The following is a 57,671-nucleotide window of genomic DNA, read 5'->3' on the forward strand; positions in this document are numbered from 1 at the left end:
TCGACTATGAATTCGCCAGCGCAACGGATTACTACAAGTCCGGCCGTTTCGATGATGTGCTTTTGCGCGCCGCGGAGAAATACGACGACATCATGAAGGTCATGTTGCCGACGCTGGGCGAGGAACGCCAGGCGACCTACAGCCCCTTCCTGCCAATCTCGCCCAAAAGCGGCCGCGTGCTTTATGTGCCGATGAAGCATGTCGATGCCGAGGCCGGCACCATCACTTTCGATGACGAGGACGGCACCGAAACCACGGTGCCCGTCACCGGCGGCAAGGTGAAGCTGCAATGGAAGCCGGATTTCGGCATGCGCTGGGCCGCACTCGGCGTCGATTTCGAGATGTTCGGCAAGGACCATCAGACCAACCAGGCGATTTACGACAAGATCTGCGTGATCCTCGGTGGACAAGCGCCGGAGCATTTCGTCTATGAACTGTTCCTCGATGACAAGGGCCAGAAGATTTCGAAGTCGAAAGGCAACGGGCTGACCATTGACGAATGGTTGACCTATGCGCCGACCGAAAGCCTCGGCCTCTATATGTTTCAGAAGCCGCGCGTGGCCAAGAAGCTCTATTTCGACGTCATTCCGCGCGCGGTGGAGGAGTATTACACATTCCTGTCCGCCTATCCGCGGCAGGACTGGAAGAACCGGCTCGGCAATCCCGTCTGGCACATGCATGGCGGCAATCCTCCGGCGATCGACCTGCCCGTGACCTTCGGCCTGCTGCTCAATCTGGTCAGCGCCTCCAACGCACAGAACAAGGATGTGCTGTGGGGTTTCATCTCGCGCTATGCGCCAGGCGTGTCTCCGGCCACGCATCCCGAACTCGACAGGTTGACCGAATATGCGGTGCGCTATTTCGACGATTTCGTGAAGCCGTCGAAAGTCTTCCGCACCGCCGATGAGGTCGAGCAGGATGCACTGGCCAAGCTGGCCGACACGCTTTCGGCATTGCCGGATGATGCCGATGGCGAGGCGATCCAGACTGCAACGCTCAATGTGGCGCGCAAGATCGAACGCTATCAGGACCACGCCAAGAAAAGCCCGGAGGGTGGCCCCGGCGTATCGGTCGCCTTCTTCCAGATGATCTATCAGGTGCTGCTCGGTCAGGAACGCGGCCCGCGCTTCGGTTCCTTTGCCGCGCTCTACGGCGTAAAGGAGACGGTGGCGCTCATTCGCCAGGCGCTGGCGGGAACCCTGGCAGCGGCTTAGTTTCCGATCCGACAGGCGGCATGGCCGCCGTGCCGGACAGGTCGAGGATGGGATCGTCCGACGCCGGCGCCGAAAGATCGGCGGGCAGTGGCGATGCCGAGGGCAAGCCCGAGAGGTTGGGCGCAACACCGAAAACGCCTTTTCCCGCTTCCTGCGCCTTGCGACCGGCCTCGGCGTAGGGACTGGCTGGAAGAGCGCGCGCCCAGCCGTTTTCGACCAGCCATTTGCCGATATCCCGCTTGCCGATCCGGCATTGCATGCCGTCACCCTTGTCGGGTTCCGTGCAGGTCAAGGCACGGCCACGCATGAAACCCTGGAAGGCCGTGCTGGCACGCGCACCGCAATGCCAGACCTTGCCGGCACGATCTGTACAGGTTTCATCGGGCCGAACCACCTCGATGCCGGAAATGGTCAGCAATTGACCCTTGACCTCGATCACGCCTGCAGCCTTGGCGACAGGGCGAAATAGCGGCCCGCCGGTCAAATCGGCCGGGTCCACCGGGTCAGGCGGTGTGGCAAGCGAAAGCGTGCTGAGTGGTGCGCGAGGCGCAATCCGCTCAAGCGGCGCACCCTGAAGCGCCGGAGGTGCAGTGATTTCCGGGTCGATGGTGCGGGCGGGCGGCGTGGCTTTTGTATAATCGGCCGATCGGCGGGCAGGCTCCGCCACGACGGCAGGCAAATCATCATATGGCGCATCGACCGGCGGCATGACGTCCGGCAAGTCCTCAGCCGCGATGGGCTCGACTGCCACCGATGAGTCACGCTGAACGACGCTGCGGCCACCGGTCATGACTGCTGCCGCCATTACCAACAATAGACCCGCCGCCAAACCGCCATGAAGCGCACGCATCGGTCCACCTCACTGGCTTGCCCAGACGATCCGGGCCATCCATTCGACCTCGGCCACTGGGATATCGCGGTTCGGATGATCTGGATTGAGCGACAGCAGCGAAATCGATTTGGCCGAATGGCGCTCCAGCACCTTGGCCATAACCTCACCCGTGCCGGTGCGCACCACGACGCGGTCGCCCTTGCGCACGCTGGCATCGGGCTGCACGATGAGAATGTCGCCGTCGCGATAGAGCGGCTGCATGGAATCGCCGCGCACCTTCAACGCATAGCTGTTTTCGCCGGCCTGTGCCGGCAGTTCGATCAAATCAAGCCCCTGGCCCTCGGGGAAGCCGGCATCCTCGAAGAAGCCGCCGGGGCCGGCGCGCGCAAAACCGAGCAGCGGCACGGAAACCGCACGCGTATTCGGCCGGCGGGCTGACTTGCCTGCCGCAACTTGCCTGCCGCCTTCGACCAAGGCCATGAAATCGTCCAGCGAAGCGCCGGTCGCTTCCATGATCTTGGCCAACGACTCGGTCGACGGCCAGCGCAGGCGTCCATCCGCCGATTGCCGTTTGGATTTGTTGAAAGCGGTCGAATCCAGTCCGGCTCGCTTGGCAAGGCCGGAGACTGAAAGCGAATAACGTTCAGCGAGGGCGTCGATAGCGGCCCATACGCGCTCATGCGAGAGCATCATGCTCTTCCCGAACAGGAAAAAATACCTGTTTGTTCTATCGCCCTTCGCCGATCTTGTCCAACGATTATGCCGCCGCCTGCCCGGTATCGTCAGGATAGGGATTGAAACGCTGGTAGAAGGTTTCACCCTTCTGCGCCATATCGGCGAGCAGTTTCGGCGGCTTGAACTCGGCGCCATATTTTTTCTGCAAGCGCCTGGCGAGAGCGACGAATTTTTCCGCCCCCATGCCATCGATATAAGACAGCGTGCCACCTGTATAAGGCGCAAAGCCAAATGCAAGGATGGAACCGACATCGGCCTCGCGTGGATCACTGACGATGCCTTCTTCCATGACGCGCGCGGCCTCCAGAGCAATCACCGCGAGGAAGCGCTGCTGCAATTCCTCGAAGTCGACCGCATCGGCATCCTGCTGCCTGTAAAAATCCTTGAGGCCCGGCCACAGATGTTTCTTCGCTGGCTTTTCCGGATAATCGTAGAACCCCTTGCCGTTCTTGCGACCGAAGCGGCTATGCTTGTCCACCATCGTGTCGATAAGCTTCATCTGCTCGGGCGAGACGGCTTTCGGCCCAAGATCACGTTTGGTCTGATGCATGATCTTCTGGGCAAGGTCGATGGCCGTTTCGTCGGCAAGCGCCAGCGGGCCAACCGGCATGCCGGCGGCGCGCGCGGCGTTCTCGATCATCGGCGCGGGAACGCCCTCGATCAGCATCTTGAAGGCTTCCGACATGTAGCGCAGCACGCAACGATTGACGTAGAAGCCACGCGTGTCGTTGACGACGATCGGCGTCTTCCTGATGGCCCGGGCATAGTCGATGGCGAGAGCCAGCGCCTTGTCGCCGGTCTTCCTGCCGAGAATGATCTCGACCAGCATCATTCGGTCCACCGGAGAGAAGAAATGGATCCCGATGAAATTTTCCGGCCGCGCCGAGTTCTTCGCCAGCACCGTGATCGGGATGGTCGACGTGTTGGAGGCAAACACAACAGACGATGTCAGCGCCGCCTCGGCCTTCTCGGTCGCCACCTTCTTGACCTGTGAATCCTCGAACACCGCCTCGACGACGAGATCGCAGCCATCGAGCGCGGCATAGTCGTCACTCGGTGTGATGAGCGAAAGCAAACCATCCTTGTCTTCGGACTTGGCGCGGCCCTTCCTGACGAGGTCGTCCATCAGCATGGCGGAATGCGCCTTGCCCTTCTCGGCAGAGGGCATGTCGCGGTCAATCAGCACGACCGGGATGCCGGCTTTTGCCGTAACATAGGCGATGCCCGCGCCCATGAAGCCAGCGCCGATGACGCCGATCTTGCTGAACTGGGTCGGCGGCAGACCTGAAGGGCGGCGCGCGCCCTTGTTCAATTCCTGGAGCGAGACGAACAGCGAGCGGATCATCATAGCCGCTTCGGTCGTCTGGAGGATTTCAGTGAAATAGCGCGTCTCGATCCTGAGCGCCGTATCGAAGGGCACCAGAAGGCCCTCATAGACGCATTTCAGGATCGCGGCCGCGCCGGGAAAATTCCCATAGGTCTCGCGCCGCAAAATGGCGATGGCCGGCGGCCAGAGATTGGCGCCGGCAGCGGAATAGATCGGCCCTCCGGGCAATTTGAAGCCCTTTTCATCCCAAGGCTGCACCGGTTTCAATCCGTTGCGTATCATTGCCTTCGCCATCGCAATCAATTCGGACGGTGCGGCGATCTCATGGATCAAGCCCATCTGCTTCGCCTTCTTCGGCGAAAGATTCTGGCCGGACGTCAGCATTTGCAGGGCCTGCTGCTGGTCGGTCAGGCGCGGCACGCGCTGGGTGCCGCCGGCACCCGGAAAAATGCCGATCTTCACTTCCGGCAGGGCCATCTTCACCCGGTCCGAATCCGCCGCTACCCGCCCATGACAGGCCAGCGACAGTTCGAACGCGCCGCCCATGCAGGTGCCGTTGATGGCCGAGACCCACGGCTTGCCGCAAGTCTCCAGCTTGCGGAACAAGCGGCTCATGAAGCCCGCCGTCTCAAACAGCTGCTGCGTCGCCTTTTGGCGGTCCGCAGCTTTTTCTCTGGTGAAGGCCGTCAGCATCTTTTGCAGCATGACGATGTCCGCGCCGCCTGAAAAACTGTCCTTGCCGGAGGTGACGACCGCGCCCTTGATGACGGCATCGCCGGCAACCTGATCGACAATGGCGTCGAGTTCCGTCATCACCTCTTCGGTGAAGACATTCATCGATCTGTCCGGCATGTCCCAGGTGACAAGAGCGATGCCGTCGGCGTCGGTTTCAAGGGTAAAATTGGTATAGGTCATTTTTGCTCCCTAAACCCGCTCGACTATCGTGGCAGTGCCCATGCCGGCGCCGATGCACAATGTCACCAGCGCGGTGTTGAGGTCGCGCCGCTCCAGTTCATCCAGCACCGTGCCCAGGATCATCGCGCCGGTCGCGCCGAGCGGATGGCCCATGGCAATCGCTCCGCCATTGACGTTGAGCCTGTCGATCGGAATGTCGAAGGCCTGGATATAGCGCAGCACGACAGCGGCGAAGGCCTCGTTGAGTTCGAACAGGTCGATGTCGGAGAGTTTCATCTTCGCGCGCTTCAGCAGCTTTTCGGTCACATCGACCGGACCAGTCAGCATCAGCACCGGCTCCGAGCCGATATTGGCGAAGGCGCGGATGCGCGCGCGCGGTTTCACGCCGAGCGCCTTTCCGGCTTTCTTCGAGCCGAGCAGCACCGCAGCCGCGCCATCGACGATGCCGGAGGAATTGCCGGCATGATGCACATGGTTGATCGTCTCGATCTCGGGGTGCTTCTGCACCGCCACAGCGTCGAAACCGCCCATCTCGCCCGGCATGACGAAGGATGGATTGAGTGCCGCCAGCGCCTGCATGTCGGTGCCGGGGCGCATATGCTCGTCATGATCGAGAATGGTCAGGCCGTTCTGATCCCTGACCGGGACCACCGACTTGCCGAAATAGCCTTTTGCCCAGGCATTGGCGGCGCGCTTCTGGCTCTCCACCGCATAGGCGTCCACATCGTCACGCGAAAATCCGTATTTGGTGGCGATAAGATCGGCCGAAATGCCCTGCGGCACGAACCAAGCAGGCAGGCCGACTGATGGGTCCATGAACCACGCGCCGCCCGACATGCCCATGCCGACGCGGCTCATCGATTCCACGCCACCGGCAATCACGATATCGTCGGCGCCTTGCGCGATCTTGGCCGCGCCGAGATTGACGGCATCCAGCCCTGAGGCGCAGAAACGTGAAATCTGCATGCCCGGCGTCCTGAAATCATAGCCCGCTTCGAAAGCTGCCGCACGCGGAATGACCGCACCGGCCTCGCCGACCGGATCGACGCAGCCGAAGATGATGTCATCGACCTTGGCCGTATCCAGCCCGTTGCGGTCGCGAATGGCTTCCAGCGTTCGGGCGGCCAGCCGCACTGCCGAAACCTCGTGCAGCGCGCCATCCTTCTTGCCACGCCCTCGCGGGGTGCGCACCGCATCATAGACGAAAGCGTCAGCCATTCCTGCTGCTCCTGTTATGCCGATGTTAGAATGCCTCTGCCGGCAAAGCCATCATCGCATCCGCACCCGCCGAAATGCGGGCAAGTCGCAAAGCCGTCTCGGGCATGGCATGCTCCATGAAGAAGCGGCCGGTGGCCAGCTTGTTCTCGTAGAAGGACCTGCCCTCCCCGACATCTTCGGCAATCCGGACCTGCGCTGCCTTGGCCATGCGGCTCCACATATAGCCGAGCGCCACCAGACCGAAGAGATGCAGATAGTCGGTTGCGGCAGAGCCTGCATTGTCCGGCTCGGACATGGCGTTCTGCATCAGCCACAGTGTAGCTGCCTGAAGATCGTTCAGGCTCTTCTTCAGCGCCTTGGTAAAAGGCGTCATCTTTTCATCCGCGCGATTGCCTTCGCAGAAATCGCCGACCTCCTGCATGAACGCCCGCATGGCGCGGCCGCCATTCAGAGCCAGCTTGCGGCCGACCAGATCGAGCGCCTGGATACCGTTGGTGCCTTCATAGATCATGGCGATACGGGCATCGCGCACGAACTGGCTCATGCCGTTTTCTTCGATATAGCCGTGACCGCCAAAAACCTGCTGCGCCATCACGGCGTGATTGAAGCCTTTGTCGGTGAGCATGCCCTTGGCCACCGGCGTCAACAGGCCGAGCAGATCGTCGCCAGCTTCGCGCGCCTTCGCATCGCCGGCGCGGTGCGCAATGTCGGATTGCAGCGCCGTCCACAAAAGCAGCGCGCGACCGCCTTCGTTGAATGCCTTCATCGTCATCAATGTGCGGCGGATATCTGCGTGGACGATAATCGGATCGGCAGGCTTGTCAGGCTCTTTCGGCCCGGAAAGCGAGCGGCCTTGCAGGCGCTCACGCGCGTAAACCGCGGCATTCTGAAAGGCGACCTCACTAATGGCCAAACCTTGCAGGGCGACTCCGAGACGCGCCTCGTTCATCATGGTGAACATGGCTTTCAGGCCGCCATTTTCCTCACCCAGAAGGGCACCTTCGGCCCCGTCGTAATTCATCACGCAGGTGGCATTGCCGTGAATGCCCATTTTCCGCTCAATCGAGCCGCAGGCAACAGCGTTGCGTTTACCAAGACCGCCGCCCTTTGCCAGCTTGAACTTGGGCACGATGAACAACGATATGCCCTTGGTGCCCTGCGGCGCGCCTTCGATACGCGCCAGCACAAGATGGACGATGTTTTCGCAAAGATCGTGCTCGCCAGCCGAAATGAAGATTTTCTGGCCGGAAATGCTGTAGCCGCCCTTGCCGTCCGGAACAGCCCTGGTGCGCAGCAGACCGAGATCGGTGCCGCAATGCGGTTCCGTGAGGTTCATCGTGCCGGCCCAGCGGCCGTCGACAAGCGCGGGAAGATAAGCCACCTTCTGTTGCTCGCTGCCATGGGCGATGAGAGCGGCGATGGCGCCCTGTGTCAGCCCCGCATACATCATCAGCGCCATATTGGCGGAGGAGAAATATTCACCCGCCGCCTGATGTAGCGTGTAGGGCAAGCCCTGCCCGCCATGATCCGCCGGCACCGCCAGTCCCATCCAGCCGCCTTCACGATATCGATCCAACGCCGCCTTGAAACCCTTCGGGGTCGTCACCGAACCATCGTCATGGTGTTGGCAGCCTTCAAGATCGCCAACGCGGTTCAAAGGCAGCATGACGTTTTCGGCAAGCCTGGCGGCCTCATCGAGAATGACGTCAAGAACATCGGGAGAGGCATCGGAAAAGCCAGGAAGATCGGCATGCCGCTCGAAACCCAGGACCTCGTTGAGCAGGAAAAGCGTATCCCGGACGGGTGCCCGATAGAGCGTCATGCTGCCTCCTCTCAAGACCGGTGAGCGCGGCCATAACCGGCAGCCGCGATGAATAGAAAGCGTCTCACCAAGAGATATTGACGTTTGCGTAAACGTCAATGGATTATCACGGATAATTCGACTTTCCCTTCATGATGCTCACTTCTCGGTCCGACGCTCAGTCGGTTGCTTTGGGTGTTGGGCGCGCGACCGGCGAGCAGGCCGCGCGCCGTCGACATCAACGTGCCGATTTCGTCGATGGCATCGTCGATCAGCGCCCGTTGCTTCTGCAGGCGGGCGAGTTGCTTTTCCGACTTGTCCAGCGCCATCTTGAACTGGCGCACCTTGGTGCCGGTCGGGTCGTAAATATTCATAATCTGCTTGACCTCGCGCAGCGAGAAAAATGCAAGCGACGCATTTTGGCCGGCCGTGCCCTGTCTGGCACCCGCCCGGCACGAAGCTCCGCGCTTCTTAAGTTTGGTTAACGGCTTGTTTACCACGTTGGGCGAAAGGTGCGCGTGTCGGTTGTCCGTATTCCTTCCTGTAACGCGTTGTTCACGGATATTCGAAGCGGGCTGGAGCGCCGGACGCATCTTGCGCCTTCGCGACAGGATTTCCGCCCGTTTCCGACATGACTTCAATGGGGAAACTGGCCCGTAGCGGCCATTTTGGAAACGGGCGCCTCGATGAACAGCAAGCGGTCTTATCTCGACAGCCTCAATATCGGCCGGGAACGGCGCCCGCATGTGACACTCGATCAGTTGAATCGCTCGCTGGAAGCGCTTGAACAGAAGCTGGATCAAGCGCGCGACGAATCGCCCACGACGGCAGCCCATGATGCCCCGCGCTACGGCCGCGCCCGGCCCTATGAAGGCTTGGGCGCCGCCGCCGCTGCCCGTGAGGTTCCGGAGCCTCGGCAGGCGCGCCAGACACAGGAAGAACCGGCATACGATCCGGCCTACCAGGCAATCGCTCGCGACATCGAGCGCGTCAACAGCCAGGAAGACGGCATTGCAATCGTCAGCCGCATTGCTTCGGAATTGCGCGGCTTGCGCGAAGAATTGCGTCATCAAATGAGCACCGGCTTGCAGCGTGAATTCGAGACGTTGCGCCAGGATGCACACGCCGCTCCGCACGCCAAAGACGGCAGCGAACTTGCGCGCGAATTCGAGCGGCTTTCAGGCGCCATCCAGAATCTTGCCGAGAAAAGCGACGAGCGTGGCATCAATCTTCTGCGTCTCGACGTCGAACAGGTGAAAACCGCGCTCGACACTTTGGCGCGCGAGGAAAGCGTGCAGGCCGTGGACCGGCATTGGGACGAGTTCCACCGCCGTTGGGACGAATTCGAAACCCGGTTCGAAGATGGCGGCAAGAGCGGCACGAACGGGCCGGCTATGACCATGTTTGGCAAACGTCTCGAACAGATCGGTGAGACTGTCAATCGGCTGCCGGAATCGCTGCCGCTGCGCTCGCTGGACGAGAAGCTGCGCACCTTGGCTGGCGCGGTCGAACACTTCGCCAACCAGCAGGGAGAGCATGGCGGCGAAATCATGACTATGATCGATGAGCGGCTGGACGAGATTTCTCGCGCCATCGTCGCCTCGGCCGCCACGCAGGCACAGAGCTTTGACCCCGAGGCCTTCCAACGCATAGAACAACGCATCGCCTCGCTGGCTCACCAGATCGAGGAAATCACGGAAGACCGCCCGAACAGCGAGGTGATCGAGAGGCTCAATACCCTTTCACGGCGTGTCGATGAGCTTTCCACCCGTGCCGCACTGCCTGAACAGGCGATGGATCGGCTCGGCCAGCAGATCGCATTGATCGCCGAGCGTGTCGAACGCGCGCCATCGGTGCCCGACACAAGCCATCTTCTGGAGGGACTGGAGCAACGCTTCGATCTGTTCGCACGCGCTCTGGAGCGCCGTCAGGAAGATGCAGCGGCACAAAGCGGCCTTCTGTTCCACGATCTGGAAAAGCGTCTCGACGAGGTAGCTGAACGGCTCGACCGTCAGCATCCGGTGGCATTCGACAGCACCGACATCTTGAACGCCCTCGACGCACGTTTTAGCGCCCTCGCTTCGCGCCTGGACAACCCCAATGTCAACACGGCCGAGCAGAACGCCATTCGCGGGCTGGAAAGCCGGCTGGAAAATATTTCGGGCCGTCTCGAAGCCTCGGCCGCACAGATGGCCGGGATCGATCCCGATTTGATCCGCAGCCTCGAATCGCAGGTCTCAGGCCTGTCTGCCCACCTGTCGAAGCCAGGCACGCCGCTGCCCGAATTCGAAGACATCAGCCCGCGCCTGCAGGAGATCGAAAAGGCCCTGAACGGCACGCGCAAATCCGTGCTGGAAGCGGCGCGCGAGGCCGCTGAAAACGCCGTACGCAACTTTGCCGGGTCCAACGGCGAGGCGACCGCCGTTTCGGGCCTGGTGCAGGATCTCAAGACGCTCGAAGCCTTGACCCGCCGCTCCGACGAGCGCAATGCGCGGACATTCGAGGCAATCCACGACACGCTGCTCAAGATCGTCGAGCGACTGGGTTCGCTTGAAGGTCCCGAGTCGGACCGTTCTTTCAAAGACAGCGCCGCCAGCGGCAAGATTTCCGTGCAGAATGCACCCGCCCTCGATCTTGACGAAGCCCTTCCACTCGCCAGCGCCGACGAAGACACCTTCGAACTCACTCAACGCACGCCGGCGGAAGCGGCGGCCGAGGCCGCCAAGGCTGCAATCGGCAATAGTGGAAAAAGCATAGACAAGGATAAAAACCACAAGAAGTCCATGCTCGGCGGCCTTGCCCGCGCCTTCAGCAACCGCAAGGGAGCGACGAGACAGCCCGCCCGGACCCAGCCGGTATCGACACCGGCCGAACCCGAACCAAAGGCGGTAGCGCCCTCGGTCGAACTCGATGAGCCGATCGAACCCGGCGTGATCAATCGTCCGCTCGTTCCGGGTTCGGGGGCTCCTGATCTCAATGCGATCATGAAGCGCGTGCGCGACGAGCGTGCGCAGACCTCGAAGCCGGAAAGCAATGAAACAGCCAAGTCCGACTTCATCGCGGCAGCGCGCCGGGCAGCGCAGGCAGCAGCAGCCGAAGCAGAGTCACTGAAGAAAAAACAGTCCTCGACCGGCGGTATCGCCAAGGGGCGGTTCGGCGACATGTTGAAGGTGCGCCGCAAGACCATGCTGATGGCGGCCGGAGCGGTGATGCTGGCGCTGGCTGGTCTGCAACTCGGCAAAGCCTACATGAACGACACCATGCAGGTCGCGACACACGCCGCCAAAATCCCGTCGTCGCAGACCGCGGCAACAGCGTCGACCAAGCCGAACCAGCCGGTGGTCCGTGCCGCCGCACCGGTGAAAACACAATCCGCTGCCGCATTTGCAATACCTTCGCGCCCGAGGACGGAGCCGGTCAGCACCAAAATACCGGCGCTGGTGCCCCAACCCGTAAAGCCTGTGGTACAGGCGCCGATGGCAGCGGCCCAGACATCGCTGACGGCGACACAAGACATGCTGCCGGGCGTGGACGAAGATGAAAAGACGAGCGCGCTGCCGCCCGTCATTTCTTCCAAACCAACACTTCCCGAACCTGCGGTCCGGCAGCAGGCAAACGCCGCAGATCCCACGATCGAAGTTCCCGCCGAGATCGGCCCGGCGGCGCTGCGCGACGCAGCAACCAAAGGCGACGCAAAGGCATTATTCGAGATCGGCTCACGTTATGCCGATGGGCGCGGCATCACGCAGGATATGGCAACCGCCGCGAAATGGTACGAGAGAGCGGCCAATCTCGGCTTTGCACCGGCCCAGTACCGTATCGGCAATTTCTATGAGAAAGGCGTCGGCGTCGAGCGCGATATCAAGAAGGCCAAGACCTGGTATCAGATGGCGGCCGAGCAGGGCAATGCCAGCGCCATGCACAATCTGGCCGTACTGTTCGCCATGGCCGCCGACGGCCCGCCCGATAATGAATCGGCCGCACGCTGGTTCCAGGCCGCAGCCGATCTCGGCGTCAAGGACAGCCAGTTCAACCTCGGTATCCTCACCGCCAAGGGCGTGGGCGTGAAGCAGAACCTCGAAGAGGCCTATAAGTGGTTCGAACTGGTCGCTGAGAGCGGTGACAAGGATGCTGCAGCCAAGCGGGACGAGGTGGCCAAAGCGTTGCGTCCCGAGCAACTCGAACGTGCCCGCGCGGCCGCCAAATTGTGGAAAGCCAAGCCGATCAACCAGATTGCCAATTCCGCAGATATTCCCGAATCCTGGCAGGATGCGCCGACGACGACCGCCGGCATCGATATGACAAAGGCCGTACGCAACATCCAGCGCATCCTCAACAAGAACGGCTATCCGGCCGGCAGCGACGACGGGGTCATGGGTGACAAGACCCGCAACGCCATCATGGCATTTCAGAGCGACAACGACATGAACCCGACCGGCCAGGTCGATAAAAAGCTGGTCAAGGCGCTGCTGGCCCGCAAATAGCGGCATGAGCGTCGCGTTCACGACGCCATGCCTTACATTCGCCTGCTAACCGGCTGACATGGTTCTCGTTTTGCTGCGCAATGGCGTTTGCGCGGCATTGCAAGAACAGGTTAGCTTTTCAGTGTTATATCCCCATGGCGGCGATCTGCGCCGCATGGCAGGTTTGATCGAGTTGGACGGGTGAGCATCTATCTCCCGATCGCGGAAATTTCCGTCAATGTCTTCGTGCTGCTGGCCATGGGCGGAGCAGTCGGCTTCCTGTCGGGCATGTTCGGGGTCGGCGGCGGATTCCTGATTACCCCGCTCCTCATCTTCTACAACATTCCGCCGGCGATCGCGGTAGCCACCGGCGCCAACCAGGTCATCGCTTCGTCTTTTTCCGGAGCGCTGTCACATCTCAAGCGTGGTACGCTTGATTTCAAGCTCGCCGGGGTGCTGCTCGCCGGTGGCATTGTCGGCTCGACCGGCGGCATCTATGTCTTTTCAGTCCTGCGCAGTATCGGCCAGCTCGATCTGTTCATTTCACTGCTCTACGTCATCATGCTCGGCACTGTGGGCGGGCTGATGCTGGTGGAAAGCGTCAACGCGCTTCGCGCCAGCCGGGGTGGCTCCCCGCTTCCACTGAAAAAGCCGGGCCAGCACAACTGGATCCACCGGCTGCCGCTCAAGATGCGCTTCCGCGCCTCGAAACTGTTCGTCAGCGTCATCCCCGTGCTGGCGCTCGGCGCCGGCATCGGCTTCCTGTCTGCGATTATGGGCGTCGGTGGCGGCTTCATCATGGTGCCAGCCCTGATCTACCTGCTCAGGGTGCCGACCAATGTCGTTATCGGCACGTCTCTCTTCCAGATTATCTTCACCTCCGCCTACACCACCTTCATCCATGCCACGACCAACTACACGGTCGATATCATCCTCGCCTTCCTGTTGATGGTCGGCGGCGTGGCCGGCGCTCAATACGGCGCCAAGGCGGGACAAAAGCTGCGGGGCGAACAATTGCGCGCGCTGTTGGCGCTGCTCGTCCTTGCCGTGGCGCTCAGGCTCGCGGTCGACCTGTTCGTGAAGCCACCCAGCATCTATTCCCTCAGCGCCGTGGGGCTGGGCTGATGGCGCGAATCAAAAAGGCATGGCTGCTCCTGCCGGTTCTGGCGCTACTCCTCACCACCCCCGCAACGGCACAGACGACTCCCGCTCACCAGGAGGGCATTCAGATCGGCCTGTCGACCGACAATGTCGCGATCACCGCCGGCTTCTCCGGTGCCAACCTCACCATCTTCGGCGCGCTGGAAGACCCTGATCCGCAAATCGTGCGGCAGGGGCGATACGATGTCATCGTCGTTCTCGAAGGCCCCAGCCGGCCGGTGAGGGTGCGGCGCAAGGACCGCGTGCTCGGCGTCTGGGTCAATCTTGAATCGGAAACCTTCGAGAATGTGCCGGTCTCCTATTCTGTCGCCACCACGCGGCCTTTGCAGGACATCACCGAGCCGGCCAGTTACAAGCAATTGTCGCTCGGTCCGAACAATATTTACATGCAGCCGGCCGATCCCGATCAGGCTCCGGCCACGATCCGTGAATTCACGCAGGCCCTGCGCCAGCGCAAGACGGCGGCCGGGCTCTACAGCGAAAACATCGGCGGCGTGCAGTTCCTGTCACAGAACCTGTTCCGCGCGACGGTGCGCCTGGCGCCCGATGTTTCAGTGGGCACGCATCGCGCCCGCGCCTTCCTGTTCAAGAACGGCGTATTCCTGAAGGAGAATTCGGCACAGCTCGAGATCCGCAAATCCGGCTTCGAGCAGGCGGTTTTCCGCCTCGCCCACAATCACGGGCCGTTCTACAGCATGCTGGCGATCGCGCTTGCCATCCTCACCGGCTGGCTCGGCCGCATCGTGTTCAGGAAGGACTGAACGACCGGCAGTCAGCCGGGCCGCAGCATCGGCCCGGCAATGGCAAAAACCCGGCCCTCCCCCAGCATATAGGCCATCAGGCTTTCATGCCGAAACAGGCCGGCATAGGCACGGTCCAGCACGTTGAGCGAGCCGGTATAGGCACCGAATGCCGGCATGATCATGCGCGCGCCGTCACTGATGAAACAGCGGCGCCGCACGGAACGCCCGCGCCGAACGATGCGAGCGCAAGGATGCAGATGGCCGGCGATCTCGCCCTCCGCTCTCACCCGTGATGGCTCATGGCGAAACAGCAGCCGGCTCACAGCCAGTTCCCGCACCGTCTCGCCCGGCAGATCGGCCGGCGCCTCCGGATCATGGTTGCCGGCGATCCAGAACCAGTCGCGGCCAAGAATCAATCTTTCAAGCCCCTCACGGAAGCTCGGATGCAGCCGAGCCGCACCTTTGCCATCATGGAAGCTGTCCCCGAGGCTGACGACGATGCGCGGCGCATAGTCTCCAATCACCGCCGCCAACCGATGCAGTGTCGCGCCGGTATCGTAAGGCGGCACCAGCGCGCCTCTACATGCAAGCGACGATCCCTTTTCCAGATGCAGATCGGAAACGGCGAGCAGGCCGAGCGACGGAAAAAAAAGCGTGCCGCGCGGATCGCATACAGCCCTTTCGCCGGCAATGCCGACCAGCCCGGTACTTTGTTTCATGCCCTTTTCGGCGAGCGCGAGATTCATGTCATGCCCCGGCCCTGTCCTCGTCCGTTCCCATAGCCTCCTCGATCAGATCGGCCGCCTCCATCAAAAGCGATTCATTGGCGCCGCCATTGACCGATTCCTTGCCGATCTCCAGCATGATCGGCACGGCGAGCGGTGAAATCTGCTCCAGATGCTTATGCACGATTCGACCGCGTATTCGCGAGAGCATATCGGCCAGCCTGCCGACGTCGAGCAGGCCGGCGGCAGCATCCGCCCGCGTTGCCTGCAACAGGATATGGTCCGGCTCGTGGCTGCGCAGCACATCATAAATCAGGTCGGCCGAGACCGTCACCTGCCGACCGGTTTTCTCCCGGCCTGGAAATCGCTTCTCGATCAGCCCGGCGATCACCGCGCATGTTCGGAACATGCGCTTAAGCATCCAGCTATCGTTCAGCCATGCCTCGAGATCGTCGCCCAGCATATCCTCGCCGAACAGGTTCGCCAGCGACGGGTTTTTCGCCTTGAACAATGCATCCATGTCGTCCAGCGCCCAGACGGCGAGCGAATAATCCGTGGCGACAAAGCCGAGCGGAAGGGCACCGGCGCGTTCCAGCCGGCGCGTCAAAAGCATGCCGAGCGTCTGATGCGCCAGCCGGCCTTCGAATGGATAACAGACCATGTAGTGCCGTTCGTTGCGCGGAAAGGTCTCGACCAGAAGGTCGCCGCGTTTCGGCAGGACGGACTTCTCCTCCTGTAACCGAAGCCAGTCCGACACCTGTTCCGGCAGCGCCTGCCAATGGTCGGGATCGGCCAACATGCCGCGCACCTGATCGGCAAGGTAGGTGGAAAGCGGAAACTTGCCCCCCGCATAGCTTGGCACGATTATCTGCGTCTTCCCGCCACCGGCCGAGACGATGCACTCGTTTTCGCGAATGCCTTCGAACCGCAGAACCTTGCCGGCAAACAGGAAATTGTCGCCCGGCCGCAGCGTTTCGGCGAAATATTCCTCGACCTTGCCGAGGACACGCCCGCCGCGCACGGATGCGCCTCGCCCCTGTCGCACATAACGCACATTGAGTTCCGGCATTTCGACAATGGTGCCGATATTCAGCCGATATTGCTGAGCGATGCGCGGGTGGGTAATGCGCCACAATCCTTCCCTGGTGCGGCGAATGCGAGCATAGCGGTCATAGGTCTTCAGGGCATAGCCGCCGTTGGCGACGAAATCGACCACGCGGTCGAAGGCCACCCGATCGAGCCCGGCATAGGGCGCGGCACTGCGAACCTCGTCAAAGAGTTGATCGGCGTCGAAGGGTGAAGAGCAGGCCGTGCCCAATATATGCTGGGCCAGCACATCGAGCGTGCCCGAGAGCAAAGGCGGCGTGTCCTGGGCGCCAAGATAATTGGCCTCAAGCGCCGCACGGCATTCCAGCACTTCGAAGCGATTGGCGGGAATGAGCATCGCCTTCGACGGTTCGTCCATGCGGTGATTGGCGCGACCGATGCGCTGCGCCAACCGGCTGGCGCCTTTCGGCGCGCCGACATGCACCACCAGATCGACATCGCCCCAGTCGATGCCGAGGTCCAGTGTCGAAGTGGCAACGATGGCGCGCAACGCATTGTCGCCCATTGCCTTCTCGACACGCCTGCGCTGGCCGACGTCGAGCGAGCCATGATGCAGCGCGATGGGCAACGAATCCTCATTCACCCGCCACAATTCCTGAAACAGCATTTCCGCCTGGCTGCGCGTATTCACGAAAAGCAGCGTGGTCTTGTGCTTTTTGACGGCATCGTAGATTTCCGGAATGGCGTAGCGCGCCGAATGGCCGGCCCAAGGCACCCGCTCCTGAGACTCCAGGATCGAAATGTCCGGTTTTGCCCCACCGGCAACTGTGATGATGCCGGCCATAGGGGGTGGTGACGCCTGCGGAACCAGCCAGCGGCGCAACTCGTCCGGCTCGGCCACGGTCGCCGAAAGGCCGATGGCGCGGAGATCGGGAACGAAGCTGCGCAATCGCGCAAGGGCGAGCGCCAGCAGATGCCCGCGCTTGGACGTGACCAGCGAATGAAGTTCGTCAAAGATGACGATCCGCAGATCCTCGAAGAAGCGTCTCGCATCCGTCCCGGCGATCAGAAGGGCCAGTTGCTCCGGCGTGGTCAGCAGAATATCCGGAGGATTAAGTTTCTGGCGCTGACGTTTATGGGCCGGCGTGTCGCCGGTGCGCGTCTCAATCGCGATCGGCAGGCCGATCTCCTCGACCGGCTTGCCGAGATTGCGCTGGATATCGACGGCCAGCGCCTTCAGGGGCGAAATGTAGAGCGTATGGACGCCGCGCCGTGCCTCGCCAGGCCTGCGCTTTTGTCGACCAGCCAACTCGACCAGCGAGGGCAGAAACCCGGCCAGGGTCTTGCCGGCGCCGGTGGGGGCAATCAGCAATGTCGATTGCCCGCTTCGCGTGCGCGCCAGCAGTTCGGTCTGGTGCGGACGCGGCGACCAGCCCTTTTGCTCGAACCATTGCAAGAACGGTCCCGGCAGCAGGGCAGTGGCAGTCTCGGCGTGCAGGTCAGGCTTCGCAGTCACGCGCCAGAGGTAGCGCGCGCCGATTCAAAGGCCAAGCAAAATCTGGAACAAAAGGAGATCGGATGTCGCATGCGGGCGCATCGTTAAGTGGCAGACTTCCCATCCGACCTCAAATACCTATCTTGCAAGCCATGCGCGCCAGCGATCTGCTTTGCTCCCGGCCCGAAGGCCTTTATTGCCCGCCGGGCGACTTCTTCATCGATCCGGTCAGGCCGGTGGCACGCGCCCTGATCACGCACGGCCATTCCGATCATGCGCGCGCCGGCCATGGCGCCGTACTGGCGACCCGAGAGACGCTCGATATCATGGCGCTGCGCTACGGCGAAGGCTTTGCCGGCATGATGCAAGCCGCAACCTTCGGCGAGACCATCATGGTGAACGGCGTGGCTGTGAGATTCCATCCGGCCGGCCATGTTCTCGGCTCGGCTCAGATCGCGGTGGAACGCAACGGTCTGCGCATCGTCGCCTCCGGCGATTACAAGCGCCAGCCGGATTCAACCTGCCAGGCTTTCGAGCCGATTGCCTGCGATGTCTTCATTACCGAGGCGACATTCGGTCTACCCGTTTTTCGTCATCCGCCGGCGCATGAGGAAATCGCCCGGCTGCTGAAATCGGTGGCGCAATTCCCCGAGCGAACCCATCTTGTCGGCGCCTATGCGCTCGGCAAGGCGCAGCGCGTCATGCGGCTTCTGCGTGACGCCGGCCATGACAGGCCCATCCGCATCCATGGTGCGCTGGCAAAGCTGAGCGATTACTACGTCAGCCAGGGGATTGACCTCGGCGCGCTGCAACCAGCGACTGTGGACGATGCTGACAGGGCTGATTTCGCAGGTTCGATCGTCATCGGTCCCCCGGCCGCATTTTCAGACCGCTGGGCGCGGCGCTTCGCCGATCCGCTTTCCTGCTTTGCCTCCGGCTGGATGCGTATCCGCCAACGCGCCAGGCAGGGCGGCGTGGAGCTACCGCTTATCATCTCCGACCATGCCGACTGGGACGAGCTGACAGCCACGATCCGCCAAACCGGCGCGGCCGAAATCTGGGTCACGCATGGGCGCGAGGAGGCATTGGTTCGCTGGTGCGAGCTTGAGGGAATTTCGGCCCGCCCGCTGCATCTCGTGGGTTACGAAGACGAGGGGGATTGAAGGCATGGAGCGCTTCGCCGAACTGCTCGATCGCCTTGTGCTGACGCCTTCGCGCAACGGCAAGCTGAGGCTGCTGATCGATTATTTCCGCAACGTGGAAGACCCTGACCGCGGACTGGCATTGGCCGCCATCGCCGGTGACCTCACCATTGCGGCGGTAAAGCCGGCCATGCTGCGAGCGCTGGTCGCGGAGCGCGTCGACCCGCTTCTGTTCGGCTATTCCTATGACTATGTCGGCGACCTTGCCGAAACGGTCTCGCTGATCTGGCCGGCATCGCCCAACACGAAAGCCGACAGGCCATTGTCGCTGGCCGAGGTGGTGGAGCGGCTGCAAAAAGCAAGCCGCTCCGACGCGCCGAAAATTATTGCCGGCCTGCTCGACCAGGGATCGATCCCTGCGCGCTTCGCGATTACCAAGCTGGTCACGGGCGGCCTGCGCATCGGCGTATCGGCCAGGCTTGCCAAGCAGGCTCTCGCCGATCTCGGATCGATGGCCATATCCGAGATCGAAGAATTATGGCATGGACTTAACCAACCCTATACGGAGTTGTTCGCCTGGCTTGAAGGGCGCGCGCCCAAGCCGCAAAGCCGCGCCAAGGCGCTGTTCCGCCCCGTCATGCTGGCCAATCCGATCGGCGACGGCGACCTTGAAAAGCTCGATCCGGCCGAGTACGCGGCAGAATGGAAATGGGACGGCATCCGCGTGCAGGCTGTGTGCGAAGGTGACCTGCGGCGGCTTTATTCACGCACCGGCGATGATGTATCCGGCGCCTTCCCCGACCTTGCCGATGCAATGGATTTCGAAGGGGCGCTCGACGGCGAACTGCTGGTTGGCAGCCCATCCGCCACCGGCACCTTTTCCGATCTGCAGCAAAGGCTGAATCGAAAGAGCGTGTCGGACGCCATGCTGAAGCGCTATCCCGCCTTCATGCGTTGCTATGACCTGCTGCAAGCCGGCGGCGAGGATTTGCGCGCTCTGCCCTTTCTCGAACGGCGCGCGCGGCTGGCGAATTTCGTGGACACGCTCAATCCCTCCCGTTTCGATCTCTCGCCACTTGTGGCTTTCGACGATTGGCACCAACTCGAGGCCAAGCGCTCAGGGCCACCTCATCCGATCATCGAGGGCGTGATGCTGAAGCGCTGGGATTCGCCCTATCTGCCTGGAAGGCCGAAAGGTCCGTGGTTCAAATGGAAACGCGACCCGCACACGATCGACGCCGTACTGATCTACGCCCAGCGTGGGCATGGCAAACGATCCAGCTTCTACTCCGACTATACCTTCGGCGTCTGGTCCGGGCCGGAAGGCGCGGAAGAACTGGTGCCCGTCGGCAAGGCGTATTTCGGCTTCACCGACGAGGAGTTGCGTCAAATCGACAAATATGTGCGCGACAATACGGTCGAGCGCTTCGGTCCGGTTCGCTCAGTGCGCGCTGACCGCGACAGCGGGCTGGTGCTGGAAATCGCATTCGACGGACTCGCCCGCTCGACGCGGCATAAATCCGGCGTGGCGATGCGTTTTCCGCGCATATCGCGCCTGCGCTGGGACAAGCCCGCCGCGGAAGCCGACCGCCTCGAGACGCTGAAGGCGTTGCTCGACGAATGACTACGGCGCAACCGCCACACGAATCTCGTAGATATCGACCGCCTTGCCCTTGTTGTCGAAATCCGGATCGATCGAGATCGTGCCGGCAGCGCCCGGCTGGTTGCCGGGGAAGGTCACGTCGAACAGATATTCATTGCGCGTATTGGCAACCGTATAGCGCTTGCGCCCGCAATCGCCGAGATCGCCAAAATTGCAACTGACCGACATCTGCGTCTCCTGGCCTTCCTGCGCGCGCGCGACAATGACGAAGACGGCGTGCTTGCCGGCAAGTTCGTCGAGCACGCCCTGCCCGACATCGAAAGCCACGGATGAACCGGATGCGCCCGAGCGGATGCGCAGGAAGGAACCGGTGTCGTCCTTCATTGCCTCGACCTTGGCATCCGCCGGCGCGCTCACGGATGCCGGGTTGCTGGGCGTGAACACGGTGATCCATTCACGGTCGTCACTCGCGTCGTCCGGGTCCGGCAACGCGGTCGGCTGCTGCGGCGTGTAATCTTCGCCCTGCTCCGTAACCTGAGCGGACGAAGACGAAGCTTCATCACCGCGCAAGAGGCCGCTCTGCTTCAGCCACCAAAAGCCACCGCCGATCACGGCCAACACGACAAGCGCGGCAATCAGCGCGCCAAGCGGGAAACGCCGTCTCTGCATGCGGCGCTCGTCCCTGTCTGGCTCGACTTCACCTTCAGAGGCCGGCTGCCGCGCCAATGCCTCAGCCTCTGCGCGATCGGGAATAATGTCGGGAACGACGGGAGTGGCGTGCGAGCGCGGACGATCGTCGACGGAAAGCACCGGTTCATCGCGCCGCGAAATGTCGCCGCCGCCACGCGCGGCAGGCGCATCGACCGATGGAGCGGCGGTCGCCACATCATCGGTGCCAGCCGTATCGAAGGCCGCGTGGCCGATATCCGGTACGGCCGGCAGGAATTCGGATTCAATTTCGGCGATCTTGGCCTGCATCGCCTTACGGCGATTGATAGCATTTTCCACGGTAACGCCGGGATTGGCCTTCAAGGCCCGGTCGAGCGCGGCAAACGCCGAACGATAGACCTTCTCACGGAATTCCCGATCTTCGGCATTGCCCTTTTCGAAGGCATTGCGAATGGCTTTCTCGATCGCGTCCAAGCGTGTTTCCCCTGCGCGACGGTCATATTCCCACGATGGTTAGCCGTATGCGACCGATCAATCAACGGGCGAAGGCCGGCAATGACAGGATCGGCACAGCCGAAGGGCTGTTTGCCACCGATTTTTTCCGCGTTCACGATGCGCCGCGCATGTGGCACAAGAATGCGAAATGGCCAGAAGGCATCTTGAATTTGTGTCGGCTTGCGTCTATCACCGCCGCGTTCCGGAGGTATTGTCCTCCTGAGCCGCTTTAGCTCAGTTGGTAGAGCACATCATTCGTAATGATGGGGTCGCGTGTTCGAGTCACGCAAGCGGCACCAGTTTTTCATCAACAACCGCGCACGATCCGGCATAATCATCGTATTTGACGACGGAGATTCCGCCTATCCCGATCAGGCCGCGTTCTTGCGCGCCAATCTTGCCTTGATGCTTTCGACATCAGCGCGTGGCGTCGCGGCGAACAGCGTTTTCGTATAACTGTGCTTGGGGTCGGAGAAGACCTCGTCGCGCGTGCCATATTCGACGGCTTCTCCGAAATACATCACCATCACCTCGTCGGCGATGTAGCGCACCACCGACAGATCATGGCTGATGAAGATGTAGGTCAGTTCGAATTCGTCCTGCAAGTCGGCCAGAAGGTTCAACACCTGCGCCTGCACCGAAAGGTCGAGCGCCGAGACCGGCTCGTCGAGCACCAGAAGGCTCGGCCGCAGCATGAGCGCGCGGGCGATGGCGATGCGCTGGCGCTGGCCGCCGGAGAACATATGCGGGTAGCGGTTGAAGTGCTTTTCCTCGAGCCCGACCTTGACCAGCATCTCCATGGCGCGTTGGCGCCGGTCGGCGGCCGGCATATCGATGTTGATGACCAGCGGTTCCATCAGCACATTGCCGATCTTCTGGCGTGGATTGAGCGAGCCGTAGGGATTCTGGAAGACGATCTGCACCTTGCGGCGCAGTTCCGGCGTCGGCCGCCCGGCGGCAATGTCCACCTTCTTGCCGTCAAGGTCGAGTTCGCCCGAAGTCGCCGGATCGATCAGCGTGATGATGCGCGCCAGCGTGGACTTGCCGCAGCCCGACTCGCCGACGATCGCCAGCGTCTTGCCCTTCTCGACCTTGAAGGAAACCCCTTTGACCGCATGCACGGTGCGCGCCGGCTTGAACAGGCTGCCCGGCACGGCATAATCGCGCTTGATGTTCTTGCCCTCGACGACGATCTCGCTCATTGCGCCACCGCCGGGGTGAACCCGCCCTCTTCCATCATGCCTGAAATCGTCGGCAGCCGGTCGCCGGTGGCGTTGTCCGGCAGGGCGGCAAGCAGCGCGCGCGTATAGTTGCTCTTCGGATTCTCGAACAGGCTCAGCACGTCGGCCTCTTCCATCTTGCGGCCCTTGTATTGCACTACGACACGGTCCGCCGTCTCGGCCACCACGCCCATATTGTGCGTTATCATGATCATGCCCATGCCGTTCTCGGCTTGCAGTTCCATCAGAAGATCGAGGATCTGCTTCTGAATGGTGACGTCGAGCGCCGTGGTCGGCTCGTCAGCGATCAGCAGTTTAGGGTTGCAGGAAATGGCCATGGCAATCATGACACGCTGGCACTGGCCGCCCGACATCTGATGCGGATAGGAAGACAGCCGCTCTTCGGGGTCGGAAATGCCAACCAGCGTTAGCAGTTCGATGGCGCGGGCGTGGCGCTCCTTGCGGCCCATATGCAGATGGAAACGCAGCGTCTCCTCAATCTGGTAGCCGACGGTAAAGCAGGGATTGAGGCTGGCCATCGGTTCCTGGAAGATCATTGCCACGTCGCGGCCGATGATGCGCCGGCGTTCGGCCGGATCGAGTGACAAAAGATCCTTACCGTCGAACACAGCCTTGTCGGCCGAAACCTTGGCCGTCCAGGGCAACAGGCCCATCACCGCCAGCATCGACACGGACTTGCCGGAACCGCTCTCGCCGACGATTGCCAGAACCTCGCGTTCATCGACCTTGAGCGACACGCCATCGACAGCGCGGAACGGTCCGCTGGCGGTATCGAATTCGACGATCAGGTTTTCAATCTCGAACAGGGCCATGGTCACGACCTCTTCATCTTGGGGTCGAGCGCATCGCGCAAGCCGTCGCCCATCAAATTGATGGCAAGCACCGTAATCAGGATGGCGAGACCGGGCAGCGTGACCACCCACCAGGCGCGCAGGATGAACTCGCGCGCTTCGGCCAGCATCGTGCCCCATTCGGGCGTCGGCGGCTGGGCGCCCATGCCGAGAAAGCCGAGAGCGGCCGCGTCAAGGATGGCGTTGGAGAAAGACAGCGCCCCCTGCACGATGAGCGGCGCCATGCAGTTGGGCAGGATGGTCCTGAACATCAGCCTGAGCGGACCGGCGCCGGCGACCCTCGCCGCCACGACATAGTCGCGGGATTTTTCGGCCATCACGGCAGCGCGTGTGAGACGAACGAAATGCGGCTGATAGACCAGAGCGATGGCTATCATCGCGTTGATCAGGCCGGGGCCGAGCACAGCCACCAGCACCAGCGCCAACAGCAGCGACGGGAAGGCCAGGATGATATCCATCAGCCGCATGATGGCGGTGTCGATCCAACCGCGGAAATAGCCGGCGATGACGCCGATCAGGATGCCGCAAACCATCGCTACGGTGGTGACGACAATGCCGATGAACAGCGAATAGCGTGCGCCGTAGATAAGCCTGGAGAGGATGTCGCGGCCGACCGCATCGGTGCCGAGCAGATAGGCTGAACGGCCGCCCTCCTGCCAGACCGGGGGCACCAGCACGGCGTCGCGGTATTGCAGATAGGGCTCGTGCGGCGCCAGCAGCGGCGCGAAGATCGCCACCAGCACCAGCGCCACGAACACCCAAAGACCGATGACCGCGCCCCGGTTTTCGGCAAAGTAGAACCAGAATTCCGCCAGCACGCGGCGCAGCGGCGATTCTTCATTGGCGGTCTTGATCGACGTATCAGCCATGGCTCACCTCAATGCCGTATGCGCGGGTTGATAAGTCCGTAGAGCAGATCGACGATCAGGTTGACGAACATGATGATGGCGGCGATCAGCAGCAGACCGCCCTGGATGACCGTGTAGTCGCGCTTGAACACCGAATCGACCATCCATTTGCCAACCCCCGGCCAGGAGAAGATCGTTTCCGTGAGGATGGCACCGGCCATCAGCACGCCGACCTGAAGGCCGATCGTTGTGATGACCGGGATCAACGCGTTGCGCAGCGCGTGAACGCCGATGACACGAAAAGGCGGCAGGCCCTTGGCGCGTGCCGTGCGTACATAATCCTCCGACAGAACCTCCAGCATGGCCGAGCGCGTCTGGCGCGCAATGACGGCTAGCGGAATGGTGCCGAGCACGATGGCTGGCAGGATCAGATGGCTGACGGCGGAACCGAACGCGCCTTTCTGGCCCGACAGCAGCGAGTCGATCAGCATGAAACCGGTGACCGACGGAAAATAATAAAGCAGGTCTATGCGCCCCGACACCGGGGTCCACTGCAATATGCCCGAAAACAGGATGATGAGCAGCAAGCCCCACCAGAAGATCGGCATGGAGTAACCGATCAGGGCCGTACCCATGACGGTGTGGTCGAAGAACGAGCCGCGCTTGACCGCTGCGAAAACGCCGGCAGGAATGCCGAGGCAGACGGCGATGATCATCGCGCAGATCGAAAGCTCCAGCGTTGCCGGAAACCGTGCGAAGAACTCCTGAAGAACCGAGCGCTTGGTAACGACGGATTGGCCGAAATCACCCTGCAGCATATTGCCGAGATAGTCGAGGTACTGAACCGGCAGGGATCGGTCGAAACCCAAAGCATGCATGGCTGCGGCATGCTGTTCTGGGGTCATGGCATGCTGGCCAGCGAGGATGAGAACCGGATCGCCCGGCAACAGGCGGATGAAAGAAAACGCGATCAGCGACACGCCGAGAAATGTCGGAATCAGAACCGCGATCCGCCGAAGGAAAAACTGTAGCATACGTTGCTCTACGCCAAGGAAGCCCCGGTCCGACGCTGGTCGCCGACAGGGGCCCCGGAACTGTTCTGAAAGGATTACGCGCCCGGTTTTTCAGGCGCGTAATCTTTTTGCAATCGAAGCTTATTCAGCCAGATCGACGCCGTCGAAGCGGTGATAGCCGAGCGGATCCTGGACGAAGCCTTCGACCTTCTTGCTCATCGGCATGACGACCGTCGAATGGTCGATGGTGAGCCATGGCGCCTGCTCCTTGAAGACCACTTGAGCCTGCTCATAAAGCTCGGCCCGCTTCTTCTGGTCGGACTCGATCTTCGCCTTCTGGATCAGATCCTCAAATTCCTTGTTGCAGAATCCCGCAGGGTTGTTGGACGTGCCGACACTGTCGCAACCGAGCAGCGTGGCGAGGAAATTATCAGGATCGCCATTGTCGCCGGTCCAGCCGAGCATGACGGCGCCGTCGTGATCCTTGTTGTTGAGACGCTTGAGATATTCACCCCACTCATAGGTGACTATCTCCGCCTTGACGCCGACCTTGGCATAGTCGGCCTGGATCAGTTCGGCGGCGCGGCGCGCGTTCAGCATGTAGGGACGCGAAACGGGCATCGCCCAGATCTTCATCGACAGATCCTTGACGCCGGCTTCCTCGAGCATCTTCTTGGCGGCTTCCGGATCGTAGGGATCGTCCTTGACGTCCTTGTTGTAGCCCCACATGGTCGGCGGAATCGGATTGATGGCCGGTTCAGCCATGCCCTCGAAGACGGCCTGGATGATCGCCTCCTTGTTCACCGCCATATTGAGCGCCTTGCGAACCTTGACGTTGTCGAAGGGCTTCTGGGTAGTGTTGTAGGCGAGATAGGCGACGTTCAGGCCCGCCTGCTCCAGCACCTGAAGATTCGGATCGGCCTTCAGATCCTTCACATCGGCCGCATTCGGATACGGCATGATCTGGCATTCATTGGCCTTCAGCTTCTGCACACGCACGGACGCGTCCGGCGTGATGGCAAAGACGAGATCGTCGATCTTCTGCTTGCCGCCCCAATAGTCAGGATTGGCCTTGTAACGGATCACGGCATCCGGCTGATAGGCGACGAACTGGAATGGCCCGGTGCCGAGCGGCTGCTGGTTCATCTGCTGCATGGTCTTGTCAGCTTCCAGCTTGTCGGCATATTCCTTCGACAGGATCGAGGAGAAATCCATCGCCAGATCGGCCATGAACGGTGCGTTCGGGCTGTTCAGCGTGAACTTCACCGTCAAATCATCGACCTTCTCGACCGACTTGATCAGGTCGGGGAAACCCATGGAGTCGGAATACTGATAGGTCGCGCCGGCGACATAAGCATGCCAAGGGTTCTTGTCATCGAGCTGGCGCTCGAAGGAGAACACCACGTCGTCGGCATTGAAGTCGCGCGTCGGCGTGAAGAAGTCCGTGGACTGGAACTTGACGCCTTTGCGCAGCTTGAAGGTGTATTCCTTGCCGTCGTCGGAAATCGTCCAGCTTTCGGCGAGGCCGGGCTCGATCTCGGTGGAGCCGTGCTTGAATTCAACGAGGCGGTTGTAGATGGTGCGCGAGGTCGCATCGAAAGTGGTGCCGGAGGTGTAAAGGCCGGGGTCGAACCCTTCTGGCGAGCCTTCCGAACAATAGACCAGCGTTTTAGCGCTGGCTGCGCCACTCAGCACAGTCGCAGCCAGCAACGCGGCTGCAAATGTCAGCTTCCTAATCATTGAACACTCCCTGATTGTTTTTCCCAAGCCCCTCTGGCTGGCTCATGGGCGGGCATATAAGCACCGTTCCCCGGCCTTTGGAACTCCCCGATTCCTTAACTCAAGGCAGCTGGAATTAAAATTCCTATGATTCCCGCCCCGACGCCATATTCTTGCTCCGAACGATTATCACACGAACTTTAGTGACCGAATTGATGCGTGATTCTCAAGGCGCGGGCCTTTGCAAGATTGGAATCAGCGTCTCCTCTTGCGCTGGTGCAAAAGGTCGCCATAGATAGGCCGCAAAGGCAGATTCCGGGTGTTCCGTGCAATCACGGAGACGCATGTGGGCAAGGCGGCGAGCAAGACGACGGCAAAACCGAGCAAGGCATCCGGCGGCGACCGGAGCGCCGCTTTGAAGCCGGCTTCCGATATCTCCGCAAAGAAGCGGCCGCCGAGACATTTGCCGAAGGCGGTGACGAACCCCGTAATCGACCGGCCGGCAAAGCCCTGGCTGGCGCGCTACCCGAAGGGCGTTCCCGCCGAAATCGGCCCGCTGCCAGCGGCTTGCCTTGGCGACATGCTCACCGACGCCTGCCGGCGCTTCGGCCCGAACCCTGCCTTCTCGTCCATGGGCCACAAACTGAGCTATGCCGAGACGGAGCGCCTGTCGGCGGCGTTCGGCGCCTTCCTGCAATCGCGCGGGATCGCGAAGGGCGCGCGCCTCGCGCTGATGATGCCCAATATACTGCAATATCCGGTGGCGATGATGGGCGCGCTGCGCGCCGGTTGCGTGATCGTCAACGTCAACCCGCTCTACACGGCGCGAGAACTTGAACATCAGCTTGCCGATTGCGGCGCGGAAGCCATTGTCATCCTGGAAAATTTCGCCGCCACTTTGCAAAAGGTGCTTGCCCGCACCGCCGTGCGCACGGTGATCGTCGCCTCGATGGGCGAGATGCTCGGCCCCATCAAGGGCCCAGCAGTCAATTTCATCGTGCGCCGCGTCAGGAAACTGGTTCCGGCGTGGTCGCTACCCGGCCATGTCCGCTTTGCAAACGCGCTGAAGGTCGGCGCGCAGCGGGAATTTACCCCAGTGGCGGTCGGTCCGGACGACCTCGCCTTCCTGCAATATACCGGCGGCACGACCGGCATTGCCAAGGGCGCGATGCTGCTTCACCGCAACGTGCTCGCCAATATCGAGCAGCTTCTGGCCTGGGTGGAAGACGCTTATACCGTCAAGCCGCGCCCGGCCCACCCTATCCATGTCTGCGCCCTGCCGCTCTACCATATCTTCGCGCTGACCGTCGACGCGCTGACCGGCATGCGGCAGGGCGGCATGAACATCCTGATCCCCAATCCTCGCGACATACCGGCCTTGGTCAGGACACTCCGCCAACAGCCCTTCCACATTTTTTCCGGCCTCAACACGCTGTTCAACGCGCTGCTCAACAATGACGAGTTCCGCAAGCTCGACTTTACCTCGCTGCTGTTGACGCTGGGCGGCGGCATGGCCGTACAGCACGGCGTTGCCGAGCGTTGGAAAGCGGCGACCGGCAATGCCATCACCGAGGGCTACGGGCTTTCCGAAACGTCACCCGTGGCCACCGCCAACATCATCAGCGAAGGCCGCTTTACCGGCAGCATCGGCTTGCCGATATCTTCGACCGAAATCAGCATTCGTGACGATGACGGCAACGCGCTCGGCCTCGGCGAAATCGGCGAAATCTGCATCCGTGGGCCGCAGGTGATGGCCGGTTACTGGAACCGGCCGGATGAAACCGCCAGGGCGATGACCGCTGACGGATTCTTCAAGACCGGCGATATGGGCGTGATGGACGCCGAGGGCTTTACCCGCATCGTCGATCGCAAGAAGGACATGATCCTGGTCTCCGGCTTCAACGTCTATCCCAATGAACTGGAGGAACTGGTGGCCGGCTATCCCGGCGTGCTGGAAGCGGCGGTCATCGGCGTCCCTGACGAAAGATCCGGCGAGGTGCCGAAACTGTTCGTGGTCAGGAAAGACCCTGCCCTGACCGAAGCGACACTCATCGCGTTTTGCCGCGACAACCTGACCGGCTACAAACGGCCGCGCTATATCGAATTCCGCAGCGAATTGCCGAAATCGCCGGTGGGCAAGATCCTGAGACGCGAACTGCGGAAATGATGCGTCTTAGGGATTTTATTTTTATCCGGGTATAATGTTGACATTGTTTTTATCCGGGTATAAATATATCCCATTATCGATCAAACGAGATATGTCATGTCCAGCTCCGATTTCTGCACGGCCTTTGCGGGCGAACATCTCCTCGCCCATGGCCCGCTGTCCGCCGTGGTTCTCAAGGCGAAATCCTCGATCGAGGCAGGCGCCAATGTGCTGGTATTCGACGACCGGACCGGACGCCTGATCGACCTCGACCTGCGCGACCACGCCGACCCGGTCGCCGAGCAGGTGACCACCGATGCGCAAGCCGAAGCGCCTCCGGCGCACCGCACACGCGGGCGGCCGAAGCTGGGCGTGGTGCCTCGTGAGGTGACGCTTCTGCCGCGTCACTGGGAGTGGCTTGCCTCCCAGCCGGGCGGTGCCTCGGTGGCGCTACGCAGGCTGGTGGAGGAGGCGCGCCGCGCCGGCGGTGAAGCGGATCGGCGTCGTCAGGGCCAGGAAAGTGCCTATCGCTTCATGACCGCCATGGCCGGCGACCGGCCGAACTATGAGGAAGCGATGCGCGCGCTGTTTGCCGGCGACCTAGCGAAGGTCGAGGAGCTGACACAAGACTGGCCGCAAGACATTGCCGACCATTCGCTTGCGCTGGCGCGCGGGCTGGAACCGACCTGAAAGCCTATTCGTCGGCCAGCCCTCTTTCTTCAGCCTGCCCCGTTCTTCAGCCTGCCATGCGAACACACCCGCGGGAACGTCAGAACCGGCGGTTCCGAAATCCGCGACCCGGTATTCCGCAACAAGGCGCAGCCGGTGTCGCGGCAGGAATGCGCGATAAGGATCACCAACAAGCACGGCAATGCCGGCCGCAAGGCACCGGTCCAGAAAGGCCGAGACCCTTCGGCCAAGGCCATGCTCGTAAAACAAGTCGCCCACCGCGACCAGATCGACAGCAGGCGGCAGGCGGCCGATGATGTCTCCATGAATGGCGGTGATCTCCACGCCGTTCAGCGCGGCATTGACGTTCAGCGCGGCGATTGCGTTGGCGTCGGTATCGGCAGCCATCACAACTGCCGCGCCCGCCCTGGCTGCCGCAATGCCGACAAGCCCCGAACCGCAGCCGAGATCGAGCAGACGCCGGCCGGCCACCCTGCCCGGTTCTTCAAGGAAATAACGGGCCAACGCCAATCCACCTGCCCAGGCATAGGCCCAGTAGGGCGAGGATCGGTCCTCGATGCCGGCAAGGCGCCATAGCCCGCTGGCCGCATGGGCGGTGTGAATGCGGATTTCCGGAACGCCCGCAACAGACCGGACATGAGTGTTGGCGCGGATGAAGGCAGCCGGATCGAGACCGCCTCCGGTCCTGTGCCCGGCCATTGCTACCGCCGCGCGTCGAGCATGGCCGGCAAGTCGACCATCGAATCCAGCACCATATCGGCCAGCGACGCCAGACTATCGCGGGTGCCGGTGCCCGAAAGGACGCCCACGGCCAGACCGCAGCCGCCGGCGCGCGCCATTTCGAGATCGTGGCGGTTGTCGCCGACCATGGCGATTTCCTGCGGCTTCAGGCCGGTGAGATCGCAAAAGGCGCGGATCGTATCGGGCGCGGGCTTGGGGTTGGCGACCGCGTCATAGCCATAGGCGGCATCGAACAATTGCGCCACGCCCAGCGTCGCCAGCGTGCGCTCGCAGCCCAAAGTCGAATCATTGGTTGCAACGCCCAGCCTGTAGGCTTTGGCATGCAGGCTGGCGAGCGCCTCCTTCACGCCGGGCAAGGGCACGGCAAGCGCCGCACCCTTTTCCGTCGTGATGGTGTTGAAATGGGCGACCTGATCCAGCCGCGCCGAATTGGAAAGATGGGGGAACCACAGTTCCACCACGTCGAGATTGGTGCCGGCGGCAAAGACGGAGTCGGCCTTGAACCGTTTGCTCGAAAAATCGAAGCCGGCCGCGACAAGCAATCTGTCGGCCTTGTCGCGCTGATTATCGGCGGCGTCCATTGCCATCAAATCGGCAACGGCAAGCCAGGTCGCGTTGAAATCGACCAGGGTGCCATCCTTGTCGAACAAAATGCCCTTGATGTCAGTCAATCCGGCCTACTCCGCCCCGCGCAGATGATGGATATGCTGCACAAGGCCGGCTGTCGAGGCGTCCCTGCCTGCGGCATCCTGCTTGCCTTCCACGACAGGCAACAGGCTGGTCGCCAGTTCCTTGCCCAGTTCCACGCCCCATTGGTCGAAGGAATTGATGTTATAGAGCGTGCCCTCGACGAAAACCCGATGCTCGTAAAGCGCGATCAGACGCCCGAGCGTGCGCGGATCGAGCTTGCGGTAAAGAATGGTGATCGACGGCCGGTTGCCGGAAAAGACGCGGTGCGGCGCAATCCTCGCCACGTCATCCTCCTTCATGCCCTTGGCCAGCATCTGCTCGCGTGCCTCTTCAAGCGTGCGGCCTTTCATCAGGGCCTGCGATTGCGCAACGCAATTGGCCAGCAAAAGATCGTGATGATGCTTGAGGCCCGGCTCATGGCCAACGGCGGCGGCCATGAATTCGATGGGGATGACGTCGGTACCCTGATGCAGAAGCTGGAAGAAGGCATGCTGGCCGTTGGTGCCCGGCTCGCCCCAGACCAGCGGACCGGTCGGTGTCAGCGGCACCCCGCCATCCAATGTCACGCTCTTGCCGTTCGATTCCATGTCGAGTTGCTGCAGATAGGCCGGCAGGCGAAGCAGGCGCTGGTCGTAGGGGATGACCGCGCGCGCCGGATAATCGCACACCGCACGATGCCAGAAACCGATGAGGCCCAGCAGCACGGGCAGGTTCTTCATCAGGGAGGCCGTGCGGAAATGCTCGTCCATCTCATGCGCGCCGCCGAGAAAGGCGCGGAAATTATTCGGGCCAACCGCCATCATCACCGGCAGGCCGATCGCGCCCCACACCGAATAGCGGCCGCCGACCCAATCCCAGAAGCCGAAGACACGGTCTTTTCCGATGCCGAATTTGGCGACGAGATCGAGCGCCGTGGAGACGGCGGCGAAATGTTTGCCGACGGCGTCGCTGCCCAATGCCTTTTCCACCCATTTGCGCGCCGTCGCCGCATTGGTCATGGTTTCGACCGTGGTGAAGGTTTTCGAGGCGATGATGAACAAGGTCGTTTCCGCCGAAAGCCCTTTCAGCGTGTCGTGGATATGCGCGCCGTCTATATTGGAGACGAAATGCGTGCGCGGCCCGTCGTGGTAAGGTGCCAGCGCCAGTGTCGCCATGACCGGGCCGAGATCGGAACCACCAATGCCGATATTGACGACATCGGTGATCTTCTTGCCGGTGGCGCCGACAGCCTTGCCGGAACGGACGGTTTCAGCAAAGGCAGCCATGGCGTCGAGGACCGCGCGCACATCGTCGTTCACATGCTGGCCGTCGACCACCAGCCCCTTGCGGTCGAGATCGCGCAAGGCGGTGTGCAGCACGGCGCGATCCTCGGTGACGTTGATATGCCTGCCGGCAAACATCGCCGCGCGCCGCCCTTCCAGGTCGGCGGCGCTTGCCAGCCCCTCCAGCATCGTCATGGCCCTTGCATCGACAGCGCATTTCGACCAGTCGAGCAGAAGATCCCCATCGCCCGCCGAAAAGTGGCTGAACCGCCCCGAATCGGCAGCGAAAGCTTCCCGCATGTCCATGGACAGGTCGGCGCGATGCGCGCGCAACGCCGCAAGTTCCTTCTTGAAGGCTGAATGATCCACGGCAATCTCCTGTGTACGATTCCGGCACCATTCTAATCAGTGAGAGGCCCGGCGGCGAGAGGTTCACGCAAAAGCTATACGAGCAATATGAACGGCGGCCATTTCTGATGTTGGACTGATCGTGAACGATCACTGGTATAAATCGTTGCGATCAGAAAAATTCATTGGCGCAACCGCTTATGCCACCGATACAGTCCACTGGTCCACCCAAGCGAAAAAGACTGACCACCGGGGAGGTTGCATCATGCCACAGCGAAACGACACCGCGATCTGGTCCGGCCTGTTTCACATCTCTGCCGAATCCGGGCAGACCCTGCAGGCGCAGATCCGCCAGGCGATCGTGGCAGCGATCCTCGACCGACAGATCGCTGCCTCGATGCCTCTGCCCTCTTGCCGCATCCTGGCCGAAAAGCTCGGCGTGGCGCGCGGCACGGTGGTGCTGGCCTTCCAGCAACTCGTCGATCAGGGCTTTCTGGTGGCGCGCGAACGGCGCGGCCATTTCGTCAATCCGGAAGTGCTGACGACGCCGGCCAAGCCGCAGAAGACGCCCGAGCAGGCCAATGAGATCGACTGGAAAGCGCGCCGCAAGGTCGTGGCGAGCGACCTCGCCCCGCCGAGCAAGTACGAAAACTGGATCAAATCCTCCTATCCCTTCGTTTACGGTCAGTTCGATCCGGCGCTGTTCCCGACCGCCGAATGGCGCGAATGCAACCGCATGGCGCTGGCGGTACTCGAAATCCGCAACTGGGCCTCCGACATGGTGGACCGCGACGACCCGCTGCTGATCGAGCAGATCCAGGCGCGCTTGCTGCCCAGACGCGGCATTTTCGCCAATCCGGACGAGATCATCGTCACGCTGGGCGCGCAAAACGCGCTCTACATGCTGGCGACGCTGCTGATGGCCAAGGGCTCCAAGGTAGCGATGGAAGACCCCGGCTATCCCGACGCGCGGTCGATCTTCAAGCTCGCAGGCGCGGAGGTGCAACCGGTTCCGGTCGATGAGGAAGGTATCGTCACCTCGGCGATCGCGCCCGACGCCGGCTTCGTCTTCACCACTCCGAGCCATCATTGCCCGACCATGGTGCCGCTATCGGAAGCACGGCGGCAGGATCTTCTGACGCGCGCCAACCGCAACAACCACATCATCATCGAGGACGGCTATGACAGCCAGTTGCTCGACGAGGCGCCGCAACAGGCGCTGAAAAGCGTCGATCGTTCCGGCCGCGTCATCTATGTCGGCTCCATGTCGAAGACCTTGGCGCCGGGCCTGCGCCTCGGCTACATCGTCGCCTCCGCCGACCTGATCGCGGAACTGCGAGCACTGCGGCGTTTCATGCTGCGCCATCCGCCGGCAAACAACCAGCGCGCCGTGGCGCTGTTTTTGTCGCTCGGCCATCACGAGGCTTTGGTGCGGCGGCTTTCCAATGCCTTCGAGGAGCGGCGCAAGCGCCTGGTCCATGCCATAGACGCCTTTCTGCCGGACTGGAATTCGACGGATTCGGCCGGCGGCACCTCGCTGTGGCTGGAAGGCCCGCACGGCACCGACGCCCGCGCGCTGGCATCCCTTGCGGCCAGCCGCAGTGTAATCATTGAGCCAGGCGACCGCTTCTTTGACCGCAGCGACAAGCCGACCCGCTTCATGCGGCTCGGTTTTTCCTCGATTGCTCTGCAACATATCGAGCCCGGCATCAGGGAACTGGCAACCGCCGCCGGCCGACGCCCGGCCGCAGCGTGAGCGGCGTTATCCTTCCCTTGCAGGAAGGGTAAAAATCGTACTCATCCGCATTTTCTCGCTGGCCCATCGGCCGGAAAGCACTGGCTTATAGTCTGTGCCAATAGGCGGCGCATAGTCAGCACCGAAGGGAACGAAATTGCAGGAATGCTGGACCAACCAGCGCCCGGTTTCGCTTTAGCGGTGGAGCACTTTCATGTCAGTGACTGCGGAGATGCAGGATGCGCCGGCGGACAATCGTTCCCGGCGAGCCGGCGGGCGCGAAGCGCGCCGCGCCATGCGGGCGGCACCTTTGGCCGACGATGTCAGGCCGGTGCGGGCAGGCCTTGAAGGCGGCAGTTACGGGCCGCTGAAACCGGGCGACATGGAGCGCATCCATGAAGCCGTGCTGACGCTTCTGGAGCGTGTCGGCTTCGCCAATGCCGTCCCTTCCTGCATCGAGGCGCTGACCAGAGCCGGCGCGACTTATAGCGAGGACGGGCGCATCCGTTTCCCGCGCAATCTCGTGCTCGAAACGATCCAGAAAGCCGCCCGCCACTTCACGCTGCACGGGCAGGACCCGAAGCACGACATGGTGATCCAGGGCAAGCGCGTGCATTACGGCACGGCGGGCGCCGCCGTGCATCTGGTGGACGTGGAAAAACGCGAATATCGCGAATCCCTGTTACAGGACATCTATGACGCCGCCCGCATCGTCGATGGGCTGGACAATATTCATTTCTTCCAGCGCCCGATGGTGCCGCGCGACATTCCCGACCCGCTGGAGATGGATTTCAACACGCTCTACGCCTGCGTCATGGGCACCTCCAAACATGTCGGCACCTCGTTCACCGTGCGCGAGAACGTCAAGCCGGCGCTGGACATGCTTTATGCCATCGCCGGCGGTGAGGAAAATTTCCGCGCCCGCCCCTTCGTCTCCAATTCCAACTGCTTCGTCGTACCGCCGATGAAGTTTGCCGAGGACGCCTGCGGCGTGCTGGAAGCCTGCGTCGAAGGCGGTATCCCGATCCTGCTGCTTTCGGCCGGCCAGGCCGGCGCCACGGCGCCGGCGGCAATTGCCGGCGCGGTCACGCAGGCAGTGGCCGAGGTGTTGGCCGGCCTTTGCTATGTCAACGCCATCAAGCCCGGCCATCCGGCGATCTTCGGCACCTGGCCCTTCGTCTCGGATCTGCGCACCGGCGCCATGTCGGGCGGTTCTGCCGAACAGGCGGTGCTGACGGCGGCATGCGCGCAGATGGCGCAATTCTACGATTTGCCGGGCGGCTCTGCCGCCGGCATGACCGATTCCAAGCTGCCGGACATCCAGTCCGGCTATGAAAAAGGCATCACCGATGTGATGGCGGGCCTGGCCGGGCTCAATCTCGTTTATGAATCGGCCGGCATGCATGCCTCGCTGCTCGGCTTCTGCCTGGAAAGCCTCATCATCGACAATGACATGCTCGGTCATTGCCTGCGCTGCGTGCGCGGCATCGAGGTGACGGACGCCGCTCTTTCGGTGGACACCATCGCTGATGTCTGCCTCAACGGGCCGGGGCATTATCTCGGCCACGAGCAGACGCTGAAACTGATGCAGACGGAATATTTCTATCCCGCCGTCGGCGATCGTTTCTCGCCCAAGGAATGGAACGAAAAGGGCCGGCCCGACATCTTGCAGCGGGCGATCGCGGAAAAGAAGCGTGTCCTGGAAGAGCGCTTCCCGCGCCATGTGTCGCGCGCCGTGGACGATAAATTGCGTGCCATGTTCGGCGACCTCGTTCGCTTGCCACGCAGCCAGATGGGCGGCTGAGGCAGCAGCCTTTCAGCCTGCCGGCCATACGTACGGCCGGCTGGTGTGTGCGGTCGCTTCTTTTTGCCGGCTGCCATTTCCGGGCCTGAATTCAGCGCTATGTGACACCTCCGTGACAAGCCGGAGAGGAGCGTCCATGGTGCAACACACGCATCAGGCCAATGATGCCATCGGCTCGCCAGGTGGCTTCGCCATCTTCGCGCCAACTAAAGCCCGCCCGCTTACGCAACCGGACCAGTCCCGGCATCTCGTGTCTGCGTTGGCCGTTGTCACAATTGTCACCGCCCTCAGCGCGGCCGTCGCCATCTTCGCCCCCGACATGCGGCCGCTGCTTTTGCAAGAGGACGGCATCGTCGAGACGGCAAGCGCCATGATGTTTGCCATGGCTTTTCTGGGCGCGGTGGTCGCAACAATTCTTGTCGGCTTTCGGGCACCGCTTCTGCTCGCCGGCCTGATCGGCTTTGCCGAACTGATGGATGAAACCAGCTTCGGCTCCCGGCTGTTCGGCTACGAGCCGCCACCGCTTTATGGCGGCGGCCAGCTGGATGGTTTCCACGACCTGTTCATACTGGTGTATCGGCTGTTACAAAGCGCCAGCCAGGATCTCGCCTGGTTGTGGGTGGGCCTGATGGCCATAGGGGCGCTCGCCTTTTTGACACTCGCGCTCAGACTGGTGACAAAGGGTTTCGCCGGAAGAAATACCCGGCTTTCCAGCCATACGTTGCTCTTTCTCCACTTCGGCTTCATCGGTCTGGCTCAGGTTATCGACGTCGCCGCCTCTTCGCACATCCTGGCGACCCCGGAACTGGCGGCCATGGAAGAGGTGTTCGAACTCGACGCCGCTATCGTGCTCGTCTTCTATGTCCTGCAGCAGGCGCGCATCGCGCCAGCAGCCGGTCCCAGGCCGCTTGCATGATACCTCAGTGATTGTCGCGCGGCATGCCTTTGGTGTGCGCGACATCCTGATATTTCACCGCCGGCTTGAGCACCATGCCTTGATCGAACTGGTCGACCATGGAGCGCTGGATTTCCTGCCACGGCGTCTGGTGGTCAGGATAGCGATAGCCGCTGGCGGCTTCCAGCGCTGCACGGCGCGCGGCCAGTTCTTCATCGGAAATGAGGATATTGGCCGTCGCTTTTTTCAGGTCGATGCGCACCCGGTCCCCAGTCTTGAGCAGCGCCAGCCCGCCGCCGACGGCGGCTTCCGGCGAGGCATTGAGGATCGACGGCGTGCCGGACGTTCCCGACTGACGGCCATCACCGATACAGGGCAGCGAATGCACGCCCTTCTTGATGAGGTAGGCCGGCGGCTGCATGTTGACCACTTCGGCGCCGCCCGGATAGCCGACCGGCCCCGCACCACGCATGAACAGAATGGTGAACTCGTCGATGCCCTCAGCCGGATCGTCGATACGCGCATGATAGTCTTCCGGCCCTTCAAAAACGGCTGCCTTGCCCTCGAAGGCCTCCGGATCGTCGGGGTTGGAAAGATAACGGTCGCGGAACTCCCTGGAGATCACGCTGGTTTTCATGATGGCGCTGTCGAACAGATTGCCTTTGAGATTGATAAAGCCGGCATCCTTGACCAGCGGGTCGGCAGCGCCGTGAATCACCTTGGAATCAAGCACTTCGGCGTGGCCGCAATTCTCGCCGATGGTTCTGCCATTGACGGTGTTTGCGCCGGGATGCGGCAAAAGCCCGGCCTTCATCAGTTCGCCCACGACCGCAGGAACACCGCCGGCGTGGTGATAATCCTCGCCGAGATATTCGCCCGCCGGCTGCAAATTGACCAACAGCGGGATCTTGTGGCCGATGGCCTGCCAGTCGTCATTGTCGAGCTTGACGCCGAGATGGCGTGCAATCGCGTTCAAATGGATCGGCGCATTGGTGGACCCGCCAATGGCCGAATTGACGACGACGGCATTTTCAAACGCTTCACGAGTCATGATGTCCGACGGCTTCAGATCTTCATGCACCATTTCCACAATGCGTCGGCCGGTCTCGTAGGAAATCTGGCCGCGCTCGCGATACGGCGCGGGAATCGCCGCGGAGCCCGGCAGTTGCATGCCGAGCGCCTCGGCGAGGCTGTTCATCGTGGTCGCCGTGCCCATCGTGTTGCAATAGCCGACCGAAGGCGCGGAGGACGCCACGATCTCCATGAACTCGTCATAATCGATCTCGCCGGCGGAAAGCCGCTGGCGGGACTCCCATACAATCGTTCCAGAACCGGTGCGCTTGCCCTTGTGCCAGCCGTTCAGCATCGGGCCGACGGAAAGCGCGATGGCCGGAATGTTGACGGTGGCGGCGGCCATCAACATGGCCGGTGTAGTCTTGTCACAGCCCACGGTCAGCACCACACCGTCGAGCGGATAGCCATAAAGCACCTCGACAAGCGACAGATAGGCAAGGTTGCGGTCGAGCGAGGCGGTGGGGCGCTTGCCTGTTTCCTGGATCGGATGGCAGGGAAATTCGAACGGAATGCCGCCCGCCGCCTCGATGCCGGCGCGCACGCGCTTGGCCAGTTCGAGATGATGACGGTTGCATGGCGACAGGTCCGAGCCGGTCTGGGCGATGCCGATCAACGGCTTGCCCGATTGCAACTCGGCACGCGTCAGCCCGAAATTGAGATAGCGCTCCAGATAAAGCGCCGTCATGCCCGGATTATCTGGGTTGTCGAACCATTCCTGCGAACGAAACTTCTTGCCGGTGGGCGCGCCTGCCATGGGACTCTCCTATTTGTAAGACAAATGGATATGGCATGGCGTGCCCGCAGGCAAGAGGCAGAAGAGCGGTCCGGCAGGACTTTGGTGCGATGGACAGTCGCACGCCGCTGCTGTAGGCGTAGCGTCAATTCAGGAGGAGGATTCCATGGCACTGGTGATCGAAGGCGAAGAGCGCATCGCCGCCCCCGTCGACAAGGTTTGGGCGGCGCTGAACGACCCTGCGATTTTGCGCGAAAGCATTCCCGGCTGCCAAAGCCTGGAGATGAAGACGCCGACCGAAATGGCCGCGACGGTCGTGCTCAAGATCGGCCCGATCAAAGCCACCTTCCAGGGCGAGGTGGTGCTGAAGAACCTCAAGCCGCCGCATTCCTATACGATCCAGGGCGAAGGCAAGGGCGGCATTGCCGGCTTCGCCAAGGGTGGCGCCGATGTCACGCTTTCGCCTGACGGCGATGACGCGACCATCCTCAATTATGCGGCCAAGGCCGATGTCGGCGGCAAGATCGCCCAGCTCGGCAGCCGACTCATCACTTCGACCTCGAAGAAACTGGCTGGCCAGTTCTTCTCGACCTTCAGCGAGAAGGTGGGGAGCGGGGAATAAGTCTCGGCAGTCGGCAGTCGGCAGTCGGCAGTCGGCAGTCGGAATGGCTTTTCCGGCTCCACTGTAAGGGTCAAGCCGTCGCAAAGGTATCCTCCCTATTGCCGACCTGCCTATTGCCGAACCTCACTCAAACACGATTGACGGCGTCGCGGCTTCCGAGGCGCCCTTTTCCTCTGCCAATCGCTGCCAGACCTTGCCGGCAATGTCGCGATAGATTTTTGCCTCGGCGCCGTCCGGTCTGGCGGCGACAACCGGCTGGCCTTCGTCCGAACTTTCGCGGATGCCCATTTCCAGCGGCACTTCGCCAAGAAAGGTCACGCCAAGCCGCTCGGCTTCCTTCCTCGCGCCGCCATGGCCGAAAATGTCGTAGCGCTTGCCGGTGTCGGGGGCGATGAAATAGCTCATGTTCTCGACGATACCGAGCAGCGGCACATCGACCTTCCTGAACATGTTGAGACCCTTGCGGGCGTCGATCAGGGCCAGATCCTGCGGCGTGGAGACGATGACGGCGCCAGCCAGCGGCACCTGTTGGGCCATGGTCAACTGCGCGTCGCCGGTGCCGGGCGGCATATCGACCACCAGAACATCGAGCGGACCCCATTCGACCTCGCGCAGCATTTGCGTCAGCGCCGACATGACCATCGGCCCGCGCCAGATCATCGGCGTTTCCTCGTCCACCAGAAAGCCCATCGACATGACCCTGAGCCCGAAATTCTCCATCGGCTTCAAAACCTTGCCGTCGGCCGTCTGCGGCCGCCCGTGAATGCCAAGCAGGCGCGGCATGGAAGGCCCGTAAATATCAGCATCGAGCACGCCGACCTTCAACCCGTTGGCGGCGAGGCCGAGCGCGATGTTGACGGCGGTGGTCGACTTGCCGACGCCGCCCTTGCCCGACGCCACTGCGATGATCGCCTCGATGCCGGGCACGCCGCGCTTGCCGGATGTGCGCGATGGAGCACCGGGGGGAGCATGTGGGGGAACGGCGCGTGGCGGTGCCGCAGTCGGATGGGAGGGCGCCGGACGTGGTGGAGGCGCATTTTCCATGCCGCCGCCCTTGCGCTCGGCGGTCAGCGCCACGACGGCACTAGCCACGCCGGGAACAGCCTTGACGACCCGTTCGGCGGCTTCGCGCAGCGGTTCCATCTCCCTGGCGCGCGCGGCCGGCACGGTGATGGAGAAGAAGACCTTGGCATCGGCGATGAAGATGTCCGACACCATGCCGAGATCGACGATATTGCCCGAAAAATCCGGCCCGCTGACCGTCTTCAGGCGGTCGATGACGGCTTGCTTGGTGACGGCTTCCCCATTGGCGGCCATTGCGCGCTCCTCATGCTAGTCGTGGCTGACATAGTGCAGATCGGCGGCGCATCCAAGGACCAGCCTGCGGCATCAGCCGGCCAGATGCGTCAGCCAGTAGGTCGCCGCAGCGATGGCGGCTGTTGCCGGAAGCGTGACCACCCAGGCGACGACTATGCTCTTGGCCACGCCCCAGCGCACCGCCGAGACACGCCGCGCGGCGCCGACGCCGATGATCGCGCCGGTGATGGTGTGCGTCGTGGATACCGGGATGCCGAGCCAGGTGGCGCCAAACAGAGTAAGCGCGCCGCCGGTTTCAGCGCAAAAGCCCTGCATCGGGTTCAGCCGCGTGATCTTGGAACCCATGGTGTGGACGATGCGCCAGCCGCCAAACAACGTGCCCAGCGCCAGCGCCGACTGGCAGGTCAGCACCACCCATAGCGGCACATAGAAAGTGTCGCCCAGCATGCCCTGCGAATAAAGCAGCACGGCGATGATGCCCATGGTCTTTTGCGCGTCATTGCCGCCATGACCGAGCGAATAGAGCGAAGCTGAGAGGAATTGCAGGATGCGGAAGCTGCGATCGACGGCAAACGGCGTCTGGCGCACGAAAACCCAGGAGACGGCGAGCACCAGCAGAAGCGCCAGGAAAAAGCCGGTCAAGGGCGACAGCACGATGGCCGCGACGGTCTTGCCCAAACCCGACCAGACGATCGCGCCGAACCCGGCCTTGGCGACGCCGGCGCCGACCAGCCCGCCGATCAGCGCATGCGACGACGAAGAAGGAATGCCGGCCAGCCAGGTGACGATATTCCAGACGATGGCCCCGGCGAGCGCGGCAAAGATCACCGCCGGCGTGATCGTGTCGGCATCGATGATGCCCGTGCCCAGCGTGTTCGCCACATGCAGGCCGAAGAACAGAAAGGCGATGAAATTGAAAAAAGCGGCCCAAAACACCGCATATTGCGGCCGTAGCACCCGCGTCGAGACAATGGTGGCGATGGAGTTGGCCGCATCGTGCAGGCCGTTGAGGAAATCGAAGAACAGCGCGACTGCGATCAGGCTGACCAGCAGGGGAAAGGCGAGAGCGGCATCCATCAGCGGCTACACGTTCTCGATGGCGATGCCGCTGATCTCGTTGGCGACATCCTCGAAACGGTCAACGACCTTTTCGAGCTGGCCATAGATCTCGGAGCCAATCATATAGGCCATGGCGTCGCCCTGGCTGCGGCCATAACGCTTGTACAGGTCCTTCAGCCCCTGCTCATGCAGGTCGTCGGCTCGGCCCTCGACGCGCATAACCTCCTCGGCGATGGTGCTGAGGCGCGCGGTATTGGCACTGACCTGGGCAAGCAGCGGAATCGCCTCGGCGACCAACCCGGCGGCCTGAACGATGACGCCGCCCATCTCGCGCATCAGCGGGTCGAACTCCGTCCTCTCGAACAGGCGCACGGTCTTGACAGTCTTGTGCATCATGTCGATGGCGTCGTCCATCGACTGGATCAGGTCCTGAATGTCGCTGCGGTCGAACGGCGTGATGAAGGAGCGCCGCACCGCCAGCATCACCTCGGCGGTGATGTGGTCGGCCTGGTCTTCCAGCTCGACGATCTCCTGGCACCAGCGATCGACCTCGGGACCGCCGGCCAGAAGGCGCTCCAGCGCCTCGGCCGCACCCACGACCGTATGTGAGTGCCGCTCGAACAGGTCGAAGAAGCGGTCCTCATGCGGCAGCAGCTTGCGGAACCAGTTCAGCATTGCGATCTTCTCTTGCCGGCGGCGGGACCTGTCAGATAGCGCAGCGTCCGAGTTGTGGAAACCGTAAAATCGCCAAAAGATGGGGATGCTTCACGCGATGCAGCCGATTTGGGCACACGCAGGCGGAAGCCGCGCCTCAAGCGTCGAGCTTTTCCAACGGCACTGCGTTGTCGGCTTCGGCCATCTTCAACAGGGAATCGACCAGCAATTGCCGCTCGTCGTCGGCGAGCGGATCGAAGCCGAACAGATTCATGCTGCGCAGGCCCTCAATCGCCAGATAGGTGACGAGCAAGGCGCGCAGATCGGGTGTCTCGGCCTTGAGGCGCTCGAAAAGCTGGCGCCTGAACAGCTTGATCGGCGTAAGAAAATCCGGATCCTCGGCCAGTGCCGAAAAAATCCATGAGGCCGAGGTTTCCATGTCGCGGCATTCGCGCGCGGCAAGCCGGATATAGGTGGAAAGCAGGTTCTCGGCACTGGGGCTGGTCGAGCGGGCATCTTCCAGCGCCTGCTCGAATTCGCGCAAATACTCCTCCACAAGCCCTTGCATCAGCTTGGCCTTGGTCGGGAAATTATAGAGCAAGCCGCCCTTGGAAACGCCGGCGCGGCTGGCGACGGCATCGAGCGACAGATTGCCCGGCCCGGCCTCGCGGGCGACGTCGGCCGCTGCGGCAAGGATCTTTTCACGCGAATTGGTTCTCGGAGCTTTCATGGCGACTCTTGTTCCGGGTTCCTCCATTTATAGGGTTAGACCCAATTGACAAGACCGTCCAGACGGTACAGTAAGGCGCCTTGCGAAATTGGCGTCGCGATTCACGCCATATTTGCGTCCGTATGCCATTGCCAATTTTTGAATTTGCCGACCGAGGGGTCTCACGTGATCAAGCGCTTCATCATTGCTTTTATCCTGCTCGTGCTGGTCGTCGGCGGCATCGTCGGCTTCAACCTTTTCCGCGACAATGCGATCAAGCAGTTCTTCGCCAACATGCCGGTGCCGACGCTCACGGTTTCGACGATCGACGTCAAACCGATGGATTGGACTCCGGGCATCGAGGCGCTCGGCACGGTTTCGGCCTCGCACGGCGTCAATCTCGCGGTGGAAACCGCCGGCATCGTCAAGGAAATCCTGTTCGAAGCCAATGATCGCGTGAAGAAGGGCCAGCTTCTCGTTCATCTCGACGACGAGGTCGAACTGGCCGATCTTGCCGCGGCAAAAACCAAGGTCGTTTTGGACAAGCAGGCGCTCGACCGTGCGGTGGCGCTGCAAAAGCGCGGCGTCGGCACCGACGCGACGCTGGATACGGCGCAGGCAACCTATTCGTCTTCCGTTTCGCAGGTCGCGAAGCTGCAGGCGCTGGCCGACCAGAAGCTGGTCCAGGCACCCTTTGACGGCACGGTCGGCATTCCGCGCATCGACCTCGGGCAATATGTCGCGCCGGGCAATGCGATCGTGACACTGCAGAATCTCGACAAGCTGCGCGTCGACTTCACGGTGCCGGAACAGCATTTCGCCGAACTGAAGATCGGCCAGCAGGCCATCTTCGGCGTCTCCAAGGACGACATGCCCTACAAGGGCACCATCACCGGCATCGATCCCAAGATCGACCCGGTCAGCCGCCTCGTCTCCGTGCGAGCTGAAATCAACAATCCCGATGGGCATCTCAGCCCTGGCCAGTTCGTCCAGGTGCGCGTGCAACTGCCTGAGGAAAAAGGCGTGATCGCCATTCCGCAGACCGCGCTGATCAACAGCCTCTATGGCGACTATGTCTATGCCGTGCGCCCTGCCCAGGAGGCAAACGCCAAGGCTGCGGACACGAAGCCCGAGGAAGCCAAGGCCGAGGCCGACAGAGCCAAGGCGCCGGCCGAGGGGACCGCAAAACCTGACGACAAGGCCGCTGCCAAGCCTGAAGCGGAAAAGCTCGCGGCCTATCAGATCTTCGTTACGCCGGGCCGCCGCTTCGGAGGGGTGGTCGAGATCACCAAGGGCGTCAAGGCCGGCGAGGAGATCGTGACCGCGGGCCAGAACCGGCTGTCCAACGGCGCGCCCGTCAACGTCGACAACACCGTCGACATCTCCAAGCTTCCAGCAACGCAGGGCGCTGCTCAATGAGTATTTCAGCACTTTTCATCCGGCGTCCGGTCTTTTCGACCGTCTTCGCCACCATGATCCTGCTGCTCGGCCTCGAGGGCATCTTCAACCTGTCGATCCGGCAATATCCCGAGATCGAGGAGACGGCCATCACGGTCACGACGGCCTATCCGGGCGCCAGCGCGGATCTGATCCAGGGGTTCATCTCGGCGCCGATCGCGCGCGCCGTGGCCTCGACCGAGAATATCGACTACGTCACCTCGTCGAGCAGTCCCTCGTCCAGCACCGTGACCGTGCAGATGAAGCTCGGTTCGGACCCCGACGTGGCGCTGACCGACGTCTTGTCGAAGGTTCAGGGCGTGCGCGGCACGCTGCCTGAAGAAGCCAAGGACCCGGTCATCGTCAAGGGCACCGGCGACCAGTTCGCGATGATGTATATCTCGATGCAGAATCCGAACATGACGTCGGAGCAGCTTACCGAATATATCGAGCGCGTCATCCGGCCACGCATGGCGACCATCGAAGGCGTCGCCGACGTGCAGATCTTCGGCGCGGCCGATTATTCGATGCGCGTATGGATCGACCCGATCAGGCTCGCGGCCCGTGGCATCACGGCGGCGGAGGTGCTTACCGCCATCAACGCCTCGAACTTCCTTTCGGCGCCCGGCAAGACCGAAAACGACTATGTCGGCTCGGCGATAACCGTGCGCTCCACGCTGCAGACGCCGGAGGCTTTCGCGGCCCTGCCGCTGCGCTCCACCGACGGCGATGTGGTGCGGCTGGGCGACGTGGCGACGGTGGAACTTGCCGCCGAGAACACCGATACCCGCGTCAGTTTCAATAACAAGCCCGGCATCTTCCTGGCCATCTTCCCGACGCCGGCGGCCAATCCGCTGACGACGGCAACGGCCATCCACAAGGAAGTGCCCAATATCCAGGCCAGCCTGCCGGACGGCATGAAGATCGAGATCGTCTATGACGCGACCGAGCAGATCAGCGCCTCGATCGACGAGGTGTTCAAGACCATCGCCGAGGCGGTCGCCATCGTGGTGGTGGTGATCCTGCTGTTCCTGGGCTCTTTCCGGTCGGTGTTGATGCCGGTCGCCACCATTCCGCTATCGCTGATCGGTGTGTGTTTCCTGCTCTATCTGTTCGGCTACTCGATCAACCTGTTGTCGCTGCTCGCCATGGTTCTGGCAATCGGCCTTGTGGTGGACGACGCCATCGTGGTGGTGGAAAACATCCACCGCCATATGGAAGACGGCATGTCGGCCATGCAGGCCGCATTGAACGGCATGAAGGAAATCTCGTCGGCCATCGTGGCGATGACGATCACGCTGGCCGCCGTGTTCACGCCGCTTGCCTTTACCGGCGGGCTGACCGGCGGGCTGTTTCGCGAGTTCGCGGTGACATTGGCCGGCTCGGTGGTGATCTCGGGCATCGTTGCCTTGACGATCACGCCGATGATGTCGGCGCGCATCCTCAAGGCCGGCTCGCACAGCCGCTTCCAGCAAATCGTGGATAATACCTTCGCCCGTGTCGAGCATATCTATGGCAGGCTGGTGACGGGCTCGCTGCGCTACCGGCCGGTGACGTTGATGATCGTCATCGCCCTGGTCGCGGTGACGGCCTTCATGTTCACCAAGACGTCGAGCGAACTGGCTCCCGAAGAAGACCAGGGCTTCCTGCTTTCGCTGGTCACGGCGCCACGCTACGCGACGGCGGATTACACCGAAACCTATGTCAAGCAGATCACCGATCTGGTGCAGGACATTCCGGAAACGCGGGCGCTGTTCTCGGCCGTCGCTTTCGGCGGCCAGGTCAACCAGGCTTTCGTCGGCTTCGCCTTCAAGGACTGGGCGGAGCGCGACAAGAGCTCGAAGGAACTCCAGCAGGAGATCCAGCAACGCATATCCAAGGTGGCCGGCGTCGAGGCCTTCGTCTTCGCGCCGCCGACGCTGCCGGGCTCCGGCGGCGGCCTGCCGATTTCGGTGGTGATCCGCTCGACCGGCGAAGCTTCCAAGGTCTATGAGGTCGCCGAGGAGGTGAAGAAGAAGGCTCAGGCTTCCGGCAAATTCATCGTCGTGCAGGATTCGATGGCCTATGACGCGCCGCAGGTGACGGTGAAGATCGACCGTGACCGCGCCGCTGCGCTCAACCTGCCGATCGCCGATATCGGCCGCACGCTGACGCTGATGGTCGGCGGCGGCGAGATCGCGCAGTTCGACCGCGACTCCAACAGCTACGACATCATCATGCAGGTGCCGCAGGAGTATCGCAACAACCCGCAAAAGCTGGGCGATTTCTTCGTGCGCAGTTCGACCGGGCAGATGGTGCCGCTGTCGGCGGTGGTGACGATTTCCAACAACGCCTCGCCGGCCGCCATCGAGCAGTTCAACCAGTTGAACTCCGCCACGATTTCGGCGCTACCCCTGCCTGGGGTGACGACCGGCGACGGCCTGGCGACCATTGAGCAGATTGCGCAGCAGGCGATGCCGGAAGGCTTCTCGCTCGATTATTCCGGCCAGTCGCGGCAGGAGAAGGAGCAGGGCAACACGCTGATGATCGCCTTCGGCGCGGCTATCCTGGTCATCTATCTGGTGCTGGCGGCGCAGTTCGAAAGCTTTCGCGACCCGCTCATCATCATGATGTCGGTGCCGCTGTCGATCTTCGGCGCGATCGTGCCGCTCAATCTCGGGCTTGGCACGCTCAACATCTACACGCAGGTCGGGCTGATCACGCTGATAGGCCTGATCACCAAGCACGGCATTTTGCTGGTGGAGTTCGCCAACCAGCAGCGCGAGGAGCACGGGATGAACAAGTTCGAAGGCATCATCGCCTCGGCCAAGGTTCGCCTGCGGCCGATCCTGATGACGACGGCGGCGATGGCGCTCGGCGTCGTGCCGCTGATCGTGGCCGAGGGTGCCGGCGCAGCCGCCCGCTATTCGATGGGCCTGGTGATCTTCTCCGGCATTCTCGTCGGAACCTGCTTCACGCTGTTCGTGGTGCCGATGTTCTACACCTTCCTGGCCCGTAAGGAGATGGCCAAGCCGGTCGAGGAAGGTGCGCCGGCCGGGGGACTGGTGCCGCACCCCTGACGGCTCCAGGCAGCCGGGGACGACAAAAAGGCGGCGGAGCGATCCGTCGCCTTTTCTTTGGATCGGAAAAATAGGGGGCGAGATAAGCGATCTACCCGTTCGCCGCCCGCTCGATCTCGGCGACATCGATCTTGACCATCTTCATCATCGCGGCCATGACACGGTCGGCCTTGGCCTTGTCCGGATCGTTGAGAAGCCGGGGCAGGATTTCCGGCACCACCTGCCAGCGAACGCCGTACTTGTCCTTCAGCCAGGAGCAGGCGATTCCGCTGCCGCGATCTCCGATCAGCCTATCCCAGTAGTGATCGACCTCGGCCTGGTCCTTGCAGTCGATGGAGAGCGAGATGGAATTGTTGAACGGGTCGTCCAGATTGCCATTCAACGCCTGGAAGGTCTGGCCGAACATCTCGAAGTTCACCATCACGACGCCGCCTTTGGATCTGACCCCGACATCATCGCTACGTAGCACGGTCCCTTTCTTCGCGCCGGGAAAGATCGAAACATAGAAATCGACGGCTTCTTCGGCTTCGTCACGGAACCACAGGCATGGGGTGATCTTTTGCATGGCATGCTCCTCACAATTGTTGTTTTCGGTTTCTACACGTCCAAGGAACGATTGAATCCACCTCCCGCCGACACGCCTCGCGGATTTTTACGTCGGACGTCCGCTCTGGCGCATCGTAAAATCATGGCCAGGCCGGCATCAGGCGTATATATAACCGGCAATCCCTTTCGACAGGCTGCGCTTCAGGCGCGCCAGGCAAGCCAAGGATAGTTTCGATGCCTCCCTATCGCTCACGCACCTCCACCCATGGCCGCAACATGGCGGGCGCACGCGGCCTGTGGCGCGCCACCGGCATGAAGGACGGCGATTTCGGCAAGCCGATCATCGCGGTGGTGAATTCCTTCACCCAGTTCGTGCCCGGCCATGTCCACCTGAAGGATCTCGGCCAGCTCGTCGCGCGCGAGATCGAGAAGGCCGGGGGCGTGGCCAAGGAATTCAATACCATCGCCGTGGATGACGGTATCGCGATGGGCCATGACGGCATGCTCTATTCGCTGCCCTCGCGCGAACTGATCGCCGACTCTGTCGAATATATGGTCAATGCGCATTGCGCCGACGCCATGGTCTGCATCTCCAATTGCGACAAGATCACGCCCGGCATGCTGATGGCCGCCATGCGGCTCAACATCCCGACGGTGTTCGTGTCCGGCGGCCCGATGGAAGCCGGCAAGGTGGTGTGGAAGGACAAGGTCACCGCCGTCGATCTCGTCGATGCCATGGTGGCGGCGGCCGACGACACGGTTTCCGACGAGGAAGTGGCCGTCATGGAACGCTCGGCCTGCCCGACCTGCGGTTCCTGCTCCGGCATGTTCACCGCCAATTCCATGAACTGCCTGACCGAGGCGCTCGGCCTCTCGCTGCCCGGCAATGGCTCGACGCTGGCCACGCATGGCGACCGCAAGCGCCTGTTCGTCGAGGCCGGCCATCTGATCGTCGATCTCGCCCAACGCTATTATCAGCAGGACGACGAGAGCGTGCTGCCGCGCAACATCGCCTCCAAGCCGGCGTTCGAGAATGCCATGTCGCTGGACGTCGCCATGGGCGGCTCTACCAATACGGTGCTGCACATCCTAGCCGCCGCTCATGAAGGCGGCATCGACTTCAACCTCGACGACATCGATGCGCTGTCGCGCCGCGTGCCCTGCCTGTGCAAGGTGGCGCCGGCCAAGGCCGACGTGCATATGGAGGACGTTCACCGCGCCGGCGGCATCTACGCCATTTTGGGCGAGCTCGACCGTGCCGGCCTCCTCAACCGCGACCTGCCGACCGTGCACACGGCAACGCTCGGCCAGGCCATCGCCCATTGGGACATCGCCCAGACCAACAGCCAGAAGGTGCGCGACTTTTACCTCGCCGCGCCCGGCGGCGTGCCGACGCAGGTGGCCTTCAGCCAGGATCGGCGCTGGGACGATCTCGATCTCGACCGCGAAAAGGGCGTCATCCGCTCAGCCAGCCACCCCTTCTCCAAGGATGGCGGGCTGGCCGTGCTGAAAGGCAATATCGCGCTCGACGGCTGCATCGTGAAGACAGCGGGCGTCGATGACTCGATCCTGAAATTCACCGGCCCGGCAGTGGTGTTCGAAAGCCAGGACGCGGCGGTCAAGGGCATATTGTCCAATGAGGTCAAGGAAGGCGATGTCGTGGTGATCCGCTATGAAGGGCCGCGCGGCGGCCCCGGCATGCAGGAAATGCTCTACCCGACCAGCTATCTGAAGTCGAAAGGGCTGGGCAAGGCCTGCGCGCTGTTGACCGACGGGCGCTTTTCCGGCGGCACGTCGGGCCTGTCCATCGGCCATGCCTCGCCGGAAGCCGAGGAAGGCGGCACGATCGGCCTGGTGCGGCCCGGCGACATGATCGAGATCGACATTCCGAACCGCACCATCAACCTTGCCGTGGACGAGGCCGAACTCGGCCGCCGCCGCGTCGAGCAGGACGCCAAGGGCTGGAAGCCGGCGGAGCAGCGCAAGCGCAAGGTCACGCAGGCGTTGCGTGCCTATGCGGCCTTCGCCACCAGCGCCGACAAGGGTGCAGTGCGGAAGGTGCCGGAGTAGGCCGGAAGCCAAGTGGGTGCGTCCTTCGAGGCTCGCTGCGCTCGCACCTCAGGATGAGGATGGTTGGGCGCTGTCCAGATGCCAGTATATCCTGAGCCGGTGCTGCCAGGCTTCGGTTCGGCATCAAACGGTCCTCATCCTGAGGTGCGAGCGCAGCGAGCCTCGAAGGACGCACCCCGAAATATAGACTCAATCGACCCCTGGGAAACGGCATGAACTTCGACATCATTGTGCGCAACGGCACGCTGCCGGACGGCCGCGTTGCAGATATCGGCATTTCGGGTGAAACCATTCGCGCCATCGAGCCGAAGATCGAGGCGCAGGCCGGCCGCACAATCGACGCTTCCGGCAATCTCGTCTCCGCGCCCTTCGTCGATCCGCATTTCCATATGGACGCCACGCTCTCCTACGGCCTGCCGCGCATCAACGCTTCGGGCACGCTGCTGGAAGGAATCGCGCTGTGGGGCGAACTCAAGCAGGTCATGACCTTCGAGGACGTGCGTGACCGCGCGCTGGCCTATTGCGACTGGGCCGTCTCGATGGGCCTGCTCGCCATCCGCACCCATGTCGACACCTGCGACGACCGGCTGCTCGGCGTCGAGGCCCTGCTGGAAGTGAAGAAGACCGTCGCGCCCTATATCGACCTGCAACTGGTCGCCTTTCCGCAGGACGGTTTTTATCGCTCTCCCACGGCCCGCGAAAACACCATACGCGCGCTGGACAAGGGCGTCGAGATCGTCGGCGGCATTCCGCATTTCGAGCGCACCATGGAAGACGGACGGCGCTCCGTCACCGAACTTTGCGAGATCGCGGCCGAACGCAGCCTGATGGTCGATATGCATTGCGACGAGACGGACGACCCGCATTCGCGCCATGTCGAGCAACTCGCCTATGAGACGCAGCGCCTTGGCCTGCAAGGCCGCGCCGCAGGCTCTCACCTCACCTCCATGCACTCCATGGACAATTACTACGTCTCGAAGCTCCTGCCGCTGATTGCCGAGGCCGATCTGTCGGTCATCCCCAACCCGCTCATCAACATCATGCTGCAAGGCCGCCACGACACTTTCCCGAAGCGGCGCGGCCTGACGCGGGTGAAGGAAATGCTGGCGATGGGCATCCGCGTCGGCTGGGGGCAGGATTGCGTGCTCGACCCGTGGTATTCGCTGGGCACCGCCGACATGCTCGACGTCGCCTTCATGGGCCTGCATGTGGCCCAGATGTCCTCACCGGCCGAAATGGCCAGATGCTTCGACATGGTCACGACGACCAATGCCGCGATCATGGGCCTCGATCATCTCGGGCTTGAAATCGGCAAGCGGGCCAGCCTCGTCGTGCTCGACGCCGGCAACGCCATCGAGGCGGTGCGGCTGCGCCCCGAACGGCTTTGCGTGATTTCACGCGGCAAGGTGGTGGCCGAGCGCGCCCGGCAGCAGACACGGCTTTCGCTGGCGGGAAGGCCGGCAACGGTGCAGCGCCGGCACATAACCCCGCCGCAGAAAACGTGACACCGCCGCCTGTTTCCACACAATTGAGCCGCAAATCGGTCTAGACTGCGACTTTCATCCGGAGAGCCAGACGATGCGGCTGCGATCTCTTGCCATTTTTGGCCTCGGTGTCCTGCTCAGCGGCTGCGTGACCGCCGAAGAACAGCGCGCGGCAGACGAGGCGCAATGCCGCTCCTACGGCTTCAGGCACAATAACGACGCTTTCGCCACCTGCTTGCAGCGCCTCGACCTCGAACGGCGGGCGGCCTTTCGCGATGCCCAGGATTTCGACTCGCTGATGGGGCCGCCGGTGATCTACCGGCCGATCATCGTGCGCCCGCGCCATCACCACAAACGGTAAAATTCCGCCGGCGCCGCTGCCCCAATCGATTCCGCTCGCCAAACCTTCCTTGCCCCGATAGAGGGATTTGTGCGCCATCATATTCAGGGCGTCCCTTGTGCGTTCGAGTGAACGCATAAAGGACGCTCTGGCCTCGGCTGCGGAGAAGTTCGGCAATGGCGTCCATTTTCGCCCGAGAAAATCTGACGAAGAACATGGTTCTGGCCGGCATCCTTTTGATGCTCGCCGGCGACTTCATGTTCGCGCTCAACGACGCCATGGGCAAATGGCTGGTGGCTTCCTTCTCGGTCGGTCAGGTCGTGGCCATCCGCTCCATCGGCGCGTTTATCGTGCTTGGCCCGATGATCGCCCGGCAGGAAAAATCCAGATTGTTCAGGCCGGAACGCCCATGGCTGCAATTCTGGCGGGCGGCCGCCACCACTGCCGACACCGCCTGCTTCTATGCCGCTGTCGTCTATCTGCCGCTCGCCGACGTGATGAGTTTCTACATGGCAGGCCCGATCTATGTCGCGGCGCTGTCGCACTTCCTGCTCGACGAAAAGGTCGGCTGGCGGCGCAGCCTCGCCATCCTGATCGGCTTCTGCGGCGTCATCATCATGCTGAAACCGTCTTCCGCGGCGTTCTCGGCCTCGTCGATTTTCGCGCTGGTCGGCTCCGTCGCATTCGCCTTCGCCATCATTCTCAGCCGCAAGCTTCGTGGCACCAGCGACACGACATTGGTGACATGGCAGACGATCGGCACATTGCTGGTCGGCGTGGCGCTTGCCATCGGCAACTGGCAGACGCCGAATGCGTTCGACCTCGGCGCCATGCTTTTGCTCGGCGTCGTTTCCTGCATCGCGCATCTGTTGATCACCCGCGCCTTGAAAATGGCTCCGGCCTCGACGCTGGCGCCACTGCACTACACGCTGCTTTTATGGGCGGTTGTGTTCGGCATCGTCTTCTTCGGCGACGTGCCCGGCCCGCGCATCCTGATCGGCGCGGCCATCGTGGTGCTTGCCGGCATGTTCATCTTCCACCGCCAGAATGTGGTCGACACGGTACCGGCCGAGAACGTGCCGAAGGGCGTGAACTGAGCGGCGACCACCCTCATGCTTCTCCACGCCGTTGGCAGCCAACAGCGGCGACCGCCCTCATGCTGAGGCGGCGCATGGCCGCCGTCTCGAAGCACGCACCACGCCGGCTATACGATCGCCCCGGAACGACGAACTCCCCACTCCAGCAACAACCGTTCTGGATTCCAGAACGGTTTGACATGAACAATGCGTTGGATTGATGATTGGAGGAATGGCATTCCTCTCCTGTCATCTTCGGAGAAACGCATTGTCTGTCATCTCATTCCTCGCCGGTAATTCTGTTCTGCCGGACGAATCGGCCCGGCAGCCGGGTTTTCTCCGCCGGCATGCCGGCATCTGGCCGGGCATCGTGCTGGCGGCGATCATTGCCGCTGCCGCGATCTCGATCCGCGAGCTTCCGGGGCTCGGCATTTTCAGCCCGATGATCCTTGCGGTCATCGTCGGCATCGTTTTCTCCAACTCCGTCGGCACGCCGGCCAACACCGCCGCAGGCATCGCGTTTTGCCAGCGCAGCCTGCTGCGCTTCGCCATCATCCTGCTCGGCTTCCAGTTGACGGCGGCGCAGCTTGTCTCCATCGGCCCGGCCGGTATCGGCATTGCCGTCGCATCGCTTGTGGCGACCTTCTGTTTCACGCTCGGTCTCGGCCGCCTGCTTGGCGTCGATCGCAAGCTGACCGAGTTGATCGCGGCCGGCACGTCGATCTGCGGCGCCTCGGCCATCGTCGCCACCAATACGGTTACGCAGGGCCGCGATGAGGACGTCGCCTATGCGGTCGCCTGCATCACCGCCTTCGGCACCGTCGCCATGCTTGGCTATCCGCTGGTTGCGCCGCTGTTCGGGCTCGACCAGCATCATTACGGCCTGTGGGCAGGCACCTCGATCCATGAGGTCGCGCAGGTGATCGGCGCGGCCTTCCAGGGCGGTCCCCAGGCCGGCGAAATCGGCACGGTCGCCAAGTTGGCGCGGGTCGCCATGCTGGCGCCGATGGTGATCGGGCTTGGCCTCCTGGCCCGCCGTGGCAGTGCCGGAGCAGGCGGCGCACGCCCGCCGATGCCATGGTTCGTCGTCGCCTTCGTCGCGGTGGTCGCCTTCAACAGCGTGGTCGAAGTGCCGGCGGAAGTGGAATCCTCCATCGCGCTGGTGGCAACCGCGCTGTTGACGATGGGGCTGGCCGCCATGGGCCTGCAGACCGACATCCGCAACATCCGCCTGCGCGGGCTGCGCCCCTTGCTGCTTGCGCTTTCGGCTTTTGTCTTTATCGCCGGTTTCAGTCTGGCTCTGGTGACGCTGGTGGCCTAAAAGGCGGCTATGACGCTCGAACAGTTGCGCATCTTCGTGGCGGTCGCCGAGCGCGAGCATGTCACGCGCGCGGCGAGCGACCTCAACCTCACCCAATCGGCAACGAGCGCGGCGGTCGCCGCGCTTGAGGCGCGTTACGCGGCCAGACTGTTCGACCGTGTCGGGCGCGGCATCGTCCTCACCGATGCCGGCCGCGTCTTTCTGGTGGAAGCCAAAGCCGTGCTGGCCCGCGCCGCCGCCGCCGAACTGGTGCTGGCCGACCTCGCCGGACTCAAGGTCGGTTCGCTTGGCCTCGCCGCCAGCCAGACGGTCGGCAATTACTGGCTGCCGCGCATCATCCATGAATTCCGCGCCGCCTATCCGGGGCTCGCGGTAACATTGACCATGGGCAACACCCAGACGGTAGCCGCCAATGTGCATCAGGGTGCGGCCAGCCTTGGCTTCGTCGAGGGACCGGTGACCGATCCGCTTCTGGAAAGCAGCGTCGTCGCCATGGACGAGATGGTTCTGGTGGTGCCGGTCGGCCACCCATGGGCGTCGGCGAAAGCCACCGAGATCGACCTCATGGACGCAAGCTGGGTGCTGCGCGAAAGCGGTTCGGGCACGCGCTCGATCCTGACCGATATTCTGGCCGCGCAGGGGTTGAACCTCGGCGATATCCAGATCGCGCTCGAACTGCCGTCCAACGAGGCGGTGCGCGCGGCGGTCGAGGCGGGGGCGGGCGTCACCGTCATGTCGCGGCTGGTCGCCGCCAAGGCGTTGCAGACCGGAACGCTGACGGCGGCGGCTTATCCGGTGCCCGAGCGGCCATTCACCATGCTGCGCCACAAGGAGCGTTATCGCACCGCCGCCGAGCGCGAATTCATCCGGCTGGTGGAGGGGGCCGCCTAACCGGTTGCGTTGACAATCCCCTCGGCTCGCGCTGACATGACGGTTGATGGAGATGCCGCAAACAATCGATGAGAAGTGCGCATCCGATATGGATAGCGTTCGCGCTCTGCCGTGCTGGCAGGGCCGGTTCACGGTCGAACCGCTGGCCGGCGGCTTGAGCAACGCCAATTTTCTGGTTGCCGACGAAGCCGGCCGGCATGTCGTGCGGCTGGGCTGCGATTATCCTTTCCACCACGTCGACCGTAGCCGCGAACTGATGACCGCGCGCGCGGCCCACGCCGCCGGTTTTGCGCCGGCGGTCGAATATGCCGAGCCGGGCATCATGGTCTCGCGCTTCATCGGCGCGCGGACTTTTGCCGCCGGGGACGTGCGCGCCGATCCGGTTCGCATCGCCCGCCTGGTGCGTGGCTTCCACGAAGAAATGCCGCGCCACGTTTCGGGCGCCGGCTTCATGTTCTGGGTATTCCACGTTATCCGCGACTATGCCCGCACGCTTGAAGCCGGCGTGAGCCGCAAGGCGGCGGACCTGCCGCGCTATCTGGCGCTTGGCGAGGAACTGGAGCGCGCGCAGCCGCCGATGCCGATCGTCTTCGGCCACAACGATCTTTTGCCGGCGAATTTCCTCGACGATGGATCGCGGCTGTGGCTGATCGATTTCGAATATGCCGGTTTTTCCACCGCCATGTTCGATCTGGCCGGCATCGCCTCCAATGCGGGGATGACGAGCGAGGAAACCGGTGCCCTGCTGGCCGCCTATCTGGGGCATGCGCCGGATGCCGCCTTCCTCCGCGCCCATGCCGCCATGCAATGCGCCTCGCTGCTGCGCGAGGCGATGTGGAGCATGGTCTCCGAGCTTTATCTCGACGCGCCGGGCGCGGACTACGTCGCCTACACCGAAGAGAATCTGACGCGGCTCGCCGCCGCGCTCGACCGTTACAGAAGCCGCTACGGAACCGAACTGCCATGACGCTGCCCACCCACGCCCGGATCGTCGTCATCGGCGGCGGCATCATCGGCTGCTCGACCGCCTATCATCTGGCGCGCGACCACAAGGCCGATGTGGTTTTGCTGGAGCAGGGCGCGATCACCTCCGGCTCCACCTGGCATGCCGCCGGGCTGGTCGGTCAATTGCGCTCCTCGGCCTCGATCACGCGCGTGCTCAAATATTCGGTCGATCTCTACAAGGGACTGGAGGCCGAGACCGGGCTTGCCACCGGCTGGAAGATGACGGGGTGCCTGCGCCTTGCCACCAACCAGGACCGCTGGACCGAATTTCGCCGGCTGGCCACCACCGCGAAAAGCTTCGGCATGGAGATGCAGCTTCTGTCGCCGGCCGAGGCGAAGGCCATGTGGCCGCTGATGCAGGCGGACGATCTGGTCGGCGCGTCGTGGCTGCCGACGGACGGGCAGGCCAGCCCCTCCGACATCACCCAGTCGCTTGCCAAGGGCGCGCGCATGCATGGCGCGAAGCTGTTCGAGCGCGTGCGCGTCACCGGCTTTGACATGAAGGATGGCCGCATCGTCGCGGTGAACACCGACAAGGGCGACATAGTCTGCGAAAAGGTCGTCAACTGCGCCGGGCAATGGGCCAGGCAGGTCGGCGCTCTTGCCGGCGTCAGCGTGCCGCTGCAACCGGTCAAGCATCAATATATCGTCACCGAAAAGATCGACGGTCTTGCCGCCGATGCGCCGACGATCCGCGATCCCGACC

The 57,671-nt window shown here is 62.4% G+C and carries 45 protein-coding genes and 1 tRNA gene (2 of these 46 cut by a window edge); 23 read left to right on the top strand and 23 right to left on the bottom strand.

Annotated elements, in window-relative coordinates; genetic code table 11:
- A protein-coding gene (locus BFN67_RS20765; RefSeq protein ID WP_080921359.1) for a lysine--tRNA ligase crosses the window boundary here: on the top strand, nt 1-1,214 show its 3' portion. 442 nt of this gene lie to the left of the window's left edge; only the last 1,214 of its 1,656 coding nucleotides appear in the window; its start codon lies beyond the left edge, outside the window; the stop codon is at nt 1,212-1,214.
- Here the strand turns inward: BFN67_RS20765 and BFN67_RS20770 are convergent.
- The 6 genes from BFN67_RS20770 to BFN67_RS24985 form a co-directional block, all read right to left on the bottom strand.
- Nucleotides 1,174-2,064, bottom strand: a complete 891-nt coding sequence (locus BFN67_RS20770) for a thermonuclease family protein (RefSeq protein WP_080921360.1) — start codon at nt 2,062-2,064, stop codon at nt 1,174-1,176. The genes BFN67_RS20765 and BFN67_RS20770 overlap by 41 nt on opposite strands.
- Nucleotides 2,065-2,073: 9 nt before the next feature.
- The gene (locus tag BFN67_RS20775; RefSeq protein WP_080921472.1) at nt 2,074-2,736 is read right to left on the bottom strand and encodes a S24 family peptidase; all 663 of its coding nucleotides are present in this window, start codon (nt 2,734-2,736) and stop codon (nt 2,074-2,076) included.
- 67 nt (nt 2,737-2,803) lie between these two features.
- Nucleotides 2,804-5,023, bottom strand: coding sequence for an FAD-dependent oxidoreductase (locus tag BFN67_RS20780; protein ID WP_080921361.1), 2,220 nt, complete (start codon nt 5,021-5,023; stop codon nt 2,804-2,806).
- A gap of 9 nt (nt 5,024-5,032) precedes the next feature.
- Nucleotides 5,033-6,241: an acetyl-CoA C-acetyltransferase gene (locus BFN67_RS20785; RefSeq protein ID WP_080921362.1), complete on the bottom strand. Its 1,209-nt coding sequence runs from the start codon at nt 6,239-6,241 to the stop codon at nt 5,033-5,035.
- A gap of 25 nt (nt 6,242-6,266) precedes the next feature.
- A complete protein-coding gene (locus BFN67_RS20790) occupies nt 6,267-8,063 on the bottom strand; it encodes an acyl-CoA dehydrogenase C-terminal domain-containing protein (protein WP_080921363.1) in 1,797 nt (598 codons plus the stop codon).
- Between the two features lie 95 nt (nt 8,064-8,158).
- Entirely contained in the window at nt 8,159-8,635 is a 477-nt protein-coding gene (locus BFN67_RS24985) for a MerR family transcriptional regulator (protein WP_080921364.1), read from the bottom strand.
- A 93-nt stretch (nt 8,636-8,728) separates the two neighbouring features.
- Between BFN67_RS24985 and BFN67_RS20800 the strand changes: the two genes are divergently transcribed.
- From BFN67_RS20800 to BFN67_RS20810, 3 genes are all read left to right on the top strand, one after another.
- Nucleotides 8,729-12,526 (top strand): peptidoglycan-binding protein, encoded by a 3,798-nt coding sequence (locus BFN67_RS20800; RefSeq protein ID WP_080921473.1) that lies wholly within the window; start codon nt 8,729-8,731, stop codon nt 12,524-12,526.
- A gap of 180 nt (nt 12,527-12,706) precedes the next feature.
- Nucleotides 12,707-13,630, top strand: coding sequence for a sulfite exporter TauE/SafE family protein (locus BFN67_RS20805; protein ID WP_080921365.1), 924 nt, complete (start codon nt 12,707-12,709; stop codon nt 13,628-13,630).
- A complete protein-coding gene (locus tag BFN67_RS20810) occupies nt 13,630-14,427 on the top strand; it encodes a TIGR02186 family protein (protein WP_080921366.1) in 798 nt (265 codons plus the stop codon). The genes BFN67_RS20805 and BFN67_RS20810 overlap by 1 nt, the downstream gene beginning before the upstream one ends.
- A gap of 11 nt (nt 14,428-14,438) precedes the next feature.
- On the opposite strand, the gene pdeM is transcribed toward BFN67_RS20810, so the two are convergent.
- Both pdeM and BFN67_RS20820 read right to left on the bottom strand, forming a co-directional pair.
- On the bottom strand, nt 14,439-15,155 hold the full coding sequence (gene pdeM, locus BFN67_RS20815) for a ligase-associated DNA damage response endonuclease PdeM (protein ID WP_080921367.1): 717 nt from the start codon (nt 15,153-15,155) through the stop codon (nt 14,439-14,441).
- Nucleotide 15,156: 1 nt separating this feature from the next.
- Nucleotides 15,157-17,697, bottom strand: coding sequence for a ligase-associated DNA damage response DEXH box helicase (locus tag BFN67_RS20820; protein WP_080921368.1), 2,541 nt, complete (start codon nt 17,695-17,697; stop codon nt 15,157-15,159).
- Nucleotides 17,698-17,828: 131 nt separating this feature from the next.
- Between BFN67_RS20820 and BFN67_RS20825 the strand changes: the two genes are divergently transcribed.
- Together BFN67_RS20825 and BFN67_RS20830 are read left to right on the top strand one after the other, a co-directional pair.
- The gene (locus BFN67_RS20825) at nt 17,829-18,839 is read left to right on the top strand and encodes a ligase-associated DNA damage response exonuclease (protein ID WP_080921369.1); all 1,011 of its coding nucleotides are present in this window, start codon (nt 17,829-17,831) and stop codon (nt 18,837-18,839) included.
- A 4-nt stretch (nt 18,840-18,843) separates the two neighbouring features.
- Nucleotides 18,844-20,442, top strand: coding sequence for a cisplatin damage response ATP-dependent DNA ligase (locus BFN67_RS20830; RefSeq protein ID WP_080921370.1), 1,599 nt, complete (start codon nt 18,844-18,846; stop codon nt 20,440-20,442).
- Here BFN67_RS20830 and BFN67_RS20835 read toward each other — a convergent pair whose 3' ends face one another.
- Nucleotides 20,443-21,564 (bottom strand): hypothetical protein, encoded by a 1,122-nt coding sequence (locus tag BFN67_RS20835; protein ID WP_080921371.1) that lies wholly within the window; start codon nt 21,562-21,564, stop codon nt 20,443-20,445.
- 244 nt (nt 21,565-21,808) lie between these two features.
- On the opposite strand from BFN67_RS20835, the gene BFN67_RS20845 reads away from it, so the two are divergent.
- Nucleotides 21,809-21,884 (top strand) — tRNA-Thr (locus BFN67_RS20845).
- Nucleotides 21,885-21,956: 72 nt separating this feature from the next.
- On the opposite strand, the gene BFN67_RS20850 is transcribed toward BFN67_RS20845, so the two are convergent.
- The 5 genes from BFN67_RS20850 to BFN67_RS20870 form a co-directional block, all read right to left on the bottom strand.
- Nucleotides 21,957-22,787, bottom strand: coding sequence for a dipeptide ABC transporter ATP-binding protein (locus BFN67_RS20850; protein WP_080921373.1), 831 nt, complete (start codon nt 22,785-22,787; stop codon nt 21,957-21,959).
- Entirely contained in the window at nt 22,784-23,638 is an 855-nt protein-coding gene (locus BFN67_RS20855) for an ABC transporter ATP-binding protein (protein ID WP_080921374.1), read from the bottom strand. The genes BFN67_RS20850 and BFN67_RS20855 overlap by 4 nt, the downstream gene beginning before the upstream one ends.
- Before the next feature lie 2 nt (nt 23,639-23,640).
- Nucleotides 23,641-24,546, bottom strand: a complete 906-nt coding sequence (locus BFN67_RS20860) for an ABC transporter permease subunit (protein WP_080921375.1) — start codon at nt 24,544-24,546, stop codon at nt 23,641-23,643.
- 8 nt (nt 24,547-24,554) lie between these two features.
- Nucleotides 24,555-25,559 carry an ABC transporter permease subunit gene (locus BFN67_RS20865; protein ID WP_080921376.1) on the bottom strand — a complete coding sequence of 335 codons (1,005 nt, stop codon included), beginning with the start codon at nt 25,557-25,559 and terminating at the stop codon, nt 24,555-24,557.
- A 120-nt stretch (nt 25,560-25,679) separates the two neighbouring features.
- On the bottom strand, nt 25,680-27,278 hold the full coding sequence (locus BFN67_RS20870) for an ABC transporter substrate-binding protein (protein ID WP_080921377.1): 1,599 nt from the start codon (nt 27,276-27,278) through the stop codon (nt 25,680-25,682).
- A 298-nt stretch (nt 27,279-27,576) separates the two neighbouring features.
- Here BFN67_RS20870 and BFN67_RS20875 point away from each other — a divergent pair, with 298 nt between their 5' ends.
- Entirely contained in the window at nt 27,577-29,424 is a 1,848-nt protein-coding gene (locus tag BFN67_RS20875) for a long-chain-fatty-acid--CoA ligase (RefSeq protein WP_425349812.1), read from the top strand.
- Between the two features lie 96 nt (nt 29,425-29,520).
- Complete coding sequence (locus BFN67_RS20880; protein ID WP_080921378.1) at nt 29,521-30,093, top strand: DUF2239 family protein; 573 nt, start codon at nt 29,521-29,523, stop codon at nt 30,091-30,093.
- On the opposite strand, the gene BFN67_RS20885 is transcribed toward BFN67_RS20880, so the two are convergent.
- The 3 genes from BFN67_RS20885 to pgi are packed head-to-tail and all read right to left on the bottom strand — an operon-like array spanning nt 30,004 to nt 33,155.
- Complete coding sequence (locus BFN67_RS20885; RefSeq protein WP_080921379.1) at nt 30,004-30,792, bottom strand: class I SAM-dependent methyltransferase; 789 nt, start codon at nt 30,790-30,792, stop codon at nt 30,004-30,006. The genes BFN67_RS20880 and BFN67_RS20885 overlap by 90 nt on opposite strands.
- Nucleotides 30,793-30,794: 2 nt before the next feature.
- On the bottom strand, nt 30,795-31,505 hold the full coding sequence (locus tag BFN67_RS20890; protein WP_080921380.1) for an HAD family hydrolase: 711 nt from the start codon (nt 31,503-31,505) through the stop codon (nt 30,795-30,797).
- Nucleotides 31,506-31,511: 6 nt separating this feature from the next.
- A complete protein-coding gene (gene pgi, locus BFN67_RS20895; protein ID WP_080921381.1) occupies nt 31,512-33,155 on the bottom strand; it encodes a glucose-6-phosphate isomerase in 1,644 nt (547 codons plus the stop codon).
- A gap of 244 nt (nt 33,156-33,399) precedes the next feature.
- Here pgi and pdxR point away from each other — a divergent pair, with 244 nt between their 5' ends.
- The 3 genes from pdxR to BFN67_RS20910 all read left to right on the top strand — a co-directional run bounded on the left by pdxR (nt 33,400) and on the right by BFN67_RS20910 (nt 37,589).
- A complete protein-coding gene (gene pdxR, locus BFN67_RS20900; protein WP_080921382.1) occupies nt 33,400-34,890 on the top strand; it encodes a MocR-like pyridoxine biosynthesis transcription factor PdxR in 1,491 nt (496 codons plus the stop codon).
- Nucleotides 34,891-35,083: 193 nt separating this feature from the next.
- Nucleotides 35,084-36,673, top strand: coding sequence for a trimethylamine methyltransferase family protein (locus BFN67_RS20905; protein WP_080921383.1), 1,590 nt, complete (start codon nt 35,084-35,086; stop codon nt 36,671-36,673).
- 136 nt (nt 36,674-36,809) lie between these two features.
- Nucleotides 36,810-37,589 carry a hypothetical protein gene (locus BFN67_RS20910; protein ID WP_080921384.1) on the top strand — a complete coding sequence of 260 codons (780 nt, stop codon included), beginning with the start codon at nt 36,810-36,812 and terminating at the stop codon, nt 37,587-37,589.
- Between the two features lie 4 nt (nt 37,590-37,593).
- Here BFN67_RS20910 and BFN67_RS20915 read toward each other — a convergent pair whose 3' ends face one another.
- Entirely contained in the window at nt 37,594-39,396 is a 1,803-nt protein-coding gene (locus BFN67_RS20915; protein ID WP_080921385.1) for an IlvD/Edd family dehydratase, read from the bottom strand.
- A 145-nt stretch (nt 39,397-39,541) separates the two neighbouring features.
- On the opposite strand from BFN67_RS20915, the gene BFN67_RS20920 reads away from it, so the two are divergent.
- Nucleotides 39,542-39,997: an SRPBCC family protein gene (locus BFN67_RS20920; protein WP_080921386.1), complete on the top strand. Its 456-nt coding sequence runs from the start codon at nt 39,542-39,544 to the stop codon at nt 39,995-39,997.
- Between the two features lie 123 nt (nt 39,998-40,120).
- Here BFN67_RS20920 and BFN67_RS20925 read toward each other — a convergent pair whose 3' ends face one another.
- The 4 genes from BFN67_RS20925 to BFN67_RS20940 all read right to left on the bottom strand — a co-directional run bounded on the left by BFN67_RS20925 (nt 40,121) and on the right by BFN67_RS20940 (nt 43,757).
- A complete protein-coding gene (locus BFN67_RS20925; RefSeq protein WP_080921387.1) occupies nt 40,121-41,314 on the bottom strand; it encodes an Mrp/NBP35 family ATP-binding protein in 1,194 nt (397 codons plus the stop codon).
- Between the two features lie 72 nt (nt 41,315-41,386).
- On the bottom strand, nt 41,387-42,391 hold the full coding sequence (locus BFN67_RS20930; RefSeq protein WP_080921388.1) for an inorganic phosphate transporter: 1,005 nt from the start codon (nt 42,389-42,391) through the stop codon (nt 41,387-41,389).
- Nucleotides 42,392-42,397: 6 nt separating this feature from the next.
- Nucleotides 42,398-43,048 carry a DUF47 domain-containing protein gene (locus BFN67_RS20935; RefSeq protein ID WP_080921389.1) on the bottom strand — a complete coding sequence of 217 codons (651 nt, stop codon included), beginning with the start codon at nt 43,046-43,048 and terminating at the stop codon, nt 42,398-42,400.
- Nucleotides 43,049-43,184: 136 nt separating this feature from the next.
- The gene (locus BFN67_RS20940) at nt 43,185-43,757 is read right to left on the bottom strand and encodes a TetR/AcrR family transcriptional regulator (protein ID WP_080921475.1); all 573 of its coding nucleotides are present in this window, start codon (nt 43,755-43,757) and stop codon (nt 43,185-43,187) included.
- Nucleotides 43,758-43,922: 165 nt separating this feature from the next.
- On the opposite strand from BFN67_RS20940, the gene BFN67_RS20945 reads away from it, so the two are divergent.
- Both BFN67_RS20945 and BFN67_RS20950 read left to right on the top strand, forming a co-directional pair.
- Nucleotides 43,923-45,155: an efflux RND transporter periplasmic adaptor subunit gene (locus BFN67_RS20945; protein ID WP_080921390.1), complete on the top strand. Its 1,233-nt coding sequence runs from the start codon at nt 43,923-43,925 to the stop codon at nt 45,153-45,155.
- On the top strand, nt 45,152-48,232 hold the full coding sequence (locus BFN67_RS20950; protein ID WP_080921391.1) for an efflux RND transporter permease subunit: 3,081 nt from the start codon (nt 45,152-45,154) through the stop codon (nt 48,230-48,232). The genes BFN67_RS20945 and BFN67_RS20950 overlap by 4 nt, the downstream gene beginning before the upstream one ends.
- Nucleotides 48,233-48,323: 91 nt before the next feature.
- Here BFN67_RS20950 and BFN67_RS20955 read toward each other — a convergent pair whose 3' ends face one another.
- Nucleotides 48,324-48,797, bottom strand: coding sequence for a VOC family protein (locus tag BFN67_RS20955; protein ID WP_080921392.1), 474 nt, complete (start codon nt 48,795-48,797; stop codon nt 48,324-48,326).
- Between the two features lie 215 nt (nt 48,798-49,012).
- Between BFN67_RS20955 and ilvD the strand changes: the two genes are divergently transcribed.
- From ilvD to BFN67_RS20995, 8 genes are all read left to right on the top strand, one after another.
- On the top strand, nt 49,013-50,848 hold the full coding sequence (gene ilvD / locus BFN67_RS20960; protein WP_080921393.1) for a dihydroxy-acid dehydratase: 1,836 nt from the start codon (nt 49,013-49,015) through the stop codon (nt 50,846-50,848).
- Between the two features lie 212 nt (nt 50,849-51,060).
- On the top strand, nt 51,061-52,353 hold the full coding sequence (locus BFN67_RS20965; RefSeq protein ID WP_080921394.1) for an amidohydrolase family protein: 1,293 nt from the start codon (nt 51,061-51,063) through the stop codon (nt 52,351-52,353).
- A gap of 73 nt (nt 52,354-52,426) precedes the next feature.
- Nucleotides 52,427-52,693 carry a hypothetical protein gene (locus BFN67_RS20970; RefSeq protein ID WP_080921395.1) on the top strand — a complete coding sequence of 89 codons (267 nt, stop codon included), beginning with the start codon at nt 52,427-52,429 and terminating at the stop codon, nt 52,691-52,693.
- A 155-nt stretch (nt 52,694-52,848) separates the two neighbouring features.
- The gene (locus BFN67_RS20975) at nt 52,849-53,769 is read left to right on the top strand and encodes a DMT family transporter (RefSeq protein ID WP_080921396.1); all 921 of its coding nucleotides are present in this window, start codon (nt 52,849-52,851) and stop codon (nt 53,767-53,769) included.
- 256 nt (nt 53,770-54,025) lie between these two features.
- Nucleotides 54,026-55,069, top strand: a complete 1,044-nt coding sequence (locus BFN67_RS20980) for a YeiH family protein (protein WP_425349814.1) — start codon at nt 54,026-54,028, stop codon at nt 55,067-55,069.
- A gap of 9 nt (nt 55,070-55,078) precedes the next feature.
- Nucleotides 55,079-55,960 carry a LysR family transcriptional regulator gene (locus BFN67_RS20985; RefSeq protein ID WP_080921398.1) on the top strand — a complete coding sequence of 294 codons (882 nt, stop codon included), beginning with the start codon at nt 55,079-55,081 and terminating at the stop codon, nt 55,958-55,960.
- 52 nt (nt 55,961-56,012) lie between these two features.
- Nucleotides 56,013-56,927 carry a phosphotransferase family protein gene (locus BFN67_RS20990; protein ID WP_192856889.1) on the top strand — a complete coding sequence of 305 codons (915 nt, stop codon included), beginning with the start codon at nt 56,013-56,015 and terminating at the stop codon, nt 56,925-56,927.
- Nucleotides 56,924-57,671, top strand: partial view of a GcvT family protein gene (locus tag BFN67_RS20995; protein WP_080921399.1) — the 5' end (the start) only. It continues 1,706 nt past the right edge of the window; the window shows 748 of its 2,454 coding nt (coding positions 1-748); its start codon is at nt 56,924-56,926; its stop codon lies beyond the right edge, outside the window. Before BFN67_RS20990 ends, BFN67_RS20995 begins: the two co-directional genes overlap by 4 nt.

The organism is Manganibacter manganicus (assembly GCF_002075885.1).
Lineage (GTDB): Bacteria > Pseudomonadota > Alphaproteobacteria > Rhizobiales > Rhizobiaceae > Mesorhizobium > Mesorhizobium manganicum.

Coding starts and splice junctions, on each gene's coding strand:
- BFN67_RS20940 (WP_080921475.1), bottom strand. CDS start 43,757: ATGAAAGCTCCGAGAACCAATTCGCGTGAAAAGATCCTTGCCGCAGCG.
- BFN67_RS20990 (WP_192856889.1), top strand. CDS start 56,013: ATGCCGCAAACAATCGATGAGAAGTGCGCATCCGATATGGATAGCGTT.
- BFN67_RS20785 (WP_080921362.1), bottom strand. CDS start 6,241: ATGGCTGACGCTTTCGTCTATGATGCGGTGCGCACCCCGCGAGGGCGT.
- BFN67_RS20770 (WP_080921360.1), bottom strand. CDS start 2,064: ATGCGTGCGCTTCATGGCGGTTTGGCGGCGGGTCTATTGTTGGTAATG.
- BFN67_RS20965 (WP_080921394.1), top strand. CDS start 51,061: ATGAACTTCGACATCATTGTGCGCAACGGCACGCTGCCGGACGGCCGC.
- BFN67_RS20920 (WP_080921386.1), top strand. CDS start 39,542: ATGGCACTGGTGATCGAAGGCGAAGAGCGCATCGCCGCCCCCGTCGAC.
- pdeM (WP_080921367.1), bottom strand. CDS start 15,155: ATGAATCTCGCGCTCGCCGAAAAGGGCATGAAACAAAGTACCGGGCTG.
- BFN67_RS20860 (WP_080921375.1), bottom strand. CDS start 24,546: ATGGCTGATACGTCGATCAAGACCGCCAATGAAGAATCGCCGCTGCGC.
- BFN67_RS20925 (WP_080921387.1), bottom strand. CDS start 41,314: ATGGCCGCCAATGGGGAAGCCGTCACCAAGCAAGCCGTCATCGACCGC.
- BFN67_RS20865 (WP_080921376.1), bottom strand. CDS start 25,559: ATGCTACAGTTTTTCCTTCGGCGGATCGCGGTTCTGATTCCGACATTT.
- BFN67_RS20825 (WP_080921369.1), top strand. CDS start 17,829: ATGCGCGCCAGCGATCTGCTTTGCTCCCGGCCCGAAGGCCTTTATTGC.
- BFN67_RS20970 (WP_080921395.1), top strand. CDS start 52,427: ATGCGGCTGCGATCTCTTGCCATTTTTGGCCTCGGTGTCCTGCTCAGC.
- BFN67_RS20975 (WP_080921396.1), top strand. CDS start 52,849: ATGGCGTCCATTTTCGCCCGAGAAAATCTGACGAAGAACATGGTTCTG.
- BFN67_RS20955 (WP_080921392.1), bottom strand. CDS start 48,797: ATGCAAAAGATCACCCCATGCCTGTGGTTCCGTGACGAAGCCGAAGAA.
- BFN67_RS20830 (WP_080921370.1), top strand. CDS start 18,844: ATGGAGCGCTTCGCCGAACTGCTCGATCGCCTTGTGCTGACGCCTTCG.
- BFN67_RS20855 (WP_080921374.1), bottom strand. CDS start 23,638: ATGGCCCTGTTCGAGATTGAAAACCTGATCGTCGAATTCGATACCGCC.
- BFN67_RS20935 (WP_080921389.1), bottom strand. CDS start 43,048: ATGCTGAACTGGTTCCGCAAGCTGCTGCCGCATGAGGACCGCTTCTTC.
- pdxR (WP_080921382.1), top strand. CDS start 33,400: ATGCCACAGCGAAACGACACCGCGATCTGGTCCGGCCTGTTTCACATC.
- BFN67_RS20905 (WP_080921383.1), top strand. CDS start 35,084: ATGTCAGTGACTGCGGAGATGCAGGATGCGCCGGCGGACAATCGTTCC.
- BFN67_RS20780 (WP_080921361.1), bottom strand. CDS start 5,023: ATGACCTATACCAATTTTACCCTTGAAACCGACGCCGACGGCATCGCT.
- BFN67_RS20870 (WP_080921377.1), bottom strand. CDS start 27,278: ATGATTAGGAAGCTGACATTTGCAGCCGCGTTGCTGGCTGCGACTGTG.
- BFN67_RS20985 (WP_080921398.1), top strand. CDS start 55,079: ATGACGCTCGAACAGTTGCGCATCTTCGTGGCGGTCGCCGAGCGCGAG.
- BFN67_RS20910 (WP_080921384.1), top strand. CDS start 36,810: ATGGTGCAACACACGCATCAGGCCAATGATGCCATCGGCTCGCCAGGT.
- BFN67_RS20800 (WP_080921473.1), top strand. CDS start 8,729: ATGAACAGCAAGCGGTCTTATCTCGACAGCCTCAATATCGGCCGGGAA.
- BFN67_RS24985 (WP_080921364.1), bottom strand. CDS start 8,635: ATGCGTCCGGCGCTCCAGCCCGCTTCGAATATCCGTGAACAACGCGTT.
- BFN67_RS20850 (WP_080921373.1), bottom strand. CDS start 22,787: ATGAGCGAGATCGTCGTCGAGGGCAAGAACATCAAGCGCGATTATGCC.
- ilvD (WP_080921393.1), top strand. CDS start 49,013: ATGCCTCCCTATCGCTCACGCACCTCCACCCATGGCCGCAACATGGCG.
- BFN67_RS20790 (WP_080921363.1), bottom strand. CDS start 8,063: ATGACGCTCTATCGGGCACCCGTCCGGGATACGCTTTTCCTGCTCAAC.
- BFN67_RS20885 (WP_080921379.1), bottom strand. CDS start 30,792: ATGGCCGGGCACAGGACCGGAGGCGGTCTCGATCCGGCTGCCTTCATC.
- BFN67_RS20880 (WP_080921378.1), top strand. CDS start 29,521: ATGTCCAGCTCCGATTTCTGCACGGCCTTTGCGGGCGAACATCTCCTC.
- BFN67_RS20810 (WP_080921366.1), top strand. CDS start 13,630: ATGGCGCGAATCAAAAAGGCATGGCTGCTCCTGCCGGTTCTGGCGCTA.
- BFN67_RS20950 (WP_080921391.1), top strand. CDS start 45,152: ATGAGTATTTCAGCACTTTTCATCCGGCGTCCGGTCTTTTCGACCGTC.
- BFN67_RS20915 (WP_080921385.1), bottom strand. CDS start 39,396: ATGGCAGGCGCGCCCACCGGCAAGAAGTTTCGTTCGCAGGAATGGTTC.
- BFN67_RS20775 (WP_080921472.1), bottom strand. CDS start 2,736: ATGCTCTCGCATGAGCGCGTATGGGCCGCTATCGACGCCCTCGCTGAA.
- BFN67_RS20930 (WP_080921388.1), bottom strand. CDS start 42,391: ATGGATGCCGCTCTCGCCTTTCCCCTGCTGGTCAGCCTGATCGCAGTC.